The following is a 47,544-nucleotide window of genomic DNA, read 5'->3' on the forward strand; positions in this document are numbered from 1 at the left end:
GGTGTAGTGGTCGGAGCGGAAGAAGGCGTCGTAACCGAGATCCTCGGCGGCTTTCGCGACCGCGAGCAGCTGATCGTAGGTCGCGCCTTGCTGGGGTTCGGTGAAAACACGGAGTTGCACGGTTTCAACTTACGCCGACCGGGAAACCCCTTCGAGGTGGGACGAGCCCAGACCCGTCCGCCACCCATCCGCCCGTCACGACGACACCGAACCACACAGCGCACCCCGCAGATCTCGACATAGGAGTCGGCATGAAGACAGTCGCACGTACAGCACTCGGTTTCGCAATCGCGGCGGCAGGCGCCACCGCGGTCTCCCTGGCGGCCGCACCATCGGCCGGTGCAGCGCCCACGATCTGCCCCGCCCTCCCAGGTCAGGCCTCGTCCGCAGCGTCCTGCAGCGCCGAGTCCGGCCCCACCGGACTCGCCCTGGCCGTCACCGACAACGGCGGCAAGGCCTCGTCCACCGCGAACAACTTCGCCGGTCCGGCCGCCATCGCCCTCGGACCCGGCGCGACGGTCACCATGACCGGTGATCGCGCCGGACTCGCCATCGGTATCGCAGGCCCGGGTGGCCAGGTCGTCGTCGACGGGAAGAACGGTCCGACGTGCACGGGTCCCGCCTTCGCGGGCGACTTCCAGACCCTCAAGGGATGCATGTCCTGACACCCTGCGCCCCCCCATGGGGCGCGGTGGGGGCGACCGGCCTGGAGTCCCAGGGCCGGTCTGCTTCACCCCGGCGTATTCACCCCCGGGCGTCGAATACAGGTCACCACACCCGGGTCACCACACCCGCGACGGCGAACGCGTCAGGTGAACAGACCCTTCAGATAGGCCGCCTGCCCGATGTGCTGGGCGTCGTCGTCGACGATGCTGACGAGTCGTACACCGAGGGTGACCGGCGGGTCCCAGTTGTCGTCGACGATGCGGTCGAGATCGGATTCCGAAAGGGAGTCGAGGAAGTCGCGGCTCACCTCGTGGGTGGCGTCGTGGTAGGCCTGCAGCAGTCCGGGGTCGTCGACGACGACACGTGCCACGTCCTCGGGGGTGTGGCCGTATCCGGTGTCCGTCTCGGACAATCCGAGACCGAATCGCTCGGCCCATCCACCGGTCCGCCAGACCTCGTCGGTGCCCGCCACGTCGGCGACCTGGACGTCCTGGACCCGTGTGAGATGCCAGACAAGCCACGCGATCGTGTTCGCCCCTGGCGCCGGCGCGCGGTTCAACTCGACGGGGCCCAATCCGTCGAGAACTGCGGCGACATTCTCCGCGACGCGTCCGAGACCGTCGGTTAACACATCCTTCGCGCGCATGGGACGAATTTAGCTCTCGTTGCACACAAAGATGGTCACTCCACGGATCCGTCTGGATCATTCCTCCGGTGTCTGAACCGAACCGCGCCGTGACCCCCGACAACGGCAGCAGCTCCACCCGCAAGATCCGTTTCAACGCCTTCGACATGAATTGCGTTGCGCACCAGTCGCCCGGCATGTGGCGCCATCCGAAGGACCGGGCGTGGGACTACAACACGATCGACTACTGGGTCGATCTGGCCAGGCTCCTCGAGACCGGCGGCTTCGACGGCCTGTTCATCGCCGACGTCCTCGGCACGTACGACGTCTACGCCGGCACCGACGAGGCCGCCATCCGCCAGGGAGCCCAGATCCCGGTCAATGACCCGATCCTGCTCGTGTCCGCGATGGCCCATGCCACCGAACACCTCGGCTTCGGCATCACCACCGGCACCGGATTCGAACATCCCTTCCCGTTCGCGCGCCGCATGTCGACGCTGGACCACCTCACCCGCGGCCGCATCGGCTGGAACGTCGTGACCGGCTATCTGCCGTCGGCCGCGCGCAACATGGGCGCCGACGACCAACTCCAGCACGACGACCGCTACGACCAGGCCGATGAGTACCTGACGGTCCTCTACAAGCTGTGGGAGGGTTCCTGGGAGCGCGACGCGGTCCTACGCGACCGCGCGACCGGGATCTTCGCCGATCCGGCCAAGGTCCACCACATCGGCCACCACGGGACGCATTACACCGTTCCGGGTGTCCATCTGTGCGAGCCGTCCCCGCAGGGTTCGCCGGTCATCTACCAGGCCGGCGCCTCGCCGCGTGGTCGCCGCTTCGCCGCGGAGAACGCCGAGGCCATCTTCGTCGCCGCGCCCACCAAGGCCATCCTGCGCGACGTCGTCAGCAAGATCCGCGAGGAACTCGTGCTCGCCGGACGCGAACCCTACGACGCCAAGATCTACACGCTGCTGACCATCATCACCGACTCGACCCCGGAGGCGGCACGGGAGAAGGCCGCCGAATATCGCTCATACGCGAGCGAAGAGGGCGCGCTGGTCTTCATGTCGGGATGGATGGGCATCGACCTCGCGAGCTACAACATCGACGAGCCGATCGGCAACGTGCACAGCAACGCCATCCAGTCCGCGGTCGCGGCCTTCCAGCAGGCCAGCGACACCGGCGAGGAATGGCGCGTGCGCGACATCGCCGCCTGGGGCGGCATCGGCGGCATGGGCCCCGTACTCATCGGCTCGGGCGACGAGGTCGCCGAAGCGTTGCAGGACTGGGTCACCGAGACCGACGTCGACGGCTTCAACCTGGCCTACGCGATCACCCCCGGCACCTTCGAGGACATCGTCACGCACGTGATCCCGGCCCTCGAGCGCCGCGGCCTCTACGACCGCGATTATGTCCCGGGCACGCTGCGCCACAAGCTCTTCGGCCGCGGCGACTTCCTGCCCGACAACCACCGTGGATCGACCTACCGCGTCGGCGGCGTGAACTCGACCATCGACGACTCGATCCGCGAGCGCAACCGTCTCATCGCGGCCGGATCGATCTGACAGGGGTGCCGAGATGATCGAAGTCGTCAAGCTCACCAAGGTGTTCGGCGCCGGGACGCCGAATCCGACCACCGTGCTCGACGAGATCGACTTCACCGTCGACTCGGGCGAGATCTTCGCCGTCGTGGGCCCGTCCGGCGCAGGCAAGAGCACACTCGCGCGATGCCTGAACCTGCTCGAGCGGCCGACGTCCGGCCAGGTCGTCGTCAACGGCGAGGACCTGACCGCGCTCGGCACCTCCGGCCTGCGCGACGCACGCCGCCGCATCGGCACCGTGTTCCAGTCGTCGAGCCTGCTGGCCCGCCGGACCGCCGCCGAGAACGTCGCGCTGCCGCTCGAATACCTCGGCGCCACAAAGGCATCCACCAAGGCACGGGTCGCGGATCTGTTGGACCTCGTCGGGCTGGCCGACAAGGCGAACCTGTACCCGCATCAACTCTCGGGCGGTCAGCGCCAGCGCGTCGGCATCGCCCGAGCGCTCGCCCTGAAGCCGTCGGTCCTGCTGTCCGACGAGGCGACGTCCGGCCTCGACCCGGCCGCCACGGACACGTTCCTCAACCTGCTCACCGAGGTGCGTGACGAGCTCGGCCTCGCCGTCGTGTTCATCACCCACGAGATGGACACCATCGTGCGCGTCGCCGACACCGTCGGCCGCCTCGACCACGGCCGGATCGTCGAGAAGGGCCGGCTCGACGATCTCGTCCTGGACCCGGATTCGGTGCTCGGGCGGGCACTTCGGCCGCGTGGCCCGAGCGTGCCGGCGACGGCGGATCAGGCCGAGATCAACGTCGTCTACAACTCGACCTCCGTCCCGGCCGACTGGCTCACCCGACTCGGCGGCCGGCTCGGCATCCCGATCTCCGTCCTCGGCGCCAACGTCCAGACCGTCGACGGCATCGCGTTCGGCGATCTCGCCGTCTCGGTCCCGGCCGGCCACACGGCGGCGTTCATCCGCGCAGCCGCCGAACTGGGCCTCTCCGCACGCGTTTCGCAGCGGCCGACGACCCCGGCGCCCGCCGGTGAGACCGATGGCACCACGAACGACCTGGCGAAGGAGGAGGTGACGGTATGAGCACGACGAGTCACCTCGCTGCCGTCCGGGTCCCGCTCGACGAGATCCCGGATCTGTTGTGGCCGGCGTTCGTCGACACGGTGTTGATGGTGAGCATCGTGATGGCGATCGTCCTGGTCGTCGGCGTGCCGCTGGGCGCGCTGGTCCACAACCTCGCCCCCGGCGGGTTGTTCCCGAACCGCGCTCTGCACACGCCGCTGTCGTGGGTCATCAGCATCGGCCGGTCGTTGCCGTTTCTCGTGCTGATGACGGCGATCATCCCGTTCACACGCTTCGTCACCGGAACCAACATCGGCATCGCCGCGGCGGTGGTCCCGATGTCGATCGCGGGCATCGCGTTCTTCACCCGCATCGTGGAGAACTCGCTGCGATCGGTGCCGGAGTCGACCATCGACGTCGCCCGCGCCTCGGGCGGTTCCAACGCCCAGATCATCTGGAAGGCACAGGTTCCCGAGGCCCTGCCGAGCATCGTCGGCGGCCTGACCATCAACACGATCGCGATGATCGAGTACTCGACCATCGCTGGCACCATCGGCGCGGGCGGGCTCGGCTACGTCGCGGTCACCTACGGCTACCAGCGATTCGACCAGGGCGTCATGATCGCCACGATCATCGTGCTCGTCATCACCGTGGCCCTCATCCAGCTCGCCGGCGACGCCCTTGTGCGCAGCCTCAACCCGGTGACCAACAAGCGCGTCAACCGCTGATCGCGGTCGGCCGGATCAGATCCTCCTCTCGCATCACCCACCATCTTCGACGACGAAAGGGACCACCATGTCCTCCGACACCAGCGCCGGTGCGCCGGAGACGCAGAAGCCGTCTCCCGCATCCGGTTCCGACATCGAGATCTCCGCCAAGCGGCGCTGGCCGCTGATCGCGGGCGTCATCGTCGTGGTCGCCGCCCTGGCCGGCGTCCTCGGCTGGCGCTTCCTCGGCTCGGACGAGACCTCCCCCAACGAGACCCCGGGCGCCACGCTGACCGTCGTGACCGCCGAGGGCAACGCCGCCGAACAGGCGCTCGTCGAATTCGTCAGCAAGGAGGTCGCCCCGAAGTACGGCATCAAGGTCGCGTTCAAGGGCCTGTCCGACTCGACCACGCTGAACCGCGCCGTCAGCGACGGCGAGGTCGCGGGCACCATCTACCAGCACAAGCTGTGGCTGTCCCAGGTGCTCGAGGCCAACCCCGACTTCAAGGAGGTCGCCGCGACCCCCGTCTTCCGCTGGGGCTTCGGAATCTGGTCGGACAAGTACGCCAACCCGCAGGATCTCCCGCAGAACGCCAAGGTATCGCTGTACTCCGATCCGGCCAACGAGGCCCAGGGCCTGTGGCTGCTCGAGCGCGCCGGGCTGATCACGCTCAAACCGGGCATCGACAAGTGGAAGGCGACCCAGAAGGACATCGCCGAGAACCCGCGCAACCTGCAGTTCGTTCTGCTCGACTTCGCCGCCCAGTCGCGGTCGCTGCCCGACCTCGACGCCGCCGTCGGTTACACGGAGTACTACCTGGCCGCGGGCATCCCGATCGCCAAGCAGATCTACGCGCCGCCGGCCCCGGACGAGTTCGCCGGCCAGCTGACCATCGGCACCGAGTGGCAGGACACCGAGAACATCAAGAACCTCGTGGCCGCCTTCAAGGATCCCGCCGTGCAGGAGTTCCTCGCGACCGATCCGCAGGTGAAGGACATCCTGCTGCCCCTGTGAGTTCGTGACGATCTGTGCCGAGATTCGGCCGTCAGCCGTGAACGCCCGGGTCGCCATTCCGCGACCCGGGCGTTTGCACATAGGCTCACCCGCGTGTCGCGTACTCATCATCATGGTCACCCGCACCTGACGGACATCTCCCATGCCCTGTCCCCGTTCGCGAAGTGGTTCGTGATCGTGACGCTCGCGGTCACCGGGATCGCGATGGCCATCGGCATGGTCGTGCTCTGGCCGTCGGGCTCCGAGCACCCGATCCCGACCCAGTTCCGGGCAGCCGACGGCGAACCCATACAGACCGTCGAGGGCGAGATCGTCGACCAGTTCCGTGCGAACTGCCTGAACTCGGTTGCCGGCACCGTCCTCGACACCGCCGACGTCCCGATCAATCCCGTCGCCGAGGGCCCGTGCGTCCTCAACACGGTGCGCATCGACTCCGGCGAGCACTCGGGTCGCTACACCGTGCTGGAGATCCCCACCGAACGCGCACAGTCGGGCACCGCGCCCGGCCACGACGCCCCGGGCACCAGCGACTCCCCGCAGGCGGGCCAGCCCACCCTGCACGTCGGCGACGCGATCCGCCTCGCCGTGGTGCCGAGCCCGGAGGGCGTGCGCTACAGCTTCTTCGACTTCCAGCGCGGGATCGCCACCGTGGTGTGGGCCATCCTCTTCGTCGCGGCCATCGTCCTGGTCGCGGCCTGGCGCGGGTTCCGCTCGATCCTGGGCCTGGCCTTCGCCTTCCTGGTACTGGCCGTGTTCACCCTCCCGGCGATCCTCGACGGCTCGTCCCCCGTCGCGGTCGCCGTCGTGTCGTCGGCGGTCATCCTGTTCGTGGTGCTCTACCTCGCGCACGGAGTCAGCCTGCGGACGTCGTCGGCCCTGCTCGGCACGCTGACGTCACTGTTGCTGGCGGGACTGTTGAGCTGGCTTGCGATCAAGACGATGAACCTGACCGGCCTTTCCGGCGACCAGACCACGAATCTGCAAGTGTACCAGGGCAACATCTCGGTCAGCGGTCTGCTGCTGGCCGGGTTCATCATCGGCACGCTCGGTGTGCTCAACGACGTGACGATCACGCAGGCGTCGGCCGCGTTCGAACTCGCGGCCGCGGGCGAGCCCTCCCGGATCGCGACGTTCCGCGCGGCCATGCGGGTCGGCCGCGATCACATCGCGAGCACCGTCTATACGCTCGTCTTCGCCTACGCCGGCAGTGCGCTGCCGCTGATGTTGCTGTTCTCGGTGGCCCGGCAGCCGTTCGGCAGTTTGCTGACCACCGACGTCGTGGCCGTCGAGCTCGCCCGCGCGTTCGTCGGCGGCATCGCCATCGCCCTGTCCGTTCCCCTGACCACCGCAATCGCGGCGGCGCTGTGCCGTCCGGCGGGTGCCGTGCAGGCCGCTCCCGGCCGGCACGAGGCGGCGGTCTGAGCCGACGCAAGGTCGACCCGGGTCCCGACTAGCAGCGCCCCTTCGGCAGGTTCGCGAGGTTCTTGCCCAGCCAGTTGCCCAGCCGGGTCAGCATCTTGGTGCCGTCCGTGAACGAGCCGCTGCGCGGGATCGCCGCCATCGACACCGCGACCTGGCCGTCGGTGGTCGTGATGATGCCGAGCTGGCGGACGAGGTGACCGCCCGACTTCGACGTCGCGGGTCCCCAGCCGCCCTTGACCGCCGTCACCGCACCCTTGTCCCGGCCGACCTTGGCGATGCCCCACTGCTGATTCGGGGCGACCTGGCTCATCAGCCGGATGATGTTCTCGCTGTCGGGGAAACACGGCAGGTGGGCACCGAATACCGCCTGGTCTCGCAGCGCCCAGGAGGTGTGACCGGGGTACGACGGCGGTGTGTCGGCCTCCGAGGAGACGTGCGTCCTGGTGTCGTGACCTTCCCGCAGCACAGCGGTCACGGCGTCGACCGAGGCCCGGCCGCCGCCGAGCAGTCCCCACAGTTCGCCCGCGGCGTCGTTGTCGGAGAAGGTGATGGCCTTGTCCTCCATCTTCGCGACCTCCGGACCGCGTTCGCGCTGCGCCGCCAGCGACACGGGGACCTTCATCGTCGACCAGGCGCGACCTGCCTTGAGCGAACCGAATGAGATCACCTGATCGCTGCCGATCGGCGCGATCGCGACCCCGAGCTGGCCGGGCAGCGTCTTCTTCATCGACTTCACAAGGGCCGCATAGCTCTTCGACAACTTCTTCTCCGGCGGCTCCGGCGGAGTGAGCCAGGACGCGAACGGCTCGGGCAGCGGCGGCAGCGCCGGGACCGGCACGGCGTTCGCGGAACCGACACCGAGCACCACCGACATCGCCAGTGCACCCGCGATGAGGACGAACCGAGTCACAATCTTCACAATTTTCTCCTGAATCACTCTAGAAACAGGAGAGTACTGTCGATGTAAGTCGCCGGGCCAGTTCGTTGACCCAATCGGTACCCAGCTGCGACCCGCTGTTCAGGCGCACCGGCCCCGCGGAAGTGCGGTCATATTCCGGTTCAACCAGTTCGCGACCGCGTTCAGCGCGGCGATGCCCGCTCCCATCGATCCGCCGACGGCGCTCATCGCCACCGCTGTGCGACTGCCGTCGCGGAAGGTGAACAGTCCGATCTGGCGCACCAGATATCCCGACGACATACCCGGGCCCCAGCCGCCCTTGACCGCGGTCGCCCGCGGCGCCGACATGATCTCGACACCCCACTGCTGGTTGCCGGCGACCTCGCCCATGAGACTCAGCACGTTGCGCGTGCCGCGCATACACGGCAGGTGGGCGGTGAAGGTCGCCGCGTCGGCCAGCGCCCACACGGTCTGCCCGAAGATCGTGTACCCCGCCCGACGCTGCGTCGCGGGCACGACCGTGGTCGTGTCACCGCCCTCCCTCAGCACCTCGGTGACCGCGTCGGCAGCTGCCTGGCCACCACCCAGCGACGACCAGAGCGCCTCCGCAGACGCGTTGTCGGAGTTGATGATCGCCGCACTCGCCGCCGGCGACGGGCCGTTTTGCCGTTCGGCTGCGACCGCGAGCGGAACCTTGATGGTCGACCAGGCGACCTGCCGCGTCTGGTCGCCGAGGGTCAGCCCCGCGACCGCGTTCCCACCGACCGGGGCGATCGAGATGCCGACCGTCGCCCCGGTTGCCGTGGCGACCTTCTGGAATCCGGCGGCAAGCGCTCCGTACGACCCCGACGCCGACGGATTCGCGAACGTTCCCGGGGTCGGGGTCGGGGTCTGTGTCGTGGCCGACGGGGTCGAGGTGACCGTCACCGTCACCGGGGTGATCGGCTCCGGGGCCGACGAGGCGTCGCAGCCGGTGGTCATCGCGGCGACGCCGAGTGCGACGATGCACGCCACGGCGGCACCGCCGCGTCTGGTCTTGCGGCGCAGGGGCTTTCGCATCGGCGTGGTCATGTGTTCCATCAGTAGATGTGCACCACCGCATCGTTGCCGCCTCGGCACGTCACGATGGCCCCCTCGGGCGTACAGCTCATGGTGTACGTCTGTCCGGTCACCGGGCTGGCGGCGACCACGACCCGGGCGGTCCGGTCGCGTCCGGCGCGGAAGTACTCGTCACGGACGGCGAACGCGAAGGGGCAACTCGTGACCGACGTCCCGACACCGACCGTGGCGTCGCACGGAGACGAACCGGGCGGTGGCGCCGCGGGTGCGGGGGCGGCCGGCGGCTCATCCTGCACCGTCGGTGGGGCGACGGTCTCGGTGACGGTCGGGGTGGTCCGATCGGATGCGGTGGTCGGGTCGTCGTCGGACCCGGCCAGCAACACACCGGCGACGGCGGCGAGACCGATCAGCGCGAGGACGATGAGTCCGAGGAGGATCGGGATCGCGGGTGACCGCTTGCGCTGCGCCTCCTGGTACGGGGCCGACGGGTACAGGGGCGGATATGCAGGCGGCGGGGCATGGCCGCCCGGATACGGCTGGGGTCCGGAGACCTCTCGTCCGGCCGGGTACGGTTGCGGACCGGTGAACTGGTGGGTGCCGGGGAATGTCTGTGGCCCCGAGACCTGTTGCGGCCCCGAATATTGCTGGGCACCGGAGGGATTGGACGGGACGGCGACCTCGGGGCCGGTCGTCTGCCGCACCTGGGTCCGGTGGTAGGCGGGGTCCGATGGTGCGATCACCGTCTGCGGGGCCTTGATGAGGCTCGTCGTGGATTCGGGTGTGATGGTCGCGTCGCCGGTCAGGGCCGCGCGCGCGGCGCGGGCGAGCTCCGTTGCCGAGGAGAACCGTTGCGCCGGATCGGCGGCCAGCCCGGTACGGATGACCGCGTCCATGGCCGGCGGGACGTCGGCGTTCACCGAGCTCGGCGCAGGTGGCGGTTCGAGCAGTGTCGCCTTGATCGCGGCGCTGACCGTGCTCGCCGGATGAGGCACGCGGCCGGTCAGGCATTCGAACAGGACGCAGGTGAGCGCGTAGATGTCGCTGGAAGGCGTGAGCGGCGCGGCGTCGAACAGCTCGGGCGCCATGTACGCGATCGACCCGACGGCCGTCCCGGTCTGGGTGAGATGGGTGTCGTCGTTGGCATGCGCGACGCCGAAGTCGACGAGGTACGCGAAGTCGTTCGCGTCCACGAGGACATTCTCGGGTTTCACGTCGCGGTGGACGAGACCTTCGGCGTGTGCGGCGTCGAGCGCGGAGGCCACCTGCTCGATGATCGACACCGCCCGCTCGGGCTCGAGGCGGGTCTCGCGCCGCAGCAGCGCGCGGAGGTCCTCGCCGTTGACCAGGCGCATGTCGATGAACAGCACCCCGTCGATCTCGCCCCAGTCGTGGATCGGGATGACGTGCGGTTCGCCGAGGCGCGCCGCGGCGTGCGATTCGCGCCGGAAGCGTTCCTGATAGGTCGAGTCGTCGGCGAGCCCCGGGTTCAGCAGCTTCAGCGCCACGGCCCGGTCCTTGACCGTGTCATATGCGCGATAGACCTCGCCCATGCCACCGCGGCCCAGCAGTTCGTCGAGTCGGTAGGGACCGAACTGCGTGCCCACCCGGTTTCCAGCCATGGGGCCGAGCATATTCGGCGGGGCCGACATGCTCTGTCGGTCGGCCGATCGCACTACATGCCGTTTCGTGCCCGGGGCGACCACACGTCACGATCGCTAGGCTGGCGTCGGACGATGTCCCACACCGTCCCGCCCGTGCTCACGACCTCCGTAAAGGACGCCTCCGCTCGAATGCCTGCGCTGATCAAGGGCCAGAACGGCCCGCTGCCGACCTCCCAGCTCGTCATCTCCGTCGACCTGGCGGCCGCCGCCGATGTGTCGGCGCTGCTCGTGACCGACCGCGGAGTCGTCCGCAGCGACGACGACTTCGTCTTCTACAACCAGCCCACCGGACCGGGTGTCTCGCTGCGCCAGGCGCCCAACGGCCCGGCGCGGCTGCACATCTCGACCAACGAGATCCCGGCCGACATCGACGCGGTCCGTGCGGTCATCACGCTCGACGACCCGACCTCCACGTTCGGCCGCTTCACGCCGCCCGTCGCCCGTGTCTCCGACGCGTCGGGCCGCGAGCTCTACGACTTCACCATCACCGGTCTCACCACCGAATCGGTGGTCATCGCCCTCGAGGTGTACCGGCGCAACCTCGACTGGAAGGTCCGCGCCGTCGGACAGGGGTATTCCGGTGGTTTCGCCGACCTGGTCCGCGACCACGGCGTCAGCGTCGACGACGCACCGACGCCCGCCCGGGCACAGACGCCGACCCAGGCACCGGCGCCGACCCGGCCGGCCGGCCCCGCCCACACGCCGACCGCGTACACACCCCCGGCGACCCCGCCCCCGCCTGCGTACACGCCGCCGGCCACACCCCCACCACCCCCGGCCCCCGTCACGGAGATCAGCCTCAGCAAGGATCGTCCGGTCAGCCTGGTGAAGGGCCAGAAGGTCACGCTCCGCAAGGAAGGCGGCGTGAAGCTCACCAACATCCGGATGGGACTGGGTTGGGATCCGGTCACCCGACGCTTCGGCCGGAGCACCAACATCGACCTCGACGCGTCGGTGCTGATGTACTCCCGCGGCCAGTGCCGCGAGATCGTCTACTACGGACACCTCACCAGCGACGACCGTTCCATCGCCCATTCCGGCGACAACCTCACCGGCGAGGGTGAGGGCGACGACGAGGTGATCCGCGTTGCGCTGCAGGCGGTTCCGCCGCACATCGACACGCTGGTGTTCATCGTGACCTCGTACCGCGGACAGACCTTCGAGGAGATCGACAACGCCTTCTGCCGTCTCGTGGACGAGACGACCGGAGCCGAACTGGCCCGCTACACCCTCAAGGGCGGCATGCCGTTCACCGCGGTGGCGATGGCCGTCATCAGCCGCGACGGCGGCGACTGGAAGCTGCGCGCCATCGGCGACGGCTTCAACGCGAAGACGCCGAAGAAGGCCTTGCCGCACGTCGGCCGCTACCTCTGACCGCCACGTCCACAGACGGCGGATCGCGTTGTGTCGAGCCCGGTTCCGGGGTCGACACAACGCGATCCGCCGTATGCGTGGTTCAGGTCAGATGACGGTTCGGGTCAGATGACACCGTGCAGCGGCGGCTCCTCGTCGCGCAGGAGACGACGGCCGATGTGCTGGTACTTCCAGCGCACCGGATCGTGCAGCGTGTGCGTGCGGACGTCACGCCAGTAGCGGTCGAGCCGGTTTCCGGCCGCGGCGGCGCGGGTTCCGCTCACCTCGAAGAGCGCCGACGCCACGCCCGGGCCGACCCGGTCGGCGACCGCCTTGGCCCGTGCGACCGCGATGGACGCATCGGCGACCAGTTCACGGCGTGGGGCGCCGGTGCCCGCGACCGCCTCGTCGACGGCGCGACCGGCCGCGTCCAGCATGGCCTCGGCGGTGGCGACGTCCACGTCGAGCTCACCGAAACGCTGGACCACCAACGGGTCGTCGACCGCCCGCTCCACACCGGCCTCGAACCACGGGCGTGCCTTGGTGCGCACGAACTCGACCGCCGCGCCCAGCGCGCCACGGGCGACGCCGGTGTCGATGGCGACATGCAGCAGCTGGGCGTACGCGCCGTACCCGGTGGGCGCCGCGGTGGCTTTGGCCCGCGCCACCAGATCGTCGGCGGTGACCGGCACCCCGGCGAACCGGACGGTGCCCGAGCCGGTCGTCCGCTGTCCCACCGCATCCCAGTCGTCGACGATCTCCACGCCGGGCGAGTCGGCCGGGATGAACGCCACGTACTCACCCGGCGCGAAGTCGCCGACCGCCACGTCGAGCTTCGCGAGCACCGCGAGAGTGTGGGCGAACAGCGAACCGGTGCAGTAGAACTTCTCGCCGTCGAGGGTGAACCTCGTGGGCTCTCCCTCGACCGGGGTCAGCTGCGTCGAGATGTCCGCGATGGTCTTGCCACCCCGCTCGGACTGGGCGTTGGCGATCCGGCCACCGGCCAGCACGTCGGTGAAGACGCGCTCCGCCAGGGAATCCGGCGCCGCCAGCCGGAGCAGGTTGAGGTATACGAAGTGGCTGTGCGGGATCTGCGCGATGCTCGGGTCCGCGGCGGCCAGGATCGACACGACCCGGGCGAGGACACTGGGCGGCACGTCGAGGCCGCCGAACCGGGCGGGCACGGTGAGTGCCAGCAGGCCCGACGCCGACAGCCGGTCGATCTCTTCGTAGGGCAGACGGCGGTCGCGATCCCGTTCGGCCGCGCCGGCCGCGAAGGAAGCGGCCAGTTCCCGTGCCACCGACAAGGCTTCCGCGTTCGACGAGATCCGGTGGGCCGAATCGGGTCGCGCAGCCTGACCCACTGCGGTCACGCGACCCCCGCGGGGGTCTGTGCGGCCTCGAGCTCACGGACGAGCGGGAGCACCTTCTCGCCGAAGTATTCGATCTCCTCCTGGAAGTGCAGGAAGCCACCGAGGATGAGGTCGACGCCGAGCTTCTTGTAGGCGACGATGCGCTCGGCGATCTGCTCGGGGGTGCCGATGAGCTGGGTACGGAAGCCGTCGTTGTACTGGACGAGGTCCTCGAAGGTCGAGTCCGCCCACATGCCCTTCTTGTCGCCGGTCGAGTTGCCGGCCTGCTGGACCGCCTCCCGGAAACCCTCGACCGCAGGGCGATTCGCCTTCTCGACGATCTCCCGCAGGGTGTCGCGGGCCTCCTTCTCGGTGTCGCGGGCGATGATGAAGCCGTTCAGGCCGAACTTGACCTCGCGGTTGTGCGCGCGTGCGACGCTGCGCAGGTCGTCGAGCTGCTCGGTGACGCCGTCGAAGTCCTTGCCGTTGGAGAAGTACCAATCGGCGTACTTGCCGCCGTTCTGCCGGGCGGCGCTGGAGTTGCCGCCCTGGAACAGCTCGGGGTTCGGACGCTCGGGGGTGTTGAGCGGCTTGGGCTTCAGGGTGAAGTCGTGGATGCGGTAGAAGTCGCCGCGGAACTCGACGTCGTCCTCGGTCCACACCTTGCGCATGACCTGGAGGAATTCGGCGCTGCGCCGGTAGCGTTCGTCGTGCTCGAGCCACGGCTCACCGAGGTGGGTGAACTCGTCCTTGAACCAGCCGGACACGACGTTGATGGCGAAGCGACCGTTGGACAGGTGGTCGGCGGTCGCGCCGAACTTGGCCAGGACCACCGGGTGCCACAGGCCGGGATGGACGGCGGCGATGACCTTCAGCTTCTGGGTCGCAAGGAGCAGCGCGAGGCTGAAGCTGGTCGACTCGTGCTGGAACTCGGCGCCGTAGCTGGCCTCGTAGCGCACCTGCGACAGCGCGTACTCGAAGCCGTTGTTCTCGGCGGTCTGCGCGAGTTTGACGTTGTAGTCGTAGTTCCAGTTGGTGCGCTGCTCGATGTCACTGGTGACCAGGCCGCCGGAGACGTTGGGCACCCAATACGCGAACTTGATCTGGTCCGCAATGGATTCGGTGGACATGGATAACCTCCGCTGATGGGTCGAGGAGTGTGGGGCGATCGAAACGGGGCGGTCGGGCCGACCGGGCGCCGCCGATCGGAGAGGGTCGATCAGGACGAGGCGGCCTGCAGTCGGGGCAGGAACGCGGTGCGGACCTCTTCCTGGGGGCCGGCCTGACCCTCGTCGAGCAGGCCGAGACGAGCAAGCGCGGGTCGCACGCCCTCGCCGAAGTGGTAGGCCTCCTCCAGGTGCGGGTAGCCCGACAGGACGAAGTGGTCGAGGCCGAGGGCGGCGTATTCGCCGATCAGTGCGGCGACCTCGTCGTAGGAACCGACGAGCGCGGTGCCCGCACCGCCGCGCACCAGGCCGACGCCGGCCCAGACACCCGGGTGGATCTCCAGCGCGTGCGGATCGTTCGAGGAACCGAAAGCCGCTCCTCGGCCGTGCAGTTCGGACATGCGACGCTGACCCTCGGACTCCGACTGGGCGAGGTTGCGCTGGGCCGCCTCGACCTGGGCGGGGTCGAGTGCGCCGAGCAGACGGGCGGCCTCGGCCCAGGCCTGCTCCGAGGTCTCACGCGCGATCACGTGGAAGCGGATGCCGTGGTCGAGGGTGCGGCCCTGCGCGGCGGCGAGTCCGTTGATCCAGGCGATCTTCTTCGCGACGTCCGCGGGTCGCTCACCCCAGGTGAGGTAGGTGTTGGCGTGCTTGGCCGCGACGTTGCCCGCCGCCGGCGACGAACCGCCGAAGAACACCTGCGGGGTCGGATCGGGCCGGCGGCCGAGAAGCGCGTTCTCCACGCGCAGGTATTTGCCGACGAAGTCGACGGGCTCGTCCTCGGTCCACAGGCGGCGGATGATCTCCAGGTACTCGTCGCAACGCTCGTAGCGGGCGTTCTTGGCGAGGAAGTCGCCGAAGGCGCGCTGCTCACTCGACTCGCCGCCGGTGACGACGTTGATCAGCAGACGTCCCTGCGAATGCCACTGGAAGGTCGCCGACATCTGCGCGGCGAGCAGCGGCGAGATCAGACCCGGGCGGAACGCGATGAGGAACTTGAGGGTCTCGGTCGAGTCGATGAGGGCCGCGGTGGTCAGCCACGCGTCCTCGCACCAGAGGCCCGCCGGCGTCAGCACGGCCTCGAACCCGTTGGTCTCGGCCGCGTTGGCCAGCTGCTTCAGGTACTTCAGGTCGGCCGGACGGTCCCCGTTCATCTGGCTGCCGTGCCCGCCCGCGATGAGGTTGCGGGAGTCACCGTAGGTGGGCAGGAACCAGTGGAAGTGCAGAGACACCGCGAGGGCACCTTTCGTCGTCGAACAGCAGGGAGGACTCGCAGGTGTGATCGGCGCGGACCGTCTCGACGGCCCGCGCCGGAAACACACCGACCCCAGAAGTGTCGATCACCGACGAGCGGCGGGGCCACAATTGAAATCGCCGTGACGCCAACTGGACAACGCGCCGCGACCTGCGCTAACGATCCTGTCTCCGCAGGTCAGAGGAGTGTCGAGGTGCGGCGCGACGCGCGAGGTCCGGACAAAGCGCCGAAACGTGGCCGGTCGTGCGTCCCATTCCGTGCGGATTCGGTCAGTGCGACGGTCGCCACTGCCCCATGCCGAGGAAGACCATGACCAGCTGACGCTCGGTGCGCTCGACGATCTCCCGCTCGACGCCGCGGCCTCGGTATCCGCCGTCGAGCAGGTCCGCGACCGCGGTCAGCATGATCGTCACGATCAGTTCCGCGGCGAGCTCGAGATCTTCCGGTCCCCACTCCTCGAGTGCGGGCAGGCGGGCCAGGTCGATGGCCAGCTCCTTGGAGAAGAGTCGCAGCTCGGTGTCGATGGCACGCCGGATCTCGGCGATGCCGCCGTGCTGCTCGCGGACGAGGAAGCGGAACTGCGACTCGTTCTCGCGCACGTGGCGCAGCAGGATCTCCAGGGACGTCTGGGCCGTCGGCAACGCCTGCCGGTCCGCGAGATCCCGGCGACCTTCCCGCAGGGCGCGGCGCAACACCCGCATCGAGTCCTCGACGAGCGTGACGCCCAGGTCCTCCATGGACGCGAAGTGTCGATAGAAGGCGGTGGGGACGATGCCCGCGCCGCGGGCGACCTCCCGGAGGCTGATGCTGCTGAAACTCCGCTCACCGACCAGCGACCTCGTGGTGTCGAGCAGCGCCTGGCGCGTCTGGTTCTTGCGATCGGCACGCGACTGCGTTTCACCCCGGCCCGGGGCATGGCCCCGGCTCGAACTCCGCGTGCGTGTCACAGACCGAGTCTATGTGTCCGCCTCTCGGGCACCTGCACACCACCCCCGATCCCGGTGTGACGGCCGACACACCGACGGGCGGTTGACTCCACAGGCGCCCTACGTGTCACACTTGTCGGTGTACATATGTACACCGAATTCATCGAACGGAGCCCTTCATGAGCATCCGCAGCCCCCAGCACCGGCCCCGTCGGCGACCGGTCGCCGACGTCCCCGGCCGCCTCAACCGGCTGGTCGGCTCGATCGTCGAGGCGGCGTTGTCACCGCATCCGGTCGACCGCTACCTCGAACTGCTCGACCCGATGCTGACCTGGCGCGACCTGCGCGGCGAGATCGTGCGCGTCGAGCATCCGACCGCCCGCACCGTCCGTCTCACCCTCCGCCCGACACGACAGTGGAAGGGCCATCGAGCCGGCCAGTTCGTGCAGGTCAGCGTCGTCGTCGACGGGGTACGACACACCCGCTGCTTCTCCCCCGCCAACGCGGAGTCCACCCCTGACGGAACCATCGAATTGACCATCACGGCCAACGAGGACGGGCTGGTGTCCCAACACCTCGCCGACCGGGCACGGGTCGGCGACGTCGTCGGGCTCTCGCAAGCAGACGGGGACTTCGTCCTGCCGGAGACCGACCCCACGTCCGCCGTGTTCATCAGCGGGGGCAGCGGTGTTACACCTGTACTCTCAATGCTGCGAACCCTTGTCGCCCGGTCATTCACCGGACCGATCACTTTCGTGCACTACGCACCGACCCGGGACGACGTCGCCTACCGCGACGAACTCGCCGCGCTCGTCGCGGCCAACCCGCAGATCGACCTGCGGCTTCACCACACCCGCGAGGAGGGGAAAGGACACTTCACCGTCGACCACCTCGACGGGATTCCCGGCCTCGCCGACGCCGACGTGTTCGTCTGCGGTCCGGCTCCGCTGATGGACGCGGTCGAGGCGGCACACTCCGAACTCGGGATCTCGCAACCGCTGCACCGCGAGGCGTTCACCCTCTCCGCACCGATCGTGGTCGATCCGGACTCTATCGAGGGCGAGGTCACGTTCTCGAGGTCGGGCGCAAAGGCGGCCAACGACGGCCGTCCGCTGCTGGACCAGGCCGAGAGCGCCGGTCTGGCACCGGAATCCGGCTGCCGCATGGGAATCTGCTTCTCCTGCACCGCAGTCAAGAAGTCGGGATGCACCCGCAACGTTCTGACCGGCGAGACCGACACCGAATCGGACAAGCGGATCCAGTTGTGCATCAACGCACCCGTCGGCTCGGTCGACGTCGAGATCTGACGACCGGCCCCTGAACCGATTTCCCCGCAATCACTCCCGCCTACCCCCAAGGAGGCACCCCATGACCATGGAACTCACCCGCGAGACCACCGCCGCCGGGACGCCGCAGTCGCCCGCCGCCGGGCCCACCGCCGACACGACCACCGCCGACACGACCACGACGCACGAGAACACCGTCGTCCTGTCCTACGAACAGGTCGAGGCCCTCGGACGCGATCTCGATGCACTGCGCGCCCGGGTCGTCGCCGACCTCGGGCAGAAGGATCGCGACTACCTCTACTCGGTCATCCGGGCCCAGCGCGGTTTCGAGATCGGCGGTCGCGCCCTGATGTACCTCGGCTTCTTCCCGCCGGCCTGGCTCGCCGGCGTCGGCGCACTCTCGGTGTCGAAGATCCTCGACAACATGGAGATCGGCCACAACGTCATGCACGGCCAGTACGACTGGATGCGCGAGGACACCTACAACTCCCGCGAATTCGAGTGGGACACCGTGTGTCCGGCCGACCAGTGGAAGCACAGCCACAATTACATGCACCACACGTTCACCAACATCATCGGCGAGGACCGCGACATCGGCTACGGCATCCTCCGGATGGCCCGGGACCAGAAGTGGAATCCCTACTACCTGGGCAACCTCGGGTACGCCACCGCGTTGATGCTGCTGTTCGAGTGGGGCGTCATGCTGCACGACCTCGAGGCGGAGAACATCGTCGCCGGCAAGAGGAAGTGGAGCGACATCAAGGGCCTGGTGAAGGGAATGTGGCGCAAGGCAGGTCGCCAGGTGCTCAAGGACTACGTGGTCTTCCCGGCCCTGACCGGTCCGCTGTTCGTCTCGACGCTCCTCGGCAACGCGACCGCCAACCTGGTCCGCAACGTCTGGACGTACTCGATCATCTTCTGCGGCCACTTCCCCACCGGCGCACAGACGTTCACGTCCGAGGAGTGCGCGAACGAGACGCGTGGACAGTGGTATCTGCGCCAGATGCTGGGTTCGGCCAACATCACCGGCAGCCCCATGTTCCACATCATGAGTGGCAACCTGTCGCACCAGATCGAGCACCACCTGTTCCCGGACATCCCCGCCGGCCGCTACCCGGAGATGTCCGCCGAGGTCCGCGAGATCTGCGAACGCTACGGGTTGCCGTACAACACCGGTTCGCTCAGCCACCAGCTGGCGTCGACCTGGAAGAAGATCGCCAAGCTGTCGCTGCCGAATTTCATGACCCGGGACGACGACGACCTCACCGTCATCGTCGAACGCGAGAAGCCGGTCACGGTGGCCTGACTCCACCCGCGGCTTGGCCACCCCTGGTCGTTTGACCTCTGACCGGCACGATCCTTCAGCCGTTTGGGCGGCTGACATCGCGGGTAGGCTCGGTGTCAGCCGCTCGCAGCGGCGTGAACAGCAGCGGCGTGAACAGCAGCGGCGTGAACAGCAGCGGCGTGAATCAGTCGTGAACAGCAACGTCGTGAACAGCAACGTCGTGAACAGCAACGTCGTGAACAGCAGGGATGGCGACGGCATCGACGGCGGGGGCATGTCCCCGCGAATCCAGGGGGCGCGAGAAACATGGTCGACAGCATCGAGCGGAACAAGGATCTACTGCAGGAGCTGATCGAGTCCACGGCCACGCACGTGGGCCGCATCGCCACGATCATCACCGGCGCCGTCGTCGGGGTGACCCGTGAGCTCGGCGAGATCGTCACCGACGGGTTCGAGATGCGGGACGCCGCCCGCAAGGCGAAGGCCGACGAGCGATTCCGCCACGAGGACGACTCGATCCTCGACGCCGAATACGCTTACGCCGAGGTGACCGGCGAGGTCGACTTCTCGCGTCCGTTCGCCGACTCCGAGCAGGCACGGCAGGTCGCCGGGACCGAACTCGACGAGCTCCCCGACCGCATCGATGCCGGTGAGCAGGCCGGCGTCGATGTGGAGGGAGAGATCTCCCCCGAGGCCGAATCGGCCTCCGACGGCGGGGTCACCGACCAGGACGAGCCCGACGTCGCCGATCCGCGCGAGATCGCGGCGGAGGAACCCCGCATCGACCCCGACGCCGACCATCTGTGAATCGGATCTTGTGAGACACAGCTCACCGTCTTGCAATCCGGGTGGGTCGAATCTTTGCCAAAGCGCCTCGACGTCCGTAGCTTGTTGCTGATCGTCCAGCGCGGGTCGCCCGCAGATGTGAGAGGTACGTGGATGTCGGCGCGTGAGGTCTTCTCGTTTCCCAACCCTGTCAACGACTATGCGGCACGCACGACCGCCGGTCTGGTCGTCGTCTTGGCCATCGTCGCCGTCGCGGTGAACAACCCGGCCGTCTACGGCCTGCTCGCGCTCGGTTTCGCGCTGCGCGTCGCCTCGGGCCCCACGCTGTCCCCCTTCGGGCAGCTGTCGGTCAAGTTCATCGTCCCGAAGATCGTCCGCAAAGAGAAGCTGGTCCCCGGTCCGCCCAAGCGGTTCGCCCAGGCCATCGGCCTGGTCGTCAGCGGTACGGCCTTCGTCCTGAGCCTCTTCGGGCTCGGTCTGGCCGCCCAGATCGTCACCGGTGTGCTGATCGTCGCCGCGACCCTGGAATCGGTGTTCGGGTTCTGCCTCGGCTGCACGATCTTCGGCTTCCTGCAGCGCGCCGGCATCATCCCGGAGTCGGTCTGCGAGGCCTGCAACAACCTCCAGCTGCGGAATCCGGCAGCCGCGGCGTAGACCGCGCCCCTTCACCACAGAAGCCGGCACCCTCGTGGGTGCCGGCTTCGTCGTTACGAGACGTTTCGGGCTAGTCGGACTTGACCGACCGATCGGGCACGGTCATCGCCATCATCATGATCTCGGTCTCGGTGTAGTCGCGCCCGGGATGCTCGGCGGCGAGGTGCGCCTGCACCTTGGCGACGAAATCGTCCTCGAGCGCGGTGATGGACTCGCCGCAGGGGCAACGCAGATTGTATGCCATGGCTCACATGATATCGGCGGATGTGAGACCGGCGGCAGCGCCCCGGCGAGATCGTCGCGTCAGTCCAGGATTCCCAGTGCGATGCCGTCGAGAATGTCGTGCTCGCTGACCACGAGTTCGGTGATCCCGGCCCGCTGCGACAGCACCTCGGCCAGTTCGAGCGTCACGATCGTCCCGCCCCCGATGACATCGACGCGTCCCGGGTGCATCGGCCCCAGGGCGGCACGCTCGGCGCGCGGCATGTGGATGAGCTCCCGGCACACGCGCTCGAGATCGGCCAGCGAGATCCGCGAGAGGTGGATCCTCTCCGAGTCGTATTCGGTGAGCCCGGCCCCGAGCGCGGCGAGCGTCGTCATCGTGCCCGCGACACCGACCCAGGTCCGCGCCGATTCGACCGGCACCGCCGCGAACGCATCGCTCAATCGCTCCGCCGCGAATCTCCGTGCGGCGTCGATCTCCTCACCGGTCGGAGGGTCCGACGGCAGGCAGCGTTCGGTGAGCCGCACGCAGCCGATGTCGGCGGAGTGCGCCGCGTGGACGCCCGCGGCGTCGCCGAGTACCACCTCGGTCGAACCGCCACCGAGGTCGGTGACGACGAAAGGTCCGGTGCCAGGGTCCAATTCGCCGACCGCGCCGCGGAACGACAGGCGCGCCTCCTCGTCACCGGAGATGACCTCCGCGATCGCGCCGTCGGAGACGCAGCCGAGGAGGTCGGCGGTCATGGCGAAGAACTCGTCACGGTTCGACGCGTCGCGGGTGGCGGAGGTCGCGACCATGCGGACCTTCTCCACGCCGAACGACTCCATCGTCTTGACGTAGTCGGCGAGAGCGACGCGGGTGCGCTCGATCGATTCGGGCGCGAACCGTCCGGTCGCGTCGACGCCGTGTCCCAGTCGCACGATGCGCATCTCACGGTGCAGGTCGACGAGCCGGCCGTCCGGACCGGGCCGGGCGACCAGCAGACGGATCGAGTTGGTGCCGCAGTCGACGGCACCGACGACCGTCACGACCCGTCACCCGGGACGTCGACGTCGGCAGCCTCCGGCGGCAACGTGTCCGGCCAGTCGACGGGGATCGCCGTGCCACGCAGGCCGTGCGCCGCGGCGAGGGCGACGGCCTCGTCGCCGAGCGGGTTGACGCCGGGTCCCTTGGCCAGCGAATGGGCCATCAGGACGTGGAGGCACTTCACCCGGTCGGGCATGCCACCACCGGTGAAGTCGGTGCCGAGCGACTCGATGGCGTCGCGTTCGGCCAGGTAGGACTCGTGGGCGCGACGATAGGCGGCGGCGAGCTCCGGATCGGATTGCAGCCGCGCGGTCATACCCTTCATGATCCCGGCCGACTCCTGACGACTCGCCTCGGACGTCAAGCGGGGGTCGGTCAGGTAGTACAGCGTCGGGAACGGGGTGCCGTCGGGCAACCGCGGCGCCGTCTTCACGACTGCCGGCTGTCCGTCGGGGGTGCGGTAGCTGATCTCGAGGACACCGCGCGGTTGACGTCCCAACTGCTCGGCGACGACGGCGAGATCTTCCTCTGACACGCTCACGTCCGGTGCCTCACTGTCCGGGTTGTTCTCTGGTGGTCGTTCACTGCGCGGGTGTTCACTGCGCGGGTGTTCACTGCGCGGTTGTTCACTGGGCCGACGGCGGGGTCGACAGGGTGTCCCACAGATTGCCGTACCAGGGGGCGCGTGCGCGTTCCTCGGCTCGTTCGGCCGCCTCGCGCCGCGCCTCGTCTGCCGGGAACAACATCACGAGCGGGATCTCCCCGGGCTTGACGAACTGCAGCCGGGCACGCGCCTGCGCCTCGATGTACGCGGGATCATTCTGCTCGTTGACCTTCTGCTGGTAGTCCGCGACCTCACGCCGCAGCTGTTCGTTGGCCGCGGTCAGCTGGTTGAACTCCGACCGCTGGCTGAAGTACGTCCGCACCGGCATCGCCAGCGTCAGCGCTACAACACACACCACGACCACGGTGATCACCAGGGTGGCGACCGTGGACGGGCTCATCTCCAGGCGTCGCAGCCGGGCCGCGAAGCCCGACCGGGCGGAGGCGTTCGTACGGGTTCGTCGTGACGTCCGGACCGCGGTGCCCGACGCCGCGCCGGGACCGGCCCCGCTGCCCGTGACCGGTTCGTCCTCGCCGGTCTCGGTGACCGAGACCGGCGAGACGGGACGGATCGGTCGGCTCGGCCGCTCGCTGCGTCGCGTGCGACGGGCGTCGCGTGTGCGTGGATCGACTCGCCGATCCCGCGCACGCTGACGCCCGTCACCGCGGTGACGTCGCTCCGAAGCCATACGAACAGCTAATCACGAACCAAACGAGAAACGCGGGAAGGCGAGGTCGCCCGCGTAGCGTGCCGCGTCACCCAGGCCCTCCTCGATGCGGAGGAGCTGGTTGTACTTGGCGACGCGCTCGGAGCGGGCCGGCGCACCGGTCTTGATCTGGCCGCAGCTGCACGCGACGGCCAGATCGGCGATGGTCGTGTCCTCGGTCTCGCCGGAACGGTGGCTCATCATCGTCTTGTAGCCGTTGTTGTGGGCGAGCGCGACGGCGTCGAGGGTCTCGGTCAGCGTGCCGATCTGGTTGACCTTCACCAGCAGCGCGTTGGCGATGCCCTTCGAGATGCCCTCCTCGAGGCGCTCGGGGTTGGTGACGAACAGGTCGTCGCCCACGAGCTGCACCTTGTCGCCGATGGCCTCGGTCAGCTTGGCCCAGCCGGCCCAGTCGTCCTCGGACAGACCGTCCTCGATCGAGACGATCGGGTAATCGCTGATGAGCTTCTCGTAGAAGGAGACCATCTCGTCGGCGCCGAGCTCCTTGCCCTCCAGCTTGTAGACGCCGTCGGAGTAGAACTCGGTCGACGCGGCGTCGAGGGCGATGACGACGTCGCGGCCGAAGTTGTAGCCGGCCTTGCCGACGGCCTCGCCGATCGCTGCGATGGCGGCCTCCGTGTTGGGCAGGTCGGGGGCGAAGCCGCCCTCGTCACCCAGCGCGGTGTTCAGGCCCTGCTTGTGCAGCACCGACTTGAGCGCGTGATAGACCTCCGCGCCGCAGCGCAGGGCCTCCTTGAAGGTCGGCGCGCCGACCGGGGCGATCATGAACTCCTGGAAGTCGATGCCGTTGTCGGCGTGCTCGCCGCCATTGATGATGTTCATCATCGGGACCGGCAGGATGTGGGCATTCGGGCCGCCGATGTACCGGAACAGCGGCAGGCCGGCCGACTCGGCCGCACCCTTGGCGACGGCCAGCGAGACGCCCAGGATGGCGTTGGCGCCGATGCGGCTCTTGTCGGGGGTGCCGTCACAGTCCAGGAGGGCCTGGTCGACGAGACGCTGCTCCTCGGCCTCGATGCCGATCACCGCCGGCGCCAGCTCGCCGAGAACGCCCTCGACAGCCTTGGTGACGCCCTTGCCCAGGTACCGCTCGCCGCCGTCACGCAGCTCGACGGCCTCGTGTTCGCCGGTGGAAGCGCCGGACGGAACGGCGGCGCGGGTGAAGGTGCCGTCATCCAGGACGACCTCGACCTCGACCGTCGGGTTTCCCCGCGAATCGAGAATCTCGCGCGCACCTACCTGCTCGATGATTGCCACGACTGAACTCCGATCTCGGTGGACGTGCCGGCTCTCGTGCCGGTCGGTAGGTCAAAGAGTAGTGGCTGCTTCTGTGCTCCACGAGACAAGGTCGCCACGTGCGGACCCGGCACCCGCAAGCGCGCTTCGCAGAACGTGTCAGAACCGAACGTTGACCGAGTAGGCGTTGGCGTGGTCACGGACGTCGAGCACATACGCGCGCGAGTTGTTGTAGGTGCGAACGGCCTTCTCCCAGCCCTCCGCGACCGTCATGTCGTTGCCCGACGACACGCACAGATAGCGCGCCGCCGACAGCGCCGCGTCGTCGATGTTGTCGGGATCGGGGACGCCGTCGCCGTTCGCGTCGACGCCGTACCGCTTCCACGTCTCGGGGATGAACTGGAACGGACCCATCGCGCGGTCGTGGGTGGCGTCGCCGTCGAGTTCGCCGCCGTCGGTGTCGACGATCTCCATGTTGCCGCGGGTGCCGTCGAGCTTCGCACCCCGGATCGGCGGGCTCACGTCGCCGTTGGCGGCGACCTTCGAGCCGCGGTAGCGACCGTGCTTGCTCTCGACCCCGGCGATGCCGGCGAGCGTGGTCCAGGTGATGCCGCACTCGGGGTGCTGCTGCCGCTGGATCTCCGCGGCGTTGCCGTAGGCCTGCAGCGAGACCAGCGGGATCCCGGTCGCGTCGGCGATCGGCTCGGCCCACTCGCGCATCAGGTCGGCGGTGCGGCCGGGCGCGTTGATGTCGATGTACGGCTGTGGGACGCCGCCGCCGGGCGGGATGCCCTCGGGGATGTCGGGACGGTTGATCGACGGGAGCTCGATGCAGCCGGCCAGCAACAGCGACGACGCGACCGTCACACCGCCTGTGACCAGGACTTTCCGCCAGCCTCCGCGATGGCGTCCCCCGCCGTGCACACGCATTCCCCGCTCACTCCCGTCTCGCCGTCGAGAACCAGATCGATACCAGTGGCCGGCGGACCTCCGCGTCTGCCGACCGTCCACGATCCCACATGGCCCGGCGTGGGCTCACTCACAACACACAGCCGTCGGGGACGAGGACGGGCGTCACGGACTCCGACCCGGTCCACCAGACAACTGTCGGACTCACCACGGAGTTCCCAGACCGCCGAGGTGCGGGTACCGAGATTGCTCGCCGACTGGTCCGGGTGCTGTGCGAGCGGCCGTCCGATCGTCGACGTGATGGCGCAACCGGTCCTGCGACCGAGCTCACGGTGGGCCGAAACCGCAGGTGAACCGCCTATCGGGCAGACTGTCCACCGCCAGTTGAGGCGAACTGCCCTATTCGGCCCGGTGACGAGGGGTCTATCGTTCTTCTGGTTAGCCTCACCAAACCACGACGCCGTGTGGCGTCGGAGAAACGGACAACTGGATGGATCACTTGTCGGCACTGACCGCGAGCAGCATGAGCGTCCTCGCCGAGGGTCCGTCGATCTACACCCAGATGTTCGGCAGCGGCCTGATCGGCCTGCGCGAGGGACTCGAGTGCGGGATCGTCGTGATGGTCCTGATCGCCTTCGTCGTCAAGACCGGCCGCCGAGACGCCCTCAAATGGATCTGGGCCGGGGTCGCCGCCGCGATCGCCATGACCCTCGGGGTGTTCCTGGGCATCCACTTCGGCACCTCGACGATGACACCGCTGGCGGCAGAGACCATCGCCGGTGTCGCCTCCCTGATCGCGGTCGCGATCGTGACCTTCATGGTCCTCTGGATGAGCGAGGCCTCGGCCCACATGTCCGCCGACCTGCGCAGCGGTATGAGCAAGGCACTCGTCGCCGGCGGCGCCTCGATCATGGGCCTGTCCTTCCTGGCCGTCGGGCGCGAGGGTTTCGAGACGGCGCTGCTGATGGTCGGGTACGCCGAGAGCGTCTCCGGCGGGCTCTGGCCGCTCCTCGGGCTCGTGCTCGGCATCCTCGCCGCCGTCGTGGTGACCGTCCTGATCTACCGCGGTGCGATCCGCCTGAACTTCTCGGTGTTCTTCACCTACACCGGCCTGTTCCTGATCATCGTCGCCGCCGGCATCCTCAGCTACGGCATCCACGCCTTGCAGGTGGTCGACTGGCTGCCGGGTGCCAACGCCGTCGCCTTCGACATCTCCGGCGTCTACGACCCGTCGTCCTGGTACGGCACGATTCTCGGCGGCATCTTCAACGTCCAGCCGGACCCGACCGTGCTGCAGGTGGTCGCGTGGATCGTCTACGTGGCGGCGGTGACGACGATCTTCCTGCGCCGGCAGCGTGCCGCCCACCCGCCGGCCCGCAAGGACCAGACCCCCGAGCAGAGCCCCGCATCCGCGGAGGCCACCAGCGAAAGGAACGCTCAGTGAACCGTAGGACCCTGGCGGCCGCAGGTGCGGCACTGGCGGTGATCACCCCGATCTGGCTGACCGGCTGCACCGAGAAGAGCAGCGCGGAAGGCGCGATCGTGGTGACCTCCACCGACGATGCGTGCGACCTCGACACCACCGAGGCGGCCACGGGCAACGTCGATTTCACGGTCACCAACTCCGGCACCAAGGTCACCGAGTTCTACGTCTACGGCAACAACAACCGCGTGCTCGGCGAGGTCGAGAACATCGGTCCCGGCGTGACGGGCAACCTGACCGTCGAGATCGTCGAACCCGGCACCTACACCGTCGCGTGCAAGCCCGGCATGGTCGGCACCGGCATCCGCACCGAGATCGACGTCAGCGGCGAGCGCAAGGAGAAGGCCGAGGTACCCGCCGATGTGATGGCGGCCAAGGCCGGGTATCTCGACTATGTCCGCAACCAGCTCAACACCCTCGAGGCACAGGCCAAGATCTTCGTCGATCGCGTCAAGAGCGGCGACCTCGACGCCGCACGAGCGCAGTATGGACTCGTCCGCACCCCCTACGAGCGGATCGAGCCGGTCGCCGAGTCCTTCCCCGACCTCGACCCCGCGATCGACATGCGCTGGGACGACACCGAAGACGGCACCCAGCCGTTCACCGGCTTCCACCGCATCGAGCGGTACCTGTGGCCGCCGCAGCCCGCCGAGATCGGCGACGGTCCCGGCCAGATCACGCCGTCGGACGCGGCGAACGCCAAGGCCACGGACAACCCGCAGAGCATCGCCAAGGTGGCCGACGAGCTCCTCGCCGACGTGACGAAGCTGCGCGACGAGGTCAACAAGCCAGACTTCGAGTTCGAGACGCTTTCGTTCGTGAAGGGTCCGCAGGCCCTGATCGACGAGGTCGCCGCGACCAAGGTCGAGGGCGAGGAGGACCGGTACTCCCACACCGACCTGTGGGACATCGCCGCCAACATCGACGGCTCCGAGACCGCCATCGCGACCATGCAGCCGATCATCAGCGCGAAGAACCCGGCTCTGATGGACAAGATCACCGCGCAGTTCCAGACCGTCCGCGACACCGTGAACTCCTACCGTGCGGGCGACGGGTACGAGTCCTACGCCAAGGTCACACCCGTCCGGCGCAAGGAACTGTCGAACCAGATCGACGCGCTCTCGGCGACGCTGTCGCAGGTCCCGGGGCTCGTCCTGCAGCAATGAGCGAGCGGGCACAGGATCCGGGCGAGCTGACCTCCGCCGGACGTGGCGGCCGGCGAGGTCTGTCGCGTCGTGCGATTCTCGGCGGGACCGGCATCGGGCTGATCGCCGCCGCGGGAGGGGCCGCCGTCGGTCGGGCGACGACGCCTTCCACCGAGCCCGACAGCCAGATCGTCGAGTTCCGCGGCCCACGCCAAGCAGGCATCACGACCGCCGCGCAGGACCGGCTGCACTTCGCGAGCTTCGACGTCATCACCGACTCCCGCGACGAGCTGATCGCGGTGTTGCGCCAGTGGACCGAGGCCGCCGAACGCATGACCCGCGGTGAGGAAACGGTTCCCGACGGCGCCACCGGTCTCGGCGAGTACTCCGTACCGGCCGACACAGGAGAAGCCTTGGGCCTCAAGCCCGCCCATCTGACACTCACCTTCGGGGTGGGACCGAGCCTGTTCGGACCGACGTCGTCGAACCCCGATCGCCCGGACCGGTTCGGCATCGCCGACCGGAGGCCACCCGCCCTCTTCGACCTGCCGATCTTCGCGGCCGAGAAGATCGACCCGAACCGCTCCTACGGCGACATCTGCGTGCAGGCCTGCGCCGACGACCCGCAGGTCGCCGTCCACGCGATCCGCAACCTGGCACGGATGGCGTTCGGGGTCATGGCCGTCCGGTGGTCGCAGCTCGGCTTCGGCCGCACGTCGTCGACCACGCAGTCGCAGGAGACCCCGCGAAACCTGTTCGGTTTCAAGGACGGGACGGCCAACATCCGCGCCGAGGACACCGACCTGCTCGATCGTTGGGTGTGGGTCGGCCCCGAGGACAACCCGCCCGGCGCGCAGTGGATGACCGGCGGCACATACCTCGTCGCGCGGCGCATACGCATGGACATCGAGCCGTGGGACCGGGCCAATCTGTTCGAGCAGGAACAGATCGTCGGACGCACGAAGAAGACCGGTGCGCCGCTCGGCCAGAAGGACGAGTTCGACGAACCCGACTTCCAGATCACCTCGGGCGGCTCCCCGATCATCCCCCGCAACTCGCATGTGCGGCTGGCCAATCCGCAGAACCTCGGCGGTGTGCGCATCCTCCGGCGCGGCTACAATTTCACCGACGGCTCCGACGGATTCGGCCACCTCGACGCCGGGCTGTTCTTCATCGCCTTCAACCGGGACACCGGCAAGCAGTTCGTCCCGATGCAGCAGATCCTGTCCCGCCAGGACGCGATGACCGAGTACCTGATCCCGAACGGTTCCGCGCACTTCGCGATCCCGCCGGGCCTCGAGCCGGGCGAATGGTGGGGACAGCGAATCTTCGAGTGAGTCTCGTTCCAGCGCAACGATATTCGGCGCTCTAGCCCGATCCCCCGCGCCGGCGGGTCTTGGTGAGGTGCACCGGGTCGATGTCGGTCTGCGATCAGGGGTTCTCCTCGTTTCTCACCGTGGGACCGCACTTCTCCCTCGGCTGCACCCGACGTCATCGCCGCCACCGACGCACAGGTCGTCGTGACCGGACCGGTGAACGAGGAGCGTGCGCTGGAGGTGATGCGCGCCGCCGTTACGGCGCAGCAGATCCCGGAGTGACCCGGCACGGGATCCCGCGCAACTCAGAACTCGAGTACGCGCTCCCAGGCCTCGCGCGAGTCGAGTTCGATGCCCTGTGCTTTCGCGCGGGCCTCGGCCTCCCGCACCGACGCCATCAGTGCCAGGGCACGGTCGCGGGTCTGCGCCTCGACGCTGTCGTCGGCCGCGGTGACCGTGGCCGTCCAGGTCTCGGCGGGAATCGTGTCCACCGGATACGACGCGGCGGTCAGGCGTTCGAGGATCTTCTGCAGCAGCGCCAGTGACGGTTGGGTCGTGGCGACCCCGTCGAGGACGGAACCGCGCTTCTTCTCGGCGGCCTTGCGCTCCTCCCACTCCCGGATCTGGGTCTCGAGGTCGGAGTGGGCGCCCGACAGCACGCCGGGGGTCCGGCCCATCACCTTGGTGGTGAAACTGCGGGCCACGTCGTCGATGTCGAACGGCGCCTGTGGGTCGTCGGCGGCGATGCGCGCATGGAAGAGGACCTGCAGCAGCAGGTCCCCGAGTTCTTCCTTGAGCTCCGCGTGGTCGCCGGCGTTGATGGCGTCGAGGAGTTCGTACACCTCCTCGAGCAGATAGCGGCGCAGCGACCAATGGGTCTGGATGCTCTCCCAGGGACCGTTGCGGCGCAGGCGATCCATCAGCGCAACCGACTCGAGGAGCGCCATCCCGGGAGCGCTGCCGGCGTCGACGACCCGCTCACCGCGTGCAACGCGGGCGCGGACGAGACGATGGTCGGGATCGGTGCTGACCAGGACCGAGTCGGCCGGGATGTCGTCGAGTACCTCGTCGAACACCGGCTCGACCCCGTCGAACTCCCACAGCACCGTGGCCGGGACGTCCTCGGTGACCCTGATCGGACCGCCCAGGTACCTGCAGGCCCGGACCGGAATCACATCCGGCCGCACAGGATCCAGCAGCACCACCGTCATTCGTCGTACGCCCTTTCTCGACCCCCCATGTGGTCTTGTCCACCCCCGGATGTCCGTGCGCCGCGCTCAGCCGTTCGGTTGCGGCTTGATCTGCGTCAGGAACGTCGTCAGGTACTCGATGAGCTCGTCGTCGCGCAGGCGCGCCGATCCCACGCCCCCGGTGCGCGGGATCGGGAGCGTCACCACGTTGGTGGTCGCGCGGTACGACGCCGAGGAGTAGAGACGCTTCAGCCGCACCTGCTCGCTGTCGAGCAGCGGCAGCGGCGAGATCTTCACGCCCTGGCCGGCCAGGCCGATCTCGGTGATCCCCCGCTCACGGCAGCGCAGTCGAAGCCGCGCGATCGAGGCCAGACGCGTGGTCTCGACCGGCGGCGGGCCGTAGCGGTCGGCGAGTTCGGCCATGACCGCGTCGACCTCGGTGTCGTCGGTCGCCGACGCCAGCTTGCGGTATGCCTCGAGGCGCAGGCGGTCGGAGTCGACGTACTCGACCGGGATGTGGGCGTCCACCGGCAGATCGATGCGCACCTCGAGGTTCTCGCGCTGCTCGACGGGCTTGCCGTCGGCGGCGGCGCGGTAGGCCTCGACCGCCTCGCCGACGAGCCGCACGTAGAGGTCGAAGCCGACGCCTGCCACGTGGCCGGATTGTTCGGCACCGAGAACGTTTCCGGCGCCGCGCAATTCGAGGTCCTTGAGCGCCACGGCCATGCCGGCACCGAGCTCGTTGTTCTGCGCGATCGTCGCCAACCGGTCATAGGCGGTCTCGGTCAGCGGACGGTCCGGGCTGTAGAGCAGGTAGGCGTACCCGCGTTCCCGGCTGCGGCCCACGCGGCCGCGCAGCTGGTGCAGCTGCGACAGGCCGAGATTCTCTGCTCGGTCGACGATGAGCGTGTTCGCGTTCGAGATGTCGAGTCCGGTCTCGATGATCGTCGTGCAGACCAGTACGTCGTACTCGCGGTTCCAGAATCCGTTGACCGTGCGCTCGAGCTGGTCCTCGCCCATCTGGCCGTGGGCAACGACGACCCTGGCCTCGGGCACCATCGCGGCGATCTCCTTGGCCGTCTTGTCGATGGTCGACACGCGGTTGTGGACGTAGAAGACCTGCCCGTCGCGCAGGAGTTCACGGCGGATCGCGGCAGCGACCTGCTTGGGCGAGTACGCGCCGACGTAGGTGAGGACGGGGTGCCTTTCCTCGGGCGGGGTGAGGATCGTCGACATCTCGCGGATTCCCGCCATCGACATCTCCAGGGTGCGCGGGATCGGCGTGGCCGACATGGTGAGCACGTCGACGTGGGTGCGCAGGGACTTGATGTGTTCCTTGTGCTCGACGCCGAACCGCTGCTCCTCGTCGACGATGACGAGGCCGAGGTCCTTCCAGGTGACACCCGTCTGCAGGAGGCGGTGGGTGCCGATGACGATGTCGACCTCGCCCTTGGCCATCGCGTCGATGATCTCGTGGGACTCCTTGGCGTCGGTGAACCGCGACAGCCCGCGGATGCGGACCGGGAACCCGCTCATGCGCTCGGTGAAGGTCTGCAGATGTTGTTGCGCGAGAATGGTCGTCGGCACCAGCACCGCGACCTGCTTGCCGTCCTGCACCGCCTTGAACGCCGCGCGGACCGCGATCTCGGTCTTGCCGTAACCGACGTCGCCGACGATGACGCGGTCCATCGGGACCGGCCGTTCCATGTCGGCCTTGACCTCCGCGATGACCTGCAACTGGTCGGCGGTCTCGGTGAAATCGAAGGCGTCCTCCATCTCCTTCTGCCACGGCGTGTCGGGGCCGAAGGCGTGGCCGGGGGCCGCGTGCCGTGCGGCGTAGAGCTGGACGAGTTCCCCGGCGATCTCTCGAACGGCCTTGCGCGCCTTGCGTTTGGTGTTCTGCCAGTCCGAGCCGCCGAGCTTGGACAGCGCGGGCTGTTCACCGCCGACGTAGCGCGAGAGCTGGTCGAGCGAGTCCATCGGCACGTACAGCCGGTCCGCCGGCTGGCCGCGCTTGCTCGACGCGTATTCGAGGACGAGGTACTCGCGCCGGGCGCCCGACACGGTGCGCTCGATCATCTCGACGAACCGGCCGATGCCGTGCTGGTCGTGCACGACGAGGTCGCCGGCCTTCAGTGCGAGCGGGTCGACCTGGTTGCGGCGCTTGGCCGGGAGCTTGCGTCCGTCGCGGACATTCGCGACGCGGGTGCCGGTGAGGTCGGCCTCGGTGACGACCACCAATCCGGCGTCGGCGCACACCAGTCCGCTGCGCAGGGTCGAGTGGAAGACGCTGACCTCACCCGGTTGCGGGCGGTGTCCCGGTTCAGCGATGACGTAGGGGACCTCGGCGTCGGAGAGCCGTTCGCCGACACGCTGGGCGGTGCCCTTTCCGGCCACCACGATCGCGGCGGTCTTGCCGTCGGCGACGTGGGCGCGCAACTGCGCGAAGGTCGCGGCGATCTCCTTCTCGTCGCCGCGCGGCGCCGGACCGGGCGTGAGCTCGAGCTCGAGTTCATCGCCCACGCCGGTCGACAGCGGCGACACCGTCCACCACGGCAGTCCGGCCTCGAGGGTCGCGGCGCGCACGTCGTCGAGGGGCCGGTAGGCGCTGGCCGCGAGGTCGATGCCGATGCTGCTGGTCGCACGGCCGTCGATCGGCGCGTTCGCGCCCATGGCCGCCGCGGTCCACGACGCCTCGAGGAACTCCGCGCCGGTCTTGGACAGGTCGGCGGCACGGGTGCGCACCTTCTCGGGGTCGAGGACGAGCACCCGGCTGCCGGTGGGCAGCACCTCGGTCAGCAGCTGCATGTCGCCGTCGACGAGGGCCGGGGTGAGCGCTTCCATGCCCTCCACCGGGATGCCCTCGGCGAGTTTGCCGAGCATGTCGACCAGGGTCTGGTCGTCCGGGTTCTTGGACGCGAGTTCGCTTGCGCGCGTGCGGACTTCTTCGGTGAGAAGCAGCTCGCGACAGGGGTGTACGCGCACCTGCGGGACGTCGACCTCCGGCTGGCTACGCTGGTCGGCGACCGAGAACGCGCGGATCTCGGTGATCTCGTCACCCCAGAACTCCACGCGGACCGGATGGTCGGAGGTGGTCGGGAACACGTCGAGAATGCCGCCGCGCACCGCGAACTCGCCCCGCCGGCCGACCATGTCGACCCGTTCATAGGCCATCTCGACGAGCTGGGTGAGCAGGTCGTCGAAGTCGAGTTCGATGCCCTCGCGCAGGGTGATGGTCGCGACGTCGCCGAGGCCGGGCGCCATCGGTTGCACCAGCGAGCGGACCGTGGTGACCACGACGCGCAGCGGGTGCTCGCCCGGGTTGGCGAGGCGGTGGAGGACGGCGAGTCGCCGGCCGACGGTGTCCGCGCTCGGCGACAGCCGCTCGTGCGGGAGGGTCTCCCACGACGGGAACTGTGCGACCGCGTCCGGATCGTCGAGCAGTTCACGGAGCTCGGCGGTCAGGTCGTCGGCCTCGCGACCGTTGGCCGAGACCACGAGCAGGGGCGCGTCGGTGTCGTCGGCCGAGGCGAGGCAGGTGACGAGGAAGGGGCGTGCGGCGTCGGGCGCGGTGATCTCGAGGAGCCGTTCACCACGACGCTCCCGGACCTCGCGGAACGACTTGTCCGCACACGCGAGCGCGGCCAGACCGGACAGGGCACGAGGCGTCGACACTCCGCCGATTGTATGTGCCGCGCCCCGCGCCCCCGCACGCCGGTCGTTCACGCCAGCAGGCTCTCGCCCAGTACGTGGCCGCGTCGCGCTCCGGGCAGGATCGCGTACACCGCCGAGCCGATGGGGGTCGTCCACTGATTCAGGGCGTCGTGCTCGGCCAACCGCGCCTGCACGGGCGCGAATTGGGTGTCGACATCCCGCTGGTAGGCGGCGAACAGCAGTCCGCTGTTCGATGTCGGCAGTACGCCGTCGGCGTCCGGTTCCGGCGGGTCGTCGTAGTTGTAGCCGCGACGCAGGAACCGCTCGGCCGGCGTCCGGTGACGGGCGCGGGCGATGTGCGACGACGCCGGGATGGCCGGCAGCCCGTCGACGAGCTTGTCGAAGTCGGGGTCGTCGTGTTCGCCACCTCCGCTGAGCGGCGCACCGTCGGACAGCCGACGTCCCACCGACAGCTCCTGACTGTGCGGGTCGACCTCCTGCCAGCCGTCGAGGTCCATGGCGATCCGCCGCAGCACCATCGACGTCCCGCCGGCGAACCACGGCTGTTGCCGGCCGTCGTCCCAGACGAGGGTGTCGAAGTCGGCGGGTCCGAGGTTCACGGTCCCATCGACCTGTCCCATCAGGTTGCGCATCGTCACCTTCTCGCCCTGGCTGCCGCGCGCGTTGCGGAATCCGCGCTGCACCCACCGCAACCGGACCCGTCCGGCGACGTTGGCCGTCAACACGCGGGTGGCGTGCGCGACGGTGACCGGATCGTCGGAACAGATCTGCAGCAGCAGGTCGGTCTGCCCCCAGCGCCGCTGGTCGAGACGGTCGATCGGATACGCGGGAAGAGGGTGCAGCCACCGGGGTCGTCGGTCGCCGAGCCCGGTGGCCGTGAAGGCGCCGGGCCCCAGGCCCACCGTGACGGTGAGCCGGGCCGGCACCCGGGCGAGTTCCGGTTCGCTGTCGGCCAGTGCCGGGGCACCCCTCGTGAGCCGGCCGGCGTCCTCGGTCCAGACGCGGAGGATCCCGGCGAGCGCCTCCCGCGCCCGCCCCTCCGGGTCGGCCGAGAGGTCGAGTCCCACGTAGTTGACGTGCGCCGTGGGCGGGGTGGTGACCCCGGCCTGGTGCTCGCCGTGGAACTCGATCACGTCGCCGCCGTGCACACTCACCCCGCCGCCGTCCGCGGACCGCGCCGCGAGCGCCGTGGCGCCGACGCCGAGGCCGGCCGCCCCCGCGACACCTGTGATCAGGCTGCGTCGCGAGAGGGCCGGGCCCCGCCCCCGTGGTCCGGGGCCCCGGTGGCTGCGGGTCTCAGCCATCGCTGGCGTCGCCGGAACCGTGGCCGGGTGCGTATTCCTCGTTGGCCCCACGGAAGTCGCGGGCGTCGGCGACGAGGTCGCGCTGCGATCCGTCACCGAAACGGAGGGTGATGGTGACGGTCTCGCCCGCCTTGATCGGCCCCTTCAGGTCCATCAGCATGATGTGGTTTCCACCGGGTTCGAGCGTGAGCGTCTGGCCGCCGGCGATCGTCAGTCCACCGTCGACCTGGCGCATCGACATGCTGCCGTCGGCGTTCGGCGCCATCTCGTGCACCTCGACGCGGCCGGCGACGTCGGAGTCACCCCCGGTGAGGGTCACCTCTTCGTCGGAGGTGTTGGTCAACTTCCCGAACGCACCGGTCATGCCCTTGTCGGACGCCTTGACCCACTGGTCGCCGATGGTCACCGACTCGGCCTGGGTCTTCGGTTCGTCGTCGGAGCCACACGCGGTCGCGACGGACAGCGGCAGCGCGAGGACGGCCAGCATCACCAGTGGGCGACGCGCCCGGCGCATGGTGGAACTACTTGCAAACATGGATGTTTCGCCTTTTCGGGTAAGCGTGATCGCCGCCGGCGCCCAAGCGGCGACGGCGGGGATCAGGGGAATGGGAGGGTTCAGGCCGGGATGGCCGGCGGCCCTCGCGTCCCGGTACCCGAGAGATGGAACCGGCTGCGCAGCAGGAGAACTGCGCCAACGGCCACGAGTGTGTCGCCGACGACGAGCAGCGGCCTGGTGGTGGTCGAGGAGAGGATGCGCGAGCCGATCCGGCGTGCGCATTCCCGGGCGCCGACGAACAGCACCGCCGAGACCAGCAGCGCCCCGGCGTGGAAGGCGAGCATGCCGGGGTCGGGCATCAGCGAGGTCGGACCGTGGTGACCGCCCGAGCGCATCGCGAGATGACCGATCACCTGCGCGATGCCCAGTGCCGCGCCGACGGAGACGATCTCGGCCGAGCGGTGGCGCATCCCGGTGAGCGCGCTGCACGCCCAGCCGAGCCCGGCGCTGATCGCGACGAGCAAGACGATGTGCGAGGTGGTCGGCAGACCGCCACCGGCGAGCGCGTGCGCGCCGACGCTCATCGAGCCCGAGATCATGGCGGCAACGGCCGACCAGTGCACGCGCACAAGTCGTTCGGCCGATCGGGATGCCGCAGGCATGCCCCCAGCCTACCCCCGGCTACTACTCCCGGTAGTACCGAGGTGGCCGGTCGCACACCGTATCGTCGTCAGAATGCAGGGAGCCCCGACAGACGATGTGCAGGTGACCGTTCGCGACGCCACCGAGGCCGACCTGTCCGGTGTCGCCGACATCTACCGGCACTACGTGGAGAACACCGTCGCCACCTTCGACTATGTGGCGCCCTCCCATACCGCGTGGCTGGTGAAATACCGGACGATCCGGGATGCGAACCGCCCCTTCGTGGTGGCCACGCTGCCGGTGGAGAGCGGCGAACACGTCGTCGGCTACGCGTACCTGAATGCCTTTCGCGGGATGCCGGCCTACGACTGGTCCACCGAGGACTCGATCTACGTGCGGCCCGGCTACGGCGGCCGCGGCGTCGGCTCGGCGCTGATGGCGGGCATGCTCGACCGTGCCGACCGCGAGAACGTCCGGCAGGTCGTGGCGGTCATCGCGGCCACGGGCGGCGAGGGCTCGATCGCCCTGCACCAACGCTTCGGGTTCGCCGAGGTCGGACGGCTGCGGTCGATCGGCTTGAAGGCCGACCAGTGGATCGACTGCGTCTACATGCAGAAGGACCTCTGGGCCGGGAGCGCCTGAGCACTCGGCGCCCTAGGCTCGGTCGAGTCCCGCGGCCTCCGCCGCGGCGTCGGCCAGGCCGACACCGGTGCCCTCGTAGATGTGGAAGGCCACGTCGGCACCGCGTTTCAGCAGTTCCTCGCGTTCGTCGTCGTATTGGGCGACGACGGCCACCGACCCGCCGAACCCGTGGTTTTCGAGCCTCTCGATCGCGATGAGGTTCGACCCGTGGAAGGGCATGGCGAGTACCACGAGCTCGGCCTCTTCGACGCCGACGCAGCGGTCCCAGAAGTCGGTCTCGGTCGCGTCGGCCTCGAGAACGTCCAGGCCGCGGTCCCGCAGGTCGGCGACCTTGAGCGGGTCGTTCTCCACGCCGATGACCTCCAGGCCGTACTCGTCCTCCAGACGCAGATACGCCGAACTGCCCACGCGACCGAGTCCGAGGACGACGGCACGGGCGCCCGTGAGGTCGATCGGGGCGTCGTCGGGATGGGCACGGGTCGCGGCGGTGGTCGGAACGAACGACGACAACCGCGACACCCACCGAGAACCGCGGCGGTTGACGAGCGTGGAGACCACGAAGCTCGCCGCGACCGCCACCGAGATGACGACCAGCCAGTCCTCGCCGACGAGATCGGCGTCGACGCCGGTGTCGATGACGATCAGGCCGAACTCGGAGAAGTTCGCCAGTGCCAGGCCTGCGAGGATGGAGGTACGGCGGCGCAACCCGAACATCGCCAGCACGAAGGTGAACAGCGCGGCCTCGATCGGGAGCAGGACCACGAGGACCAGGCCGATGACGACGGTCTCGAGGGTCGGGGTGACGTGCAGGCCGATCGACACGAAGAACCCGACGAGCAACAGCTCACGCAGACCGAACAGGGTGCGCGACAGCTCCGCGGCGCGCGGGTGGGACGCGAGCAGGACGCCGACGATCATCGATCCGAAATCGCCCTTGATGCCCACCGTCTCGAACAGCCAGTAGCCCGGCACGAATGCCATCGTCACGCCGAAGAGCACCTGGAGCTCGCCGTGGCCCAGGCGATTCCACAGCTTCCGGACGACCCAGGCACCCGGTACCAGCAGGAGCAAGGAGAACGCCCACAGGCTGGGCGGCTCCCCGCGCATCGCCGTCAGGAACGCGACGGCGACGACGTCCTGCAGCACCAGGATGCCGATCGCGATGCGGCCGTAGAGCGAGTGCGATTCGGACCGTTCGTCGAGCACCTGCACGACGAACACCGTGCTGGAGAACGACAGCGCGAACCCCAGGAGCGCCAACGTCTTCCAGCCCTCCCCTGCCAGTGCCCCGACGCCGATCGTCGCGAGGAGACCGAGGAAGCCGGTGGTGAGTCCCATGATCACCAGAAGGTTCACGGCTGTGGTGAGGAACACCTCGCGCCGGAACAACATCCGGACGTCGAGCTTGAGACCGATCGTGAACAACAGGATGGTCACACCCAGTTCCGCGAAGGCATCGATGATCGGCAGGTCCTCGATGCCCGGCGCGTGCAGGATGAACCCCGCCGCGAGATACCCGACGAGGGTCGGCAACCTGATCAGGCGCGCGAGGAATCCGCAGCCGAAGATGACGACGAGGTAGATGGCGATCGTCTCCACGGACCGGGTCCCTCCGCTCACGGCCGCGGCGCGACCGGCCAGGTGTTTCTCGCACGGTATCGGGCGCGGGACGCCGGCCGTGTTCCGACGCCACGTTCGCGATCGGCTCGTCCCCGATCTGCGAGACAGCGGAAGTTAACCGGACTGCAGTCCGGTTAGAATGGGGCATGCCCTGCTCTCCGTTGCGCCTGCCCGCGCTGTTCCTCTCCCACGGGGCGCCGCCCCTCGTCGACGATCCGACGTGGGTTGGTCAACTCGAGACGCTCGCGGCCGACCTGACGAAGCCGACCGCGATCCTCATCGTCTCGGCGCACTGGGAAGCAGCTCCCCTGACGATCGGGTCCACCGACTCCCGCACCCCGCTGACCTACGACTTCGGCGGCTTCCCCGAGAAGTACTACCGGGTGCGGTATCCGTCACCCGGCGCGCCGGAGCTGGCGGACCGGGTCGCGGCGATGATGCCCGACGGCGAGCCGATCGCCCACGACCCGAGTCGCCGCCTCGATCACGGCGCCTACGTCCCGATGACGGTCATGTACCCAGAGGCCGACGTCCCGGTACTGCAGATCTCGCTGCCCACCCTCGATCCCGAGCGGTTGCTCGAGCTCGGGCGGCGGCTGCGTCCGCTGCGCGACGAGGGCGTGCTGATCATCGGCTCCGGCTTCACCACCCATGGACTGCCGTTCCTGCGTGACTGGCGTCCGGAGGCCGTTCCCCCGAGCTGGTCGGCCGAGTTCGACGCCTGGGCCCGCGAGCGACTCGAGGCCGGAGACGTGGAATCGCTCGTCAGGTTCCGCGAGACCGCGCCCGGCATGCCGTTCGCGCATCCCACGGTCGAGCACTTCGCGCCACTGTTCGTCGCACTCGGTGCGTCCGACGACGTCGAGCAGCGCCCCGACCAGGTCATCGACGGGTTCTGGATGGGTTTGTCCAAGCGGAGCCTGATGCTCGCCTAGCGCTCGGGAGTCAGCGCTCGGCGTCGTCGGCCGTCGTCCGCTCCACCGGTTCCACATAGTCGGGACCGACGAGTCTCGGGTCGGGATCGAGGCGGGTCAGGCCGTTCCAGCACAGGTTGACCAGGTGGGCGGCCACGACCTCCTTCGACGGCTCGCGGACGTCGAGCCACCACTGCGCGGTCACCGACACCATGCCGACCAGCGCCTGCGCGTACAGCGGCGCGAGGGCCGGGTCGAACCCGCGACGTTCGAAGTCGCCGGCGAGAATGTGCTCGACCTGGCTGACGGCGTCGTTGAGGAGACTCGAGTAGGTGGCGTTCTCCCCGGTGGACGCCGTGCTGTCGCCGCGCACCAGGATGCGGAAGCCGTCGGTGCGCTCCTCCATGTAGGTCAGCAACGCCAGCGCGACCTGCTGGATGCGGTACAGCGACCGGTTCCTGGTGAGCGAGGCGGTGATCATCTCGAGAAGGGTCTCCATCTCGCGGTCGACGACGACCGCGTAGAGCCCTTCCTTGCCGCCGAAGTGCTCGTAGACGATCGGCTTGGAGACCCCGGCGCGCTGGGCGATCTCCTCGATCGAGGTGCCCTCGAAGCCGCGCTCCGCGAAGAGCCCGCGCGCCACCTCGATCAGCTGCAGCCGCCGCTGGGCACCGGTCATCCGTGCCCGGGGCGCACGCTGCACCTCGGCCGATCCCTCGGTAGGACGTCCGATCGTCATGCGTCCAGCCTAGGACGAGGGAAGGGTGTTCCACGAATGAAAGGTCAGTACAGGCTCGACCAGTAGTCCCAGAACCGCACCGCGATGAGCGCGATGACCACCGCGACGAAGCCGACCAGGACGAGGGCGTGACCGCGGGCGACCGCGAGCGCGACGCCGGACCGTGAGGTGAGCCCGCTCGCGTGGAGATTGCGGACGCTCACGAACACGAAGATCGGCAGCGTCATCGACCACACGACCATGCAGTACGGGCACAGGGCGCCGATCGTGTACAGGCTCGTGTAGATGAGCCAGCAGACGAACGCCATCGCGGCGGTGACGCCGACCTGCAGGCCCGCCCAATACCAGCCGGCCAGCCGGGCGCCGGCCAACAGCGCGACGCCGGTGGTGATCACGACCGCGAATCCGGCGATGCCGAGCAGCGGGTTGGGGAACCCGAACACACCGGCCTGCGGCGTCGCCATCACCGATCCGCAGCTCAGCACCGGACTGAAGTTGCACGACGGGATGTAATCGGGGTTCTCGATGAGCTCGATCTTCTCGACGGTGAGCGTGAACGACGCGATGAATGCGATCGCGCCGCCGACGGTCAGCACCCAGGCGACGATCCGCGTCCAGGAGCGGACGGCCTCGGCGAGGAGTGCCCGCTCATCGGGGTCGGTGTCCGGGCCGGGCTCGAATTCGGCATCGGTGTCGGTCGCAACGCTGTCACTCACCCATCCAGGATGACACCGTTGCGGCCGCTCGCCGACTGCCGATGAGCGCGGATTCGTGCCGACTCACCGCGTGGGGTCCCCGACGCGGCGACCATCGGCTCACCATGCGCGAAATGCCACACGACGGCCCCGAAATGTCACCGCATCCACCCACCGGTGCGTAATGTCGGTTTCACCACCTGGGGATGGGACACGAATCGTGCAGCTGTGGGACTACATCGGGGACAACGCTCGTTCCCTCACGTTCTTGACGTACCAGCACGCCTCTCTGTCGTTTCAGACCGTGCTGGTCGGCACGCTCGTCGCCATCGCCGTCGCGGCGCTGGTGTACCGGCTTCCGCTGGCCAGTGCGCTGACGCTGACGTCGAGTCGTGTGGCACTGACGATCCCGTCGCTGGCGTTGCTGGCGTTGTTGATCGTGCCGTTCGGACTCGGTGTCACACCGTCGTTCCTGATGCTCGCGTTCTTCGCGATGCTGCCGGTGATCGGCAACGCCGTCGTCGGCCTGCGGTCGGTGCCGCCCGCGGTGGTGGAATCCGCACGCGGAATCGGACTTCCGCGCTGGCGCATCCTGCTCACCGTCGAGTTGCCGATCGCGTGGCCCGTGATCCTCACCGGGATACGGGTGTCGACGCAGATGATCGTCGGTGTCGCGGCGATCGTCGCCTACGTCCTCGGACCGGGTCTGGGCTCGCTGATCTTCAACGGCCTCGCCCGGCTCGGTGGCGCCAACGCCCTCGAATCCGCGCTCACCGGAACCATTCTCATCGTCATCATCGCGCTCGTCTTCGACGCCCTCCTGGTACTGCTCGGCCGGCTCACGATTTCCAAGGGACTCTCATGACCGACTCCACCACCTCCTCCACGTCGAGGACGACGCCCTCCCCGACCCCCTCGCGACGCGGCGACCGTGTGGTCACCGGTGAGTCCATCCGACTCGACGGCGTGGTCAAACGCTATCGCGGCCAGCAACAACCGGCCGTGGAGCGCCTCGATCTCGAGATCGAGGCGGGCGACGTCGTCGCCTTCGTAGGACCGTCGGGATGCGGAAAGACCACCACGCTCAAGATGATCAACCGGCTCATCGAACCCACCGAGGGCCGCATCTACATCGGCGGACGCGACGTCACCGCGGAGAATCCGGACAGACTCCGCCAGTCGATCGGCTACGTCATCCAGTCCGGTGGCCTGTTCCCGCACTGGTCGGTGCGCAAGAACATCGGTGCGATCCCGCGAATGCTGAAGTGGGACAAGAAGCGGATCGCCGAACGCACCGAGTACCTGCTCGATCTGGTGGGACTCGACCCGGCGGTGTTCGCCGACCGATTGCCCAAGGACATGTCCGGCGGTCAGCAACAGCGCGTCGGCGTCGCCCGGGCACTCGCCGCCGATCCTCCGGTGCTGCTGATGGACGAGCCGTTCGGCGCGGTCGACCCCATCACGCGAGCCCGCCTGCAGGACAAGCTGATCGCGATCCAGCAGGAACTGGGCAAGACGATCGTGATCGTCACCCACGACTTCGAGGAGGCGACCAAGCTCGGCGACAAGGTTCTGATCCTGTCCCAGGGCGGCCACGTCGAGCAGTACGCGCCGCCGGAGGAGATCCTCGCCAACCCGGCGACGCCGTTCGTCGAGGAGTTCGTCGGATCCGGTGCGACGCTCGCGCACCTGACCCTCACCCGCGTCCGCGATGTCGAGGTCAAGCCGGTCGTGACCGCCCGGGTGGGTGAGGCATCCGGCGAGGTCATCAGCCGCACCCGCGCCGCCGGCGAGGACTGGCTGGTGGTCGTCGACGACCACGGACGCCCGCGCGCCTGGCCCACGATCGGGGAGGTCGGGACCAAACCCGAGGTGTCGGACTACCTCGACCCGCGTCTTCCGGTCGTCGCACAGTCGTCGACCTTGAACGATGCCCTGGACTCGATGCTCGCCACCAGCCAGGGCGGTGTGCTCGTCACCGACGGACACGGCGCGGTCGTCGGTGCGCTGACCATCGCGTCGGTGATGGACAAGATCCGCGGTCAGCTCGCCGACGTTCGCGACGACGATCACGTCGGATACGTCGAGCACACCGAGGGCACGGCGCCGGAGGAGACCCCGACCGTGGCCGCCGACGAGACGGAGACGCCATGACCGCCGTCCCCGCAGACACCGACAACACCCGCGCCGGCACCGGGGAGACCGCCGCGACCGCACCGGCACGTCGCGGGTTCCGACGTTGGTTCGCGAAACTGCCCATCGACGTCTGGTTCGAACCGCTCGTCATCATCGTCGTCGGGGTCGGATTCGTGATCTGGTATCAGAGCACGACATTCACCGCGACCGAGAGCGCGTCGATGTCGTGGCCGGCGTTGCGGACGACGATTCTCGAGCACATCCAGTTGACGCTCGTCGCGACGGTGATCGTCGTGTGCATCGCGATCCCCCTCGGCATCGCGCTCACCCGGCCGGCGTTGCGGTGGCTGAACCCCATCGCGGTGAACATCGCCAACATCGGGCAGGCCGCGCCGGCGATCGGCCTGTTGGTGCTGTTCACCTTCTGGCTCGGCACCGGATTCAACACGGCGGTGGTGGGTCTGGTCGTCTACGCGGTGCTGCCGATCCTGCAGAACACGATCGTCGGGCTCCGGCAGGTGGACCAGCGCACGGTCGAGGCCGCGCGCGGCATCGGATTCTCCGGTTTCCGAACGCTCGTCCAGGTCGAGCTGCCGCTGGCGGTGCCCGTCATCCTGAACGGCGTGCGCACCGCGCTGGTCATCCTCGTCGGCACCGCGACGCTGAGCACCTTCATCGGGGCCACGAGCCTCGGCACGCTGATCACCACCGGCATCACCCTGTTCCTGCCGAAACTGCTCGTCGCCGGCGCGGTCCTCGTCGCACTGCTGGCGATGACGATCGACTGGCTGGGCCGCCTCGTCGAGCTGGCCGCCACCCCGCGAGGTGTCGCATGATCGCGGGCCGCGGGCGGGTCACCGCGACGCTGGCGCTGTCGACGTTGCTGGCGGTGCTGGTGGCGGCGTGCGGGTTGGTCAGTTCCTCGGGCACGTTCCGGGAGGCCTTCCTCCCGGACGGCTCGACACCGTTGGAGGGCACCAAGATCCGCGTGACGTCGAAGAACTTCACCGAGTCGGTGCTTCTCGGCAAGATCACCGCGACCTATCTGGCCGCAGCGGGCGCGGCCGTCGAGGACCTCACCAACGCGCCCGGGTCGATGTCGTCGAGGCAGGCGCAACTCAACGGCGACGCAGACATCCTCTGGGAGTACACGGGAACCGCGTGGCAGACGTATCTCGGTGAGACCGACACCATCTCCGACCCGAACGAACTGTGGGAGCGCGTCCGCGACGCCGATCGCGCGAACGGCGTCGAATGGTTGCCACCGGCCTCGTTCAACAACACCTACGCCTTCGCCGCGTCGACGCCGACCGCGAAGCGACTCGGGGTGACGACGATGTCGGACATCGCGAAACTGCCGGTCTCCGAGCGCACGTTCTGCATCAACGACGAATTCCTCAGTCGCGCAGACGGGATGGTCCCGATGCTCAAGGCGTACGGGATCCCGCTGGGCGATCCCAACGGTGTGCCCAAGGGCAATGTGACGACGATGGATTCCGGTGTCGTCTACACGTCGACTGCTCGAAGCGCCCCGTGCAACTTCGGGATGGTCTACTCCACCGATGGGCGTATCAAGAACCTTGATCTCGTCGTGCTGGAGGACGACCGGAAGTTCTTCCTGCCCTACAGCGGATGTGCCGTCATCAGTTCGAGCCTGAACGAGAAGTCCCCGGAGATCGCAGAACTCCTGGCGCCGGTGTCGGCGAAGCTCACCGACGAACTGATGCAGGAACTGAACGGCCGCGTCGACATCGACGGCCAGGACCCGGCCGACGTGGCGTACGACTGGCTCAAGGCAGAGGGATTCATCGCGTAGACGTGGCGCCGAGGGACGCGGAGCGAGGCGACTGGCGCGGAAGTGCTGATGCCCGACACGCCCCACCCCGCAATCGAACTCATGTCGCCGGCGACATCACCCCGGAGCGGCGACATCGACTGGGGTCGCCGCCACGGATCGAGATCGCGGGCGACATCGATCCCCCGCCTGCGGCGGGGGCCGGGGGATGCCCGCCTGTCGGCCGGTCCGGGAGGCCACGATCTCATCGGCCGCCATCGCTCGTGGCGACGAGGAGAGGACGGCCTTATCAGAGTGCCAGGGAGCCCCAGGCGTCACCGGTACGGCAGTTCTGAGCGTCCGTCGGGGTGCGATAGAAGGGAATCATCTTGAAATCGGTGAACGTGACGCTCCCGTTGCGGGCCTCCAGATAGATGTCGCCCAGGTACGCCAGACCGAAGTCGTCGAAGGTCTTCGTCACGCAACCATCCAGCCAGTAGTCGACCTTGCCGTCGTCGCGCAGACCGATCCGCACCGTGTGGACCCCGGGTCTGCGGCCCACACCCACGTAGGGAATGTCGTTGATGTTCGCGGTGTAGCGCTGCGCGATGTAGTCGTCCCAGGGCTCGGGATGGGTGGCGTCCGCCGGACGCGGATTGGTCGCCACCCCGAACCACGCGACCGCGAAGGGAGTCTCCGTTTCTTTCTTGATGACGTAGACGCTGGGCTTCGGATGACCCGATCCGTGGTCGATGTAGGTTGCCTGGAACGCAGTACCCCGACGACGCGACTCGACCGGCGGCCCGTAATGGGCCGTTCCGGCGTCGACCACGAGCCTCTTGCCGTCGAGTCTCGCCGAGCCGTCCCAGGTGACGCCTTTCCAGGTCACCTCCGCCGCGGAGGCCGGTGGCGCGAACACCACCAGCTGGGTCAGGACGGCGACTGCCGCCACGAGCGCACGCTTGGCGATTCTGATCATGTCGTCCTCCCCGAATCGGCGACGCAGGCAGGTCTCGGACTCTTTCGAGAGTGCAGGATAATCTCGAACATCCCGGTTTGCTCGACATTCGCCGGGCAAGCCCCCTTCTCCGAAGCCCGCGTGCACCGTCGATCAGAAAGAGCCAGTTTGGCAATAGCCGTCGCGCCTCCGAAGTCAGAGGCATTGACGCGCTCCACGTCGAGTCCGTCGGACACGCCGGTACATCGATCTGGACCGGGCGTTGGGGGTGTCGACGGCAAAACCGCACGCTGGGTCTTGTCAAAGCCCGTCTTGTGGTGGATTCAACCGGTCGCTGCAACAGCGGGGTCGGTTGGTGTTGAGCGTAGTGGTTCGTCGAGTTTGTGGGCGGGGCATCGCCAGCCGTGGCGTTTGCGGGGTCGGGCGATGAGTTCGGCGGCGACGTTGCCCAGGATGCCTGGCCCGTGGAACGACAGGTCGGTGCCTTTGGGGAAGTACTGGCGCAGTATGCCGTTGGTGTTCTCGTTGGTGCCGCGCTGCCAGGGGCTGTGGGTGTCGGCGAAGTAGATGGGCAGTCCGATGGCCTCGGTGATCTTGGTGTGCAACGCCATCTCTTTGCCCTGGTCCCAGGTCAATGACCGCCGCAGGATCTCTGGGATCTGAGGGATCGCCTCGGTCATCGCAGCGGCCACGGCATCGGCGGTGTGGTTGTCACACAGGTGCAGCACCATACGAACCCGGTGGTGCAGTAGAGGCGACTGCCGGGCACCGGTTTGCGCTGATTGGGGCGTCGCCGGGCCGCGTCGACCCGGTTTTCGGCCACCACCGCCCGATACCGGCCCGACCCACTATCGGGCAAACCGCGAGCAAGTTCTCGGGTGACCGTCGAGCCCGCCCGCCCCATCAGCCCGGCGATCTGCGCAGGAGTGTAATGAGCGGTTACCAACTGGTCGATGCGACATCGATCAGTCCACGACAGCCGACCCCGACCGGGGTCGATCACGGCTTCTGGCTGCGGGTTGTGGGTGACCGGACGCACCCCACCAAGCCTGCGCGAACCAGTTCTGACCGGTCTTGACCGACACGAGCCGACAACTCGGCCGCATGTCTCGTCAACCCACGGCGCAGACCCGCCCGGAACTCCTCACGGGCCTGCGCCGACTTCGGTCGACCCTGACCACGCCCGGACGGCAACGCCCGCCCGGCCTCATGCATCCAGTCATGGCCGGTCCAGTAGTGCCCCATAGAGTGGTGTAACTCGGTGGCCGAGTTCGTTATCGACGTCGTGTCGTTAACGGATGCAGAGCGGCCACCGCGTGATCCTTCGAGTCAACCTTCCACAGAATCCTCGAGGA

44 protein-coding genes and 1 pseudogene (1 of these 45 cut by a window edge) are annotated in these 47,544 nt (G+C 68.4%); 20 read left to right on the forward strand and 25 right to left on the reverse strand.

What is annotated here, in order from left to right; translation table 11 throughout:
* Nucleotides 1–120, reverse strand: partial view of an LLM class F420-dependent oxidoreductase gene (locus ABFT43_RS11055; RefSeq protein WP_347960398.1) — the beginning only. The gene continues 810 nt to the left of window position 1, outside the view; 120 of the gene's 930 nt are visible here — the first part of the coding sequence; its start codon is at nucleotides 118–120; the stop codon falls past the left edge of the window.
* Between the two features lie 131 nt (nucleotides 121–251).
* On the opposite strand from ABFT43_RS11055, the gene ABFT43_RS11060 reads away from it, so the two are divergent.
* Nucleotides 252–665 carry a DUF6764 family protein gene (locus ABFT43_RS11060; RefSeq protein ID WP_347960399.1) on the forward strand — a complete coding sequence of 138 codons (414 nt, stop codon included), beginning with the start codon at nucleotides 252–254 and terminating at the stop codon, nucleotides 663–665.
* Nucleotides 666–808: 143 nt separating this feature from the next.
* Here ABFT43_RS11060 and ABFT43_RS11065 read toward each other — a convergent pair whose 3' ends face one another.
* A complete protein-coding gene (locus ABFT43_RS11065) occupies nucleotides 809–1,312 on the reverse strand; it encodes a mycothiol transferase (RefSeq protein WP_347960400.1) in 504 nt (167 codons plus the stop codon).
* 68 nt (nucleotides 1,313–1,380) lie between these two features.
* On the opposite strand from ABFT43_RS11065, the gene ABFT43_RS11070 reads away from it, so the two are divergent.
* The 5 genes from ABFT43_RS11070 (at nucleotide 1,381) to ABFT43_RS11090 (ending at nucleotide 7,054) form a co-directional block, all read left to right on the forward strand.
* Nucleotides 1,381–2,859: an LLM class flavin-dependent oxidoreductase gene (locus ABFT43_RS11070; RefSeq protein WP_457590137.1), complete on the forward strand. Its 1,479-nt coding sequence runs from the start codon at nucleotides 1,381–1,383 to the stop codon at nucleotides 2,857–2,859.
* A 13-nt stretch (nucleotides 2,860–2,872) separates the two neighbouring features.
* Complete coding sequence (locus tag ABFT43_RS11075) at nucleotides 2,873–3,931, forward strand: methionine ABC transporter ATP-binding protein (RefSeq protein ID WP_347960401.1); 1,059 nt, start codon at nucleotides 2,873–2,875, stop codon at nucleotides 3,929–3,931.
* A complete protein-coding gene (locus tag ABFT43_RS11080) occupies nucleotides 3,928–4,638 on the forward strand; it encodes a methionine ABC transporter permease (RefSeq protein ID WP_347960402.1) in 711 nt (236 codons plus the stop codon). Before ABFT43_RS11075 ends, ABFT43_RS11080 begins: the two co-directional genes overlap by 4 nt.
* A 67-nt stretch (nucleotides 4,639–4,705) precedes the next feature.
* A complete protein-coding gene (locus ABFT43_RS11085) occupies nucleotides 4,706–5,632 on the forward strand; it encodes a MetQ/NlpA family ABC transporter substrate-binding protein (protein ID WP_347960403.1) in 927 nt (308 codons plus the stop codon).
* Between the two features lie 93 nt (nucleotides 5,633–5,725).
* Nucleotides 5,726–7,054, forward strand: a complete 1,329-nt coding sequence (locus tag ABFT43_RS11090) for a YibE/F family protein (RefSeq protein ID WP_347960404.1) — start codon at nucleotides 5,726–5,728, stop codon at nucleotides 7,052–7,054.
* 28 nt (nucleotides 7,055–7,082) lie between these two features.
* Here ABFT43_RS11090 and ABFT43_RS11095 read toward each other — a convergent pair whose 3' ends face one another.
* The 3 genes from ABFT43_RS11095 to ABFT43_RS11105 form a co-directional block, all read right to left on the reverse strand.
* Nucleotides 7,083–7,928 carry a serine hydrolase gene (locus ABFT43_RS11095; RefSeq protein ID WP_347960454.1) on the reverse strand — a complete coding sequence of 282 codons (846 nt, stop codon included), beginning with the start codon at nucleotides 7,926–7,928 and terminating at the stop codon, nucleotides 7,083–7,085.
* Nucleotides 7,929–8,072: 144 nt separating this feature from the next.
* A complete protein-coding gene (locus tag ABFT43_RS11100; RefSeq protein WP_347960405.1) occupies nucleotides 8,073–9,023 on the reverse strand; it encodes a serine hydrolase in 951 nt (316 codons plus the stop codon).
* A gap of 8 nt (nucleotides 9,024–9,031) precedes the next feature.
* Nucleotides 9,032–10,630, reverse strand: coding sequence for a serine/threonine-protein kinase (locus ABFT43_RS11105; protein WP_347960406.1), 1,599 nt, complete (start codon nucleotides 10,628–10,630; stop codon nucleotides 9,032–9,034).
* Nucleotides 10,631–10,801: 171 nt separating this feature from the next.
* Here ABFT43_RS11105 and ABFT43_RS11110 point away from each other — a divergent pair, with 171 nt between their 5' ends.
* Nucleotides 10,802–12,046 (forward strand): TerD family protein, encoded by a 1,245-nt coding sequence (locus ABFT43_RS11110; protein WP_347960407.1) that lies wholly within the window; start codon nucleotides 10,802–10,804, stop codon nucleotides 12,044–12,046.
* A gap of 104 nt (nucleotides 12,047–12,150) precedes the next feature.
* On the opposite strand, the gene ABFT43_RS11115 is transcribed toward ABFT43_RS11110, so the two are convergent.
* From ABFT43_RS11115 to ABFT43_RS11130, 4 genes are all read right to left on the reverse strand, one after another.
* A complete protein-coding gene (locus tag ABFT43_RS11115; RefSeq protein WP_347960408.1) occupies nucleotides 12,151–13,398 on the reverse strand; it encodes an SfnB family sulfur acquisition oxidoreductase in 1,248 nt (415 codons plus the stop codon).
* A complete protein-coding gene (gene sfnG, locus ABFT43_RS11120; protein WP_347960409.1) occupies nucleotides 13,395–14,507 on the reverse strand; it encodes a dimethylsulfone monooxygenase SfnG in 1,113 nt (370 codons plus the stop codon). Before sfnG ends, ABFT43_RS11115 begins: the two co-directional genes overlap by 4 nt.
* A gap of 89 nt (nucleotides 14,508–14,596) precedes the next feature.
* On the reverse strand, nucleotides 14,597–15,775 hold the full coding sequence (locus tag ABFT43_RS11125) for an LLM class flavin-dependent oxidoreductase (RefSeq protein ID WP_347960410.1): 1,179 nt from the start codon (nucleotides 15,773–15,775) through the stop codon (nucleotides 14,597–14,599).
* 292 nt (nucleotides 15,776–16,067) lie between these two features.
* The gene (locus tag ABFT43_RS11130) at nucleotides 16,068–16,745 is read right to left on the reverse strand and encodes a TetR family transcriptional regulator (protein WP_347960411.1); all 678 of its coding nucleotides are present in this window, start codon (nucleotides 16,743–16,745) and stop codon (nucleotides 16,068–16,070) included.
* A 158-nt stretch (nucleotides 16,746–16,903) separates the two neighbouring features.
* On the opposite strand from ABFT43_RS11130, the gene ABFT43_RS11135 reads away from it, so the two are divergent.
* The 4 genes from ABFT43_RS11135 to ABFT43_RS11150 all read left to right on the forward strand — a co-directional run bounded on the left by ABFT43_RS11135 (nucleotide 16,904) and on the right by ABFT43_RS11150 (nucleotide 20,735).
* Nucleotides 16,904–18,031, forward strand: coding sequence for a ferredoxin reductase (locus tag ABFT43_RS11135; RefSeq protein ID WP_347960412.1), 1,128 nt, complete (start codon nucleotides 16,904–16,906; stop codon nucleotides 18,029–18,031).
* A 61-nt stretch (nucleotides 18,032–18,092) separates the two neighbouring features.
* A complete protein-coding gene (locus ABFT43_RS11140; protein ID WP_347960413.1) occupies nucleotides 18,093–19,316 on the forward strand; it encodes a fatty acid desaturase family protein in 1,224 nt (407 codons plus the stop codon).
* 285 nt (nucleotides 19,317–19,601) lie between these two features.
* Complete coding sequence (locus ABFT43_RS11145; protein WP_347960414.1) at nucleotides 19,602–20,102, forward strand: hypothetical protein; 501 nt, start codon at nucleotides 19,602–19,604, stop codon at nucleotides 20,100–20,102.
* A gap of 132 nt (nucleotides 20,103–20,234) precedes the next feature.
* On the forward strand, nucleotides 20,235–20,735 hold the full coding sequence (locus ABFT43_RS11150) for a DUF4395 domain-containing protein (RefSeq protein WP_347960415.1): 501 nt from the start codon (nucleotides 20,235–20,237) through the stop codon (nucleotides 20,733–20,735).
* Nucleotides 20,736–20,805: 70 nt separating this feature from the next.
* Here ABFT43_RS11150 and ABFT43_RS11155 read toward each other — a convergent pair whose 3' ends face one another.
* The 6 genes from ABFT43_RS11155 to ABFT43_RS11180 all read right to left on the reverse strand — a co-directional run bounded on the left by ABFT43_RS11155 (nucleotide 20,806) and on the right by ABFT43_RS11180 (nucleotide 25,481).
* Complete coding sequence (locus tag ABFT43_RS11155) at nucleotides 20,806–20,979, reverse strand: hypothetical protein (RefSeq protein ID WP_347960416.1); 174 nt, start codon at nucleotides 20,977–20,979, stop codon at nucleotides 20,806–20,808.
* 59 nt (nucleotides 20,980–21,038) lie between these two features.
* On the reverse strand, nucleotides 21,039–21,986 hold the full coding sequence (locus ABFT43_RS11160) for a Ppx/GppA phosphatase family protein (RefSeq protein ID WP_347960417.1): 948 nt from the start codon (nucleotides 21,984–21,986) through the stop codon (nucleotides 21,039–21,041).
* Nucleotides 21,983–22,525, reverse strand: a complete 543-nt coding sequence (locus tag ABFT43_RS11165; RefSeq protein WP_347960418.1) for a DUF501 domain-containing protein — start codon at nucleotides 22,523–22,525, stop codon at nucleotides 21,983–21,985. The genes ABFT43_RS11160 and ABFT43_RS11165 overlap by 4 nt, the downstream gene beginning before the upstream one ends.
* An 85-nt stretch (nucleotides 22,526–22,610) precedes the next feature.
* A complete protein-coding gene (locus ABFT43_RS11170) occupies nucleotides 22,611–23,276 on the reverse strand; it encodes a septum formation initiator family protein (RefSeq protein WP_347960419.1) in 666 nt (221 codons plus the stop codon).
* A 12-nt stretch (nucleotides 23,277–23,288) separates the two neighbouring features.
* On the reverse strand, nucleotides 23,289–24,572 hold the full coding sequence (gene eno / locus ABFT43_RS11175) for a phosphopyruvate hydratase (RefSeq protein WP_006900502.1): 1,284 nt from the start codon (nucleotides 24,570–24,572) through the stop codon (nucleotides 23,289–23,291).
* 138 nt (nucleotides 24,573–24,710) lie between these two features.
* Complete coding sequence (locus tag ABFT43_RS11180; RefSeq protein ID WP_347960420.1) at nucleotides 24,711–25,481, reverse strand: lytic transglycosylase domain-containing protein; 771 nt, start codon at nucleotides 25,479–25,481, stop codon at nucleotides 24,711–24,713.
* Between the two features lie 469 nt (nucleotides 25,482–25,950).
* Here ABFT43_RS11180 and efeU point away from each other — a divergent pair, with 469 nt between their 5' ends.
* From efeU to efeB, 3 genes are read left to right on the forward strand one after another with little or no spacing between them, the layout of a single operon-like run.
* On the forward strand, nucleotides 25,951–26,904 hold the full coding sequence (gene efeU / locus ABFT43_RS11185; RefSeq protein WP_347960421.1) for an iron uptake transporter permease EfeU: 954 nt from the start codon (nucleotides 25,951–25,953) through the stop codon (nucleotides 26,902–26,904).
* Entirely contained in the window at nucleotides 26,901–28,109 is a 1,209-nt protein-coding gene (gene efeO, locus ABFT43_RS11190) for an iron uptake system protein EfeO (protein WP_347960422.1), read from the forward strand. The genes efeU and efeO overlap by 4 nt, the downstream gene beginning before the upstream one ends.
* Nucleotides 28,106–29,425: an iron uptake transporter deferrochelatase/peroxidase subunit gene (gene efeB / locus ABFT43_RS11195; RefSeq protein ID WP_347960423.1), complete on the forward strand. Its 1,320-nt coding sequence runs from the start codon at nucleotides 28,106–28,108 to the stop codon at nucleotides 29,423–29,425. The genes efeO and efeB overlap by 4 nt, the downstream gene beginning before the upstream one ends.
* A gap of 284 nt (nucleotides 29,426–29,709) precedes the next feature.
* Here the strand turns inward: efeB and ABFT43_RS11200 are convergent, their stop codons facing one another.
* From ABFT43_RS11200 to ABFT43_RS11220, 5 genes are all read right to left on the reverse strand, one after another.
* Nucleotides 29,710–30,615: a MazG family protein gene (locus tag ABFT43_RS11200; RefSeq protein ID WP_347960424.1), complete on the reverse strand. Its 906-nt coding sequence runs from the start codon at nucleotides 30,613–30,615 to the stop codon at nucleotides 29,710–29,712.
* A 66-nt stretch (nucleotides 30,616–30,681) separates the two neighbouring features.
* Nucleotides 30,682–34,269 carry a transcription-repair coupling factor gene (gene mfd, locus ABFT43_RS11205; protein WP_347960425.1) on the reverse strand — a complete coding sequence of 1,196 codons (3,588 nt, stop codon included), beginning with the start codon at nucleotides 34,267–34,269 and terminating at the stop codon, nucleotides 30,682–30,684.
* Between the two features lie 47 nt (nucleotides 34,270–34,316).
* On the reverse strand, nucleotides 34,317–35,573 hold the full coding sequence (locus ABFT43_RS11210) for a Dyp-type peroxidase (protein WP_347960426.1): 1,257 nt from the start codon (nucleotides 35,571–35,573) through the stop codon (nucleotides 34,317–34,319).
* On the reverse strand, nucleotides 35,566–36,108 hold the full coding sequence (locus tag ABFT43_RS11215) for a copper chaperone PCu(A)C (protein WP_347960427.1): 543 nt from the start codon (nucleotides 36,106–36,108) through the stop codon (nucleotides 35,566–35,568). The genes ABFT43_RS11210 and ABFT43_RS11215 overlap by 8 nt, the downstream gene beginning before the upstream one ends.
* An 80-nt stretch (nucleotides 36,109–36,188) precedes the next feature.
* The gene (locus ABFT43_RS11220; RefSeq protein WP_347960428.1) at nucleotides 36,189–36,731 is read right to left on the reverse strand and encodes a hypothetical protein; all 543 of its coding nucleotides are present in this window, start codon (nucleotides 36,729–36,731) and stop codon (nucleotides 36,189–36,191) included.
* Between the two features lie 73 nt (nucleotides 36,732–36,804).
* Between ABFT43_RS11220 and ABFT43_RS11225 the strand changes: the two genes are divergently transcribed.
* Complete coding sequence (locus ABFT43_RS11225) at nucleotides 36,805–37,353, forward strand: GNAT family N-acetyltransferase (RefSeq protein ID WP_347960429.1); 549 nt, start codon at nucleotides 36,805–36,807, stop codon at nucleotides 37,351–37,353.
* Nucleotides 37,354–37,365: 12 nt separating this feature from the next.
* On the opposite strand, the gene ABFT43_RS11230 is transcribed toward ABFT43_RS11225, so the two are convergent.
* Entirely contained in the window at nucleotides 37,366–38,952 is a 1,587-nt protein-coding gene (locus ABFT43_RS11230) for a cation:proton antiporter family protein (protein WP_347960430.1), read from the reverse strand.
* A gap of 167 nt (nucleotides 38,953–39,119) precedes the next feature.
* On the opposite strand from ABFT43_RS11230, the gene ABFT43_RS11235 reads away from it, so the two are divergent.
* Nucleotides 39,120–39,908, forward strand: coding sequence for a dioxygenase family protein (locus tag ABFT43_RS11235; protein ID WP_347960431.1), 789 nt, complete (start codon nucleotides 39,120–39,122; stop codon nucleotides 39,906–39,908).
* Nucleotides 39,909–39,918: 10 nt separating this feature from the next.
* On the opposite strand, the gene ABFT43_RS11240 is transcribed toward ABFT43_RS11235, so the two are convergent.
* Both ABFT43_RS11240 and ABFT43_RS11245 read right to left on the reverse strand, forming a co-directional pair.
* Nucleotides 39,919–40,626 carry a TetR/AcrR family transcriptional regulator gene (locus ABFT43_RS11240; RefSeq protein ID WP_347960432.1) on the reverse strand — a complete coding sequence of 236 codons (708 nt, stop codon included), beginning with the start codon at nucleotides 40,624–40,626 and terminating at the stop codon, nucleotides 39,919–39,921.
* Between the two features lie 44 nt (nucleotides 40,627–40,670).
* Nucleotides 40,671–41,342 carry a vitamin K epoxide reductase family protein gene (locus ABFT43_RS11245; RefSeq protein ID WP_347960433.1) on the reverse strand — a complete coding sequence of 224 codons (672 nt, stop codon included), beginning with the start codon at nucleotides 41,340–41,342 and terminating at the stop codon, nucleotides 40,671–40,673.
* Nucleotides 41,343–41,541: 199 nt separating this feature from the next.
* Here ABFT43_RS11245 and ABFT43_RS11250 point away from each other — a divergent pair, with 199 nt between their 5' ends.
* From ABFT43_RS11250 to ABFT43_RS11265, 4 genes are read left to right on the forward strand one after another with little or no spacing between them, the layout of a single operon-like run.
* Nucleotides 41,542–42,186: an ABC transporter permease gene (locus tag ABFT43_RS11250; RefSeq protein WP_347960434.1), complete on the forward strand. Its 645-nt coding sequence runs from the start codon at nucleotides 41,542–41,544 to the stop codon at nucleotides 42,184–42,186.
* Nucleotides 42,183–43,475 carry an ABC transporter ATP-binding protein gene (locus tag ABFT43_RS11255; RefSeq protein ID WP_347960435.1) on the forward strand — a complete coding sequence of 431 codons (1,293 nt, stop codon included), beginning with the start codon at nucleotides 42,183–42,185 and terminating at the stop codon, nucleotides 43,473–43,475. Before ABFT43_RS11250 ends, ABFT43_RS11255 begins: the two co-directional genes overlap by 4 nt.
* Complete coding sequence (locus ABFT43_RS11260; protein ID WP_347960436.1) at nucleotides 43,472–44,293, forward strand: ABC transporter permease; 822 nt, start codon at nucleotides 43,472–43,474, stop codon at nucleotides 44,291–44,293. The genes ABFT43_RS11255 and ABFT43_RS11260 overlap by 4 nt, the downstream gene beginning before the upstream one ends.
* Nucleotides 44,290–45,273 carry a glycine betaine ABC transporter substrate-binding protein gene (locus tag ABFT43_RS11265; RefSeq protein WP_347960437.1) on the forward strand — a complete coding sequence of 328 codons (984 nt, stop codon included), beginning with the start codon at nucleotides 44,290–44,292 and terminating at the stop codon, nucleotides 45,271–45,273. Before ABFT43_RS11260 ends, ABFT43_RS11265 begins: the two co-directional genes overlap by 4 nt.
* A 268-nt stretch (nucleotides 45,274–45,541) precedes the next feature.
* Here ABFT43_RS11265 and ABFT43_RS11270 read toward each other — a convergent pair whose 3' ends face one another.
* Both ABFT43_RS11270 and ABFT43_RS11275 read right to left on the reverse strand, forming a co-directional pair.
* The gene (locus ABFT43_RS11270; protein ID WP_347960438.1) at nucleotides 45,542–46,210 is read right to left on the reverse strand and encodes a hypothetical protein; all 669 of its coding nucleotides are present in this window, start codon (nucleotides 46,208–46,210) and stop codon (nucleotides 45,542–45,544) included.
* 302 nt (nucleotides 46,211–46,512) lie between these two features.
* Nucleotides 46,513–46,920: pseudogene (locus ABFT43_RS11275) on the reverse strand (IS30 family transposase); the annotation flags it as partial.
* Nucleotides 46,921–47,544 lie beyond the last annotated feature (624 nt).

This window comes from Gordonia aurantiaca (assembly GCF_039939235.1).
Lineage (GTDB): Bacteria > Actinomycetota > Actinomycetes > Mycobacteriales > Mycobacteriaceae > Gordonia.

Coding starts and splice junctions, on each gene's coding strand:
- ABFT43_RS11060 (WP_347960399.1), top strand. CDS start 252: ATGAAGACAGTCGCACGTACAGCACTCGGTTTCGCAATCGCGGCGGCA.
- ABFT43_RS11065 (WP_347960400.1), bottom strand. CDS start 1,312: ATGCGCGCGAAGGATGTGTTAACCGACGGTCTCGGACGCGTCGCGGAG.
- ABFT43_RS11075 (WP_347960401.1), top strand. CDS start 2,873: ATGATCGAAGTCGTCAAGCTCACCAAGGTGTTCGGCGCCGGGACGCCG.
- ABFT43_RS11080 (WP_347960402.1), top strand. CDS start 3,928: ATGAGCACGACGAGTCACCTCGCTGCCGTCCGGGTCCCGCTCGACGAG.
- ABFT43_RS11085 (WP_347960403.1), top strand. CDS start 4,706: ATGTCCTCCGACACCAGCGCCGGTGCGCCGGAGACGCAGAAGCCGTCT.
- ABFT43_RS11095 (WP_347960454.1), bottom strand. CDS start 7,928: ATGTCGGTGGTGCTCGGTGTCGGTTCCGCGAACGCCGTGCCGGTCCCG.
- ABFT43_RS11100 (WP_347960405.1), bottom strand. CDS start 9,023: ATGACCACGCCGATGCGAAAGCCCCTGCGCCGCAAGACCAGACGCGGC.
- ABFT43_RS11105 (WP_347960406.1), bottom strand. CDS start 10,630: ATGGCTGGAAACCGGGTGGGCACGCAGTTCGGTCCCTACCGACTCGAC.
- ABFT43_RS11110 (WP_347960407.1), top strand. CDS start 10,802: ATGCCTGCGCTGATCAAGGGCCAGAACGGCCCGCTGCCGACCTCCCAG.
- sfnG (WP_347960409.1), bottom strand. CDS start 14,507: ATGTCCACCGAATCCATTGCGGACCAGATCAAGTTCGCGTATTGGGTG.
- ABFT43_RS11135 (WP_347960412.1), top strand. CDS start 16,904: ATGAGCATCCGCAGCCCCCAGCACCGGCCCCGTCGGCGACCGGTCGCC.
- ABFT43_RS11140 (WP_347960413.1), top strand. CDS start 18,093: ATGACCATGGAACTCACCCGCGAGACCACCGCCGCCGGGACGCCGCAG.
- ABFT43_RS11145 (WP_347960414.1), top strand. CDS start 19,602: ATGGTCGACAGCATCGAGCGGAACAAGGATCTACTGCAGGAGCTGATC.
- ABFT43_RS11150 (WP_347960415.1), top strand. CDS start 20,235: ATGTCGGCGCGTGAGGTCTTCTCGTTTCCCAACCCTGTCAACGACTAT.
- ABFT43_RS11155 (WP_347960416.1), bottom strand. CDS start 20,979: ATGGCATACAATCTGCGTTGCCCCTGCGGCGAGTCCATCACCGCGCTC.
- ABFT43_RS11170 (WP_347960419.1), bottom strand. CDS start 23,276: ATGGCTTCGGAGCGACGTCACCGCGGTGACGGGCGTCAGCGTGCGCGG.
- ABFT43_RS11180 (WP_347960420.1), bottom strand. CDS start 25,481: ATGCGTGTGCACGGCGGGGGACGCCATCGCGGAGGCTGGCGGAAAGTC.
- efeU (WP_347960421.1), top strand. CDS start 25,951: ATGGATCACTTGTCGGCACTGACCGCGAGCAGCATGAGCGTCCTCGCC.
- efeB (WP_347960423.1), top strand. CDS start 28,106: ATGAGCGAGCGGGCACAGGATCCGGGCGAGCTGACCTCCGCCGGACGT.
- ABFT43_RS11200 (WP_347960424.1), bottom strand. CDS start 30,615: ATGACGGTGGTGCTGCTGGATCCTGTGCGGCCGGATGTGATTCCGGTC.
- ABFT43_RS11210 (WP_347960426.1), bottom strand. CDS start 35,573: ATGGCTGAGACCCGCAGCCACCGGGGCCCCGGACCACGGGGGCGGGGC.
- ABFT43_RS11215 (WP_347960427.1), bottom strand. CDS start 36,108: ATGTTTGCAAGTAGTTCCACCATGCGCCGGGCGCGTCGCCCACTGGTG.
- ABFT43_RS11220 (WP_347960428.1), bottom strand. CDS start 36,731: ATGCCTGCGGCATCCCGATCGGCCGAACGACTTGTGCGCGTGCACTGG.
- ABFT43_RS11225 (WP_347960429.1), top strand. CDS start 36,805: ATGCAGGGAGCCCCGACAGACGATGTGCAGGTGACCGTTCGCGACGCC.
- ABFT43_RS11235 (WP_347960431.1), top strand. CDS start 39,120: ATGCCCTGCTCTCCGTTGCGCCTGCCCGCGCTGTTCCTCTCCCACGGG.
- ABFT43_RS11240 (WP_347960432.1), bottom strand. CDS start 40,626: ATGACGATCGGACGTCCTACCGAGGGATCGGCCGAGGTGCAGCGTGCG.
- ABFT43_RS11255 (WP_347960435.1), top strand. CDS start 42,183: ATGACCGACTCCACCACCTCCTCCACGTCGAGGACGACGCCCTCCCCG.
- ABFT43_RS11260 (WP_347960436.1), top strand. CDS start 43,472: ATGACCGCCGTCCCCGCAGACACCGACAACACCCGCGCCGGCACCGGG.
- ABFT43_RS11265 (WP_347960437.1), top strand. CDS start 44,290: ATGATCGCGGGCCGCGGGCGGGTCACCGCGACGCTGGCGCTGTCGACG.
- ABFT43_RS11270 (WP_347960438.1), bottom strand. CDS start 46,210: ATGATCAGAATCGCCAAGCGTGCGCTCGTGGCGGCAGTCGCCGTCCTG.